This is a genomic window from Microvirga sp. jy35 (assembly GCF_056148915.1).
Genome location: NZ_JBWBEW010000007.1, coordinates 1 through 54,931 on the forward strand (window position 1 = coordinate 1; position 54,931 = coordinate 54,931).

Annotated in this window: 57 protein-coding genes and 2 pseudogenes (1 of these 59 cut by a window edge); 32 read left to right on the forward strand and 27 right to left on the reverse strand. The window is 62.6% G+C overall.

Going from position 1 to position 54,931, the window contains the following annotated elements; genetic code table 11:
• From AC0QTX_RS07395 to AC0QTX_RS07440, 10 genes are all read left to right on the forward strand, one after another.
• On the forward strand, window positions 1-262 hold a 262-nt coding region (locus AC0QTX_RS07395), incomplete at its 5' end, for a hypothetical protein (RefSeq protein WP_474603183.1).
• Between the two features lie 171 nt (window positions 263-433).
• The gene (locus AC0QTX_RS07400; protein ID WP_474603184.1) at window positions 434-3,355 is read left to right on the forward strand and encodes an ATP-binding protein; all 2,922 of its coding nucleotides are present in this window, start codon (window positions 434-436) and stop codon (window positions 3,353-3,355) included.
• Window positions 3,356-3,708: 353 nt separating this feature from the next.
• Window positions 3,709-4,533 carry an alpha/beta fold hydrolase gene (locus tag AC0QTX_RS07405; RefSeq protein WP_474603185.1) on the forward strand — a complete coding sequence of 275 codons (825 nt, stop codon included), beginning with the start codon at window positions 3,709-3,711 and terminating at the stop codon, window positions 4,531-4,533.
• A gap of 84 nt (window positions 4,534-4,617) precedes the next feature.
• Window positions 4,618-5,301 carry a hydrolase gene (locus AC0QTX_RS07410; RefSeq protein WP_474603186.1) on the forward strand — a complete coding sequence of 228 codons (684 nt, stop codon included), beginning with the start codon at window positions 4,618-4,620 and terminating at the stop codon, window positions 5,299-5,301.
• 95 nt (window positions 5,302-5,396) lie between these two features.
• Window positions 5,397-5,675 carry a XapX domain-containing protein gene (locus AC0QTX_RS07415; protein WP_474603187.1) on the forward strand — a complete coding sequence of 93 codons (279 nt, stop codon included), beginning with the start codon at window positions 5,397-5,399 and terminating at the stop codon, window positions 5,673-5,675.
• Complete coding sequence (locus AC0QTX_RS07420; RefSeq protein ID WP_474603188.1) at window positions 5,672-7,648, forward strand: amidohydrolase; 1,977 nt, start codon at window positions 5,672-5,674, stop codon at window positions 7,646-7,648. The genes AC0QTX_RS07415 and AC0QTX_RS07420 overlap by 4 nt, the downstream gene beginning before the upstream one ends.
• Before the next feature lie 11 nt (window positions 7,649-7,659).
• The gene (locus AC0QTX_RS07425) at window positions 7,660-8,085 is read left to right on the forward strand and encodes a DoxX family protein (protein WP_474603189.1); all 426 of its coding nucleotides are present in this window, start codon (window positions 7,660-7,662) and stop codon (window positions 8,083-8,085) included.
• Entirely contained in the window at window positions 8,082-9,716 is a 1,635-nt protein-coding gene (locus tag AC0QTX_RS07430; RefSeq protein ID WP_474603190.1) for an MFS transporter, read from the forward strand. The genes AC0QTX_RS07425 and AC0QTX_RS07430 overlap by 4 nt, the downstream gene beginning before the upstream one ends.
• Window positions 9,717-9,879: 163 nt before the next feature.
• Complete coding sequence (locus AC0QTX_RS07435) at window positions 9,880-10,701, forward strand: alpha/beta fold hydrolase (protein WP_474603191.1); 822 nt, start codon at window positions 9,880-9,882, stop codon at window positions 10,699-10,701.
• A gap of 125 nt (window positions 10,702-10,826) precedes the next feature.
• Window positions 10,827-11,282 (forward strand): Rid family hydrolase, encoded by a 456-nt coding sequence (locus tag AC0QTX_RS07440; RefSeq protein WP_474603192.1) that lies wholly within the window; start codon window positions 10,827-10,829, stop codon window positions 11,280-11,282.
• Between the two features lie 470 nt (window positions 11,283-11,752).
• On the opposite strand, the gene AC0QTX_RS07445 is transcribed toward AC0QTX_RS07440, so the two are convergent.
• On the reverse strand, window positions 11,753-12,208 hold the full coding sequence (locus AC0QTX_RS07445; RefSeq protein ID WP_474603193.1) for a carboxymuconolactone decarboxylase family protein: 456 nt from the start codon (window positions 12,206-12,208) through the stop codon (window positions 11,753-11,755).
• Window positions 12,209-12,416: 208 nt separating this feature from the next.
• Here AC0QTX_RS07445 and sigJ point away from each other — a divergent pair, with 208 nt between their 5' ends.
• On the forward strand, window positions 12,417-13,316 hold the full coding sequence (sigJ, locus tag AC0QTX_RS07450) for an RNA polymerase sigma factor SigJ (protein WP_474603194.1): 900 nt from the start codon (window positions 12,417-12,419) through the stop codon (window positions 13,314-13,316).
• 246 nt (window positions 13,317-13,562) lie between these two features.
• Here sigJ and AC0QTX_RS07455 read toward each other — a convergent pair whose 3' ends face one another.
• Both AC0QTX_RS07455 and AC0QTX_RS07460 read right to left on the reverse strand, forming a co-directional pair.
• Window positions 13,563-14,351, reverse strand: coding sequence for an SDR family oxidoreductase (locus tag AC0QTX_RS07455; protein ID WP_474603195.1), 789 nt, complete (start codon window positions 14,349-14,351; stop codon window positions 13,563-13,565).
• Window positions 14,348-14,677, reverse strand: coding sequence for a nuclear transport factor 2 family protein (locus tag AC0QTX_RS07460; RefSeq protein ID WP_474603196.1), 330 nt, complete (start codon window positions 14,675-14,677; stop codon window positions 14,348-14,350). Before AC0QTX_RS07460 ends, AC0QTX_RS07455 begins: the two co-directional genes overlap by 4 nt.
• Before the next feature lie 128 nt (window positions 14,678-14,805).
• Between AC0QTX_RS07460 and AC0QTX_RS07465 the strand changes: the two genes are divergently transcribed.
• Complete coding sequence (locus tag AC0QTX_RS07465) at window positions 14,806-15,738, forward strand: LysR family transcriptional regulator (protein ID WP_474603382.1); 933 nt, start codon at window positions 14,806-14,808, stop codon at window positions 15,736-15,738.
• Between the two features lie 416 nt (window positions 15,739-16,154).
• Here AC0QTX_RS07465 and AC0QTX_RS07470 read toward each other — a convergent pair whose 3' ends face one another.
• The 4 genes from AC0QTX_RS07470 to AC0QTX_RS07485 all read right to left on the reverse strand — a co-directional run bounded on the left by AC0QTX_RS07470 (window position 16,155) and on the right by AC0QTX_RS07485 (window position 17,877).
• Window positions 16,155-16,646 (reverse strand): hypothetical protein, encoded by a 492-nt coding sequence (locus AC0QTX_RS07470; protein ID WP_474603197.1) that lies wholly within the window; start codon window positions 16,644-16,646, stop codon window positions 16,155-16,157.
• 108 nt (window positions 16,647-16,754) lie between these two features.
• Window positions 16,755-16,994 (reverse strand): hypothetical protein, encoded by a 240-nt coding sequence (locus tag AC0QTX_RS07475; protein ID WP_474603198.1) that lies wholly within the window; start codon window positions 16,992-16,994, stop codon window positions 16,755-16,757.
• A 40-nt stretch (window positions 16,995-17,034) separates the two neighbouring features.
• Window positions 17,035-17,409 (reverse strand): hypothetical protein, encoded by a 375-nt coding sequence (locus AC0QTX_RS07480; RefSeq protein ID WP_474603199.1) that lies wholly within the window; start codon window positions 17,407-17,409, stop codon window positions 17,035-17,037.
• Between the two features lie 345 nt (window positions 17,410-17,754).
• Window positions 17,755-17,877 (reverse strand): hypothetical protein, encoded by a 123-nt coding sequence (locus AC0QTX_RS07485; RefSeq protein WP_474603200.1) that lies wholly within the window; start codon window positions 17,875-17,877, stop codon window positions 17,755-17,757.
• A 378-nt stretch (window positions 17,878-18,255) separates the two neighbouring features.
• Between AC0QTX_RS07485 and AC0QTX_RS07490 the strand changes: the two genes are divergently transcribed.
• The 8 genes and pseudogenes from AC0QTX_RS07490 to AC0QTX_RS07525 all read left to right on the forward strand — a co-directional run bounded on the left by AC0QTX_RS07490 (window position 18,256) and on the right by AC0QTX_RS07525 (window position 27,882).
• Window positions 18,256-18,789, forward strand: coding sequence for a Tn7 transposase TnsA N-terminal domain-containing protein (locus AC0QTX_RS07490; RefSeq protein WP_474603383.1), 534 nt, complete (start codon window positions 18,256-18,258; stop codon window positions 18,787-18,789).
• Window positions 18,770-19,711, forward strand: a complete 942-nt coding sequence (locus tag AC0QTX_RS07495) for a hypothetical protein (RefSeq protein ID WP_474603201.1) — start codon at window positions 18,770-18,772, stop codon at window positions 19,709-19,711. Before AC0QTX_RS07490 ends, AC0QTX_RS07495 begins: the two co-directional genes overlap by 20 nt.
• A 195-nt stretch (window positions 19,712-19,906) precedes the next feature.
• Window positions 19,907-20,941 carry a Mu transposase C-terminal domain-containing protein gene (locus AC0QTX_RS07500; RefSeq protein ID WP_474603202.1) on the forward strand — a complete coding sequence of 345 codons (1,035 nt, stop codon included), beginning with the start codon at window positions 19,907-19,909 and terminating at the stop codon, window positions 20,939-20,941.
• Between the two features lie 4 nt (window positions 20,942-20,945).
• Window positions 20,946-21,635, forward strand: a complete 690-nt coding sequence (locus AC0QTX_RS07505; protein ID WP_474603203.1) for a TniB family NTP-binding protein — start codon at window positions 20,946-20,948, stop codon at window positions 21,633-21,635.
• Between the two features lie 392 nt (window positions 21,636-22,027).
• Window positions 22,028-23,941: a TniQ family protein gene (locus AC0QTX_RS07510; protein WP_474603204.1), complete on the forward strand. Its 1,914-nt coding sequence runs from the start codon at window positions 22,028-22,030 to the stop codon at window positions 23,939-23,941.
• Between the two features lie 170 nt (window positions 23,942-24,111).
• Window positions 24,112-24,513, forward strand: a pseudogene (locus AC0QTX_RS07515) (TniQ family protein); the annotation flags it as partial.
• A 162-nt stretch (window positions 24,514-24,675) separates the two neighbouring features.
• A complete protein-coding gene (locus AC0QTX_RS07520; RefSeq protein ID WP_474603393.1) occupies window positions 24,676-25,638 on the forward strand; it encodes a hypothetical protein in 963 nt (320 codons plus the stop codon).
• 558 nt (window positions 25,639-26,196) lie between these two features.
• Window positions 26,197-27,882, forward strand: a complete 1,686-nt coding sequence (locus AC0QTX_RS07525) for a sensor domain-containing diguanylate cyclase (protein ID WP_474603205.1) — start codon at window positions 26,197-26,199, stop codon at window positions 27,880-27,882.
• Between the two features lie 10 nt (window positions 27,883-27,892).
• Here the strand turns inward: AC0QTX_RS07525 and AC0QTX_RS07530 are convergent, their stop codons facing one another.
• The 3 genes and pseudogenes from AC0QTX_RS07530 to AC0QTX_RS07540 form a co-directional block, all read right to left on the reverse strand.
• Complete coding sequence (locus tag AC0QTX_RS07530; RefSeq protein ID WP_474603206.1) at window positions 27,893-28,312, reverse strand: DoxX family protein; 420 nt, start codon at window positions 28,310-28,312, stop codon at window positions 27,893-27,895.
• Window positions 28,313-28,356: 44 nt separating this feature from the next.
• A pseudogene (locus AC0QTX_RS07535) lies at window positions 28,357-28,778 on the reverse strand (YciI family protein).
• A 62-nt stretch (window positions 28,779-28,840) separates the two neighbouring features.
• The gene (locus AC0QTX_RS07540) at window positions 28,841-29,272 is read right to left on the reverse strand and encodes a VOC family protein (RefSeq protein WP_474603207.1); all 432 of its coding nucleotides are present in this window, start codon (window positions 29,270-29,272) and stop codon (window positions 28,841-28,843) included.
• Window positions 29,273-29,334: 62 nt separating this feature from the next.
• On the opposite strand from AC0QTX_RS07540, the gene AC0QTX_RS07545 reads away from it, so the two are divergent.
• Complete coding sequence (locus AC0QTX_RS07545) at window positions 29,335-30,036, forward strand: winged helix-turn-helix transcriptional regulator (protein ID WP_474603208.1); 702 nt, start codon at window positions 29,335-29,337, stop codon at window positions 30,034-30,036.
• On the opposite strand, the gene AC0QTX_RS07550 is transcribed toward AC0QTX_RS07545, so the two are convergent.
• Window positions 30,033-30,788 carry a dienelactone hydrolase family protein gene (locus AC0QTX_RS07550; protein ID WP_474603209.1) on the reverse strand — a complete coding sequence of 252 codons (756 nt, stop codon included), beginning with the start codon at window positions 30,786-30,788 and terminating at the stop codon, window positions 30,033-30,035. The two genes, AC0QTX_RS07545 and AC0QTX_RS07550, sit on opposite strands and share 4 nt — an antisense overlap.
• A gap of 143 nt (window positions 30,789-30,931) precedes the next feature.
• Between AC0QTX_RS07550 and AC0QTX_RS07555 the strand changes: the two genes are divergently transcribed.
• Window positions 30,932-32,020: a patatin-like phospholipase family protein gene (locus tag AC0QTX_RS07555; RefSeq protein WP_474603210.1), complete on the forward strand. Its 1,089-nt coding sequence runs from the start codon at window positions 30,932-30,934 to the stop codon at window positions 32,018-32,020.
• A gap of 4 nt (window positions 32,021-32,024) precedes the next feature.
• On the opposite strand, the gene AC0QTX_RS07560 is transcribed toward AC0QTX_RS07555, so the two are convergent.
• Complete coding sequence (locus AC0QTX_RS07560) at window positions 32,025-32,204, reverse strand: hypothetical protein (RefSeq protein ID WP_474603211.1); 180 nt, start codon at window positions 32,202-32,204, stop codon at window positions 32,025-32,027.
• 74 nt (window positions 32,205-32,278) lie between these two features.
• Window positions 32,279-32,551 (reverse strand): HNH endonuclease, encoded by a 273-nt coding sequence (locus AC0QTX_RS07565; RefSeq protein ID WP_474603212.1) that lies wholly within the window; start codon window positions 32,549-32,551, stop codon window positions 32,279-32,281.
• A gap of 90 nt (window positions 32,552-32,641) precedes the next feature.
• Here AC0QTX_RS07565 and AC0QTX_RS07570 point away from each other — a divergent pair, with 90 nt between their 5' ends.
• Window positions 32,642-33,190 (forward strand): BON domain-containing protein, encoded by a 549-nt coding sequence (locus tag AC0QTX_RS07570; RefSeq protein WP_474603213.1) that lies wholly within the window; start codon window positions 32,642-32,644, stop codon window positions 33,188-33,190.
• 43 nt (window positions 33,191-33,233) lie between these two features.
• On the opposite strand, the gene AC0QTX_RS07575 is transcribed toward AC0QTX_RS07570, so the two are convergent.
• Window positions 33,234-33,899: an HAD family hydrolase gene (locus AC0QTX_RS07575; protein WP_474603214.1), complete on the reverse strand. Its 666-nt coding sequence runs from the start codon at window positions 33,897-33,899 to the stop codon at window positions 33,234-33,236.
• A gap of 26 nt (window positions 33,900-33,925) precedes the next feature.
• A complete protein-coding gene (locus AC0QTX_RS07580; protein ID WP_474603215.1) occupies window positions 33,926-34,180 on the reverse strand; it encodes a SemiSWEET transporter in 255 nt (84 codons plus the stop codon).
• 141 nt (window positions 34,181-34,321) lie between these two features.
• Here AC0QTX_RS07580 and AC0QTX_RS07585 point away from each other — a divergent pair, with 141 nt between their 5' ends.
• Together AC0QTX_RS07585 and AC0QTX_RS07590 are read left to right on the forward strand one after the other, a co-directional pair.
• Window positions 34,322-35,008 carry an alpha/beta hydrolase gene (locus AC0QTX_RS07585; protein WP_474603216.1) on the forward strand — a complete coding sequence of 229 codons (687 nt, stop codon included), beginning with the start codon at window positions 34,322-34,324 and terminating at the stop codon, window positions 35,006-35,008.
• Entirely contained in the window at window positions 35,001-35,843 is an 843-nt protein-coding gene (locus AC0QTX_RS07590) for a Clp1/GlmU family protein (protein ID WP_474603217.1), read from the forward strand. Before AC0QTX_RS07585 ends, AC0QTX_RS07590 begins: the two co-directional genes overlap by 8 nt.
• Window positions 35,844-35,853: 10 nt before the next feature.
• On the opposite strand, the gene AC0QTX_RS07595 is transcribed toward AC0QTX_RS07590, so the two are convergent.
• Complete coding sequence (locus AC0QTX_RS07595; protein ID WP_474603218.1) at window positions 35,854-36,060, reverse strand: hypothetical protein; 207 nt, start codon at window positions 36,058-36,060, stop codon at window positions 35,854-35,856.
• Between the two features lie 178 nt (window positions 36,061-36,238).
• On the opposite strand from AC0QTX_RS07595, the gene AC0QTX_RS07600 reads away from it, so the two are divergent.
• A complete protein-coding gene (locus AC0QTX_RS07600) occupies window positions 36,239-37,057 on the forward strand; it encodes a MipA/OmpV family protein (RefSeq protein ID WP_474603219.1) in 819 nt (272 codons plus the stop codon).
• 71 nt (window positions 37,058-37,128) lie between these two features.
• Here the strand turns inward: AC0QTX_RS07600 and AC0QTX_RS07605 are convergent, their stop codons facing one another.
• The 6 genes from AC0QTX_RS07605 to AC0QTX_RS07630 form a co-directional block, all read right to left on the reverse strand.
• Entirely contained in the window at window positions 37,129-37,518 is a 390-nt protein-coding gene (locus tag AC0QTX_RS07605) for a 6-carboxytetrahydropterin synthase (RefSeq protein WP_474603220.1), read from the reverse strand.
• Between the two features lie 115 nt (window positions 37,519-37,633).
• On the reverse strand, window positions 37,634-39,568 hold the full coding sequence (locus AC0QTX_RS07610; protein WP_474603221.1) for a putative bifunctional diguanylate cyclase/phosphodiesterase: 1,935 nt from the start codon (window positions 39,566-39,568) through the stop codon (window positions 37,634-37,636).
• A gap of 30 nt (window positions 39,569-39,598) precedes the next feature.
• Complete coding sequence (locus tag AC0QTX_RS07615) at window positions 39,599-40,117, reverse strand: putative pterin-binding protein (protein ID WP_474603222.1); 519 nt, start codon at window positions 40,115-40,117, stop codon at window positions 39,599-39,601.
• Between the two features lie 275 nt (window positions 40,118-40,392).
• On the reverse strand, window positions 40,393-41,331 hold the full coding sequence (locus AC0QTX_RS07620) for a ring-cleaving dioxygenase (protein ID WP_474603223.1): 939 nt from the start codon (window positions 41,329-41,331) through the stop codon (window positions 40,393-40,395).
• 141 nt (window positions 41,332-41,472) lie between these two features.
• Window positions 41,473-42,909: a M20 family metallopeptidase gene (locus tag AC0QTX_RS07625; protein WP_474603384.1), complete on the reverse strand. Its 1,437-nt coding sequence runs from the start codon at window positions 42,907-42,909 to the stop codon at window positions 41,473-41,475.
• A 264-nt stretch (window positions 42,910-43,173) separates the two neighbouring features.
• Window positions 43,174-45,027 (reverse strand): ABC transporter ATP-binding protein, encoded by a 1,854-nt coding sequence (locus AC0QTX_RS07630; RefSeq protein WP_474603224.1) that lies wholly within the window; start codon window positions 45,025-45,027, stop codon window positions 43,174-43,176.
• A 254-nt stretch (window positions 45,028-45,281) separates the two neighbouring features.
• Here AC0QTX_RS07630 and AC0QTX_RS07635 point away from each other — a divergent pair, with 254 nt between their 5' ends.
• A complete protein-coding gene (locus tag AC0QTX_RS07635; protein WP_474603225.1) occupies window positions 45,282-46,013 on the forward strand; it encodes a class I SAM-dependent methyltransferase in 732 nt (243 codons plus the stop codon).
• A 7-nt stretch (window positions 46,014-46,020) separates the two neighbouring features.
• Here AC0QTX_RS07635 and AC0QTX_RS07640 read toward each other — a convergent pair whose 3' ends face one another.
• Window positions 46,021-47,580, reverse strand: a complete 1,560-nt coding sequence (locus AC0QTX_RS07640) for a helicase HerA domain-containing protein (protein WP_474603226.1) — start codon at window positions 47,578-47,580, stop codon at window positions 46,021-46,023.
• Window positions 47,581-47,974: 394 nt separating this feature from the next.
• Here AC0QTX_RS07640 and AC0QTX_RS07645 point away from each other — a divergent pair, with 394 nt between their 5' ends.
• The gene (locus AC0QTX_RS07645; protein WP_474603227.1) at window positions 47,975-48,187 is read left to right on the forward strand and encodes a hypothetical protein; all 213 of its coding nucleotides are present in this window, start codon (window positions 47,975-47,977) and stop codon (window positions 48,185-48,187) included.
• On the opposite strand, the gene AC0QTX_RS07650 is transcribed toward AC0QTX_RS07645, so the two are convergent.
• Window positions 48,188-49,690 (reverse strand): MDR family MFS transporter, encoded by a 1,503-nt coding sequence (locus AC0QTX_RS07650; RefSeq protein ID WP_474603228.1) that lies wholly within the window; start codon window positions 49,688-49,690, stop codon window positions 48,188-48,190.
• Between the two features lie 197 nt (window positions 49,691-49,887).
• Here AC0QTX_RS07650 and AC0QTX_RS07655 point away from each other — a divergent pair, with 197 nt between their 5' ends.
• From AC0QTX_RS07655 to AC0QTX_RS07670, 4 genes are all read left to right on the forward strand, one after another.
• On the forward strand, window positions 49,888-51,078 hold the full coding sequence (locus AC0QTX_RS07655; RefSeq protein WP_474603229.1) for a winged helix-turn-helix domain-containing protein: 1,191 nt from the start codon (window positions 49,888-49,890) through the stop codon (window positions 51,076-51,078).
• A 215-nt stretch (window positions 51,079-51,293) separates the two neighbouring features.
• Window positions 51,294-52,046, forward strand: a complete 753-nt coding sequence (locus AC0QTX_RS07660) for a phosphatase PAP2 family protein (RefSeq protein ID WP_474603230.1) — start codon at window positions 51,294-51,296, stop codon at window positions 52,044-52,046.
• Window positions 52,043-52,594, forward strand: coding sequence for a regulatory protein RecX (locus AC0QTX_RS07665; RefSeq protein WP_474603231.1), 552 nt, complete (start codon window positions 52,043-52,045; stop codon window positions 52,592-52,594). Before AC0QTX_RS07660 ends, AC0QTX_RS07665 begins: the two co-directional genes overlap by 4 nt.
• 88 nt (window positions 52,595-52,682) lie before the next feature.
• Window positions 52,683-53,273 (forward strand): DUF2239 family protein, encoded by a 591-nt coding sequence (locus AC0QTX_RS07670; RefSeq protein WP_474603232.1) that lies wholly within the window; start codon window positions 52,683-52,685, stop codon window positions 53,271-53,273.
• A gap of 18 nt (window positions 53,274-53,291) precedes the next feature.
• Here the strand turns inward: AC0QTX_RS07670 and AC0QTX_RS07675 are convergent, their stop codons facing one another.
• The 3 genes in view from AC0QTX_RS07675 to AC0QTX_RS07685 are tightly spaced (at most 22 nt apart) and all read right to left on the reverse strand, a layout consistent with a single transcriptional unit that may run on beyond the window.
• Entirely contained in the window at window positions 53,292-53,825 is a 534-nt protein-coding gene (locus AC0QTX_RS07675) for a GNAT family N-acetyltransferase (RefSeq protein ID WP_474603233.1), read from the reverse strand.
• 22 nt (window positions 53,826-53,847) lie between these two features.
• Window positions 53,848-54,108, reverse strand: a complete 261-nt coding sequence (locus AC0QTX_RS07680) for a TackOD1 domain-containing metal-binding protein (protein WP_474603234.1) — start codon at window positions 54,106-54,108, stop codon at window positions 53,848-53,850.
• A 9-nt stretch (window positions 54,109-54,117) separates the two neighbouring features.
• Window positions 54,118-54,931, reverse strand: the 3' portion of a protein-coding gene (locus AC0QTX_RS07685) for an HlyD family secretion protein (RefSeq protein ID WP_474603235.1). The gene runs 242 nt beyond the window's last position; the window shows 814 of its 1,056 coding nt (coding positions 243-1,056); its start codon lies beyond the right edge, outside the window; it ends in the stop codon at window positions 54,118-54,120.

Below are 54,931 nucleotides of genomic sequence, written 5' to 3' on the forward strand. Positions count from 1 at the left end.
GAACCAGATGGAGGTCTGCTTGTCGCGCCATATACAAAAATTCGGCTTACTTCTAGAACGTGCCATCAATCGACATTTGCGAGTTTATTTAGGCTCAGCACTGCCTATTGCGGCGAGGCTTGCCATCAAGCAAGCAGAAGCGGCTTCGTTCTCGCCCCACCCCATCTGCCGGGTACACCGTCAATCCCCACGTATCCATGTGCGCCTCGACCTCCTCGCAGCAGAGATCGCCCTGCAACGCAATTTCACCGGAGGCTTGTGAACGGACAAGCCGAACCTGGGAGATTGAATTGACGCGGAAGATATGCGCAGACTTGGTTGCAGATGGTGGCAAGAGGATTTACGCCCCAGTCGTTCAGGTTTCGCTTCTGCCGATCCCGCGCAGCAAGAGCATCAATAGATCAAGGCAGGGGACGAACCAGTGAGCTTGCCGTTGCATGAGAAAGGTCACTCTGAGCTGCAGGATCAGGGGTCCGTTCCGGAAACTATTCTTAAAACCACTTCCGAGGTCGCTTTCGGTCCGTTCCGGCTCGTCCCAGCCCAGCGTTTGCTGCTGCAGGACGGCGAACCGGTTGCCTTGGGCGGCCGTGCCTTTGACATTCTCCTCGTCCTGACGAGCAAGGCAGGCGAGATCGTCAGCAAGGATGAGATCTCAAGTGTCGTCTGGCCGGGGTTGTTCGTCGACGAGAGCAATCTCCGGGTGCAGGTTTCCTCCTTGCGCCGGGCCCTTGGCGAGAGTTCCTCCGGCAATCCCTATATCGTCACCATCCCGGGCCGAGGCTACTCGCTTTCGGTTGATGTGACAGCGACGGAGGCGCCGGCCAAACTGCCTGCTTCCAAGCCTGGTCCAGCGCCGACCGCGCTGAACCTCCCCCTTCTCCTGAAGCAACTCGTGGGCCGGGAGGAGCTCGTCGCCTTGATCGACTCGAAACTGTCGCAAAGGCTGGTGACGCTGGTCGGCCCCGGCGGCGTGGGCAAAACCTCATTGGCTCTCGCCGTCGCCCAGAACGCCCACAGGTTTGCGGATGGGGTCCGGGTCGTCGAGCTCGCCACATTGGAGGATCCGCGGCTCGTTCCCACGGCGCTCGCCTCGGCCCTCGGCCACCCGGTTCGGTCGGAGAACCCGCTTCCCGGCTTGCTGGCCACGTTGCGCGACAAGGAGATGCTCTTGGTGCTCGACAACTGCGAGCATCTCATCGAGGCTGCCGCCAGCCTCTCCGAACAGATCATGATCGAGGCCCCGGCCATCAGCGTCATTGCGACGAGTCGCGAGCCTTTGCGCGCCGAGGGGGAGAACGTCGTCCATGTGACGCCGCTCGCGTTCCCCGCGGAAGGCGGGAGCCTCTCTCACGAGGCAGCCTTGGCCTATCCAGCCCTGCAGCTGTTCCTCCTGCGGGCGAAGGCCAGTAACGATGGTTTCGCGCTCCTGGAAACCGAGGTCCCACTGCTGGTCGAGATCTGCCGCCGCTTGGACGGCATTCCTTTGGCGATTGAGCTGGCGGCGGCGCGGGTGCACGCCTTCGGGATCGCGGGCCTGGCATCCTTGATGGATGACCGTTTCCGCGTCCTGACGAGCGGGCGCAGGACCACGCTGCAGCGTCATCAGACGCTTCGGGCTGCCATCGACTGGAGCTACGAGCTTCTCTCGCCCATGGAACGCACCGTGCTCAGGCGGCTCTCGGTCTTCCAGGGAGCAGTCTCGCTGGCGGCGGCGACCGCCGTGGCAGGCGCAGACTTCCTTCCGGCCGAATTTGCGGACATCGTGGCCGACCTTGTGCTGAAATCGCTCGTTGTGGCGGAGGGGGCACCGACGATCCGTTACCGGCTGCTCGATTCAGTGCGGGCCTATGCACGGGAGAAGCTCTCAGATAGTGGCGAGGACCTCGAATTCGCGCGCCGCCATGCCGAAGTTTTCGCGGCGACCCTCTCCCGTCCCGCGGGCGGCCCCGGGCCTGAGTCGGAACCGTCCCCCATGCGGAGCGACTCGGAGATCAGCAATGTGCGCGTTGCCTTGGATTGGTGCTTCTCCGAGCAGGGTGACCGCAATCTCGGGGCCACGCTCACGGCCGCTGCCGTTCCGCTTTGGCTGAGCCTGTCGCTCCTGGAGGAGTGTCGTTCGTGCGTGGAGCGCGCCCTGACTGCACTTGGACCGGCAGCCGCCCAGGGTGGTCGTCGTGAGATGCAGCTCTATGCTGCCTTGGCGGGCGCCACGATCAACATCAAGGGAGCCAGCCCGGAAACGGAAGCCGCTTGGTCGGCCGCCCTCGCCATCGCCAGGCGCTTGGGCGATGTTGATTACCAGTTGCGGACGCTGTGGGGGCTGTGGCTCCACCACTATACGAGTGGTCCCCACAGCGAGGGCCTCTCGACCGCGCATCGGTTCCAGGAGATCGCCAAGAGCGCGGGCCGCGACGATGACGTCCTGATTGGCTTCCGGATGGCCGGCGCGGCGCATTGGGCCCTTGGCGAGTTGGCCGACGCCCGTCTCGTGGTCGAGCAGATGCTGGCCCGCTATGTCGCGCCGGCTGACCGGTCGCATCTTGCCCGCTACCACTTCGACCAACGCGCCGCAGCGACCGCTGTTCTTGCGCACACGCTCTGGCTGCAAGGCCTCCCGGACAGGGCCATGCGCATCGCGTTGGAAATCGTCGACGAAACGAGTGCGCTCCAGCACGATTCATCGGAGTTCGTCGCTGTCGCGCTTTGCAGTTGTCGGCTGGCGCTTCTGACCGGGGATCGTTCCGCGGCCGAGCGCCTCGTGAACCGCCTCCAGGAGCTCACGAAACGTCAGGTCAATTACGGCACCTGGGTGCGGGCCTACAGCGCGCAAATGATGATCGACCGGGGAGACGCGGAAGCGGGGTCGCAACTGTTGAAAACCGCTCTGACGGAGCTGCCGCCGACGGCATTCCAAGTGCAGCATTCGCCGTTCCAGGCAGCCTTGGCGGAAGGGCTCGCGGCGGCGGGCCGGGTCGCGGAAGCGATGGCGGTGATCGAGGAGGCGCTGATCGGAAGCAAAGCCAAGGAAGAAAATTGGTGCAGGGCCGAACTCCTGCGCGTCAAAGGCGAGATACTGCTTCATGGTGCGACAGAACAATTGGAGGCGGCCGAGCAGGCCTTTGCCAGCTCATTGGCTCTGGCGCGCATGCAGGGAGCAGTCTCTTGGGAACTGCGAACCGCAACCAGTTTAGCCAAAATGCATAGGGCGCTAGGGCGTCCTAAGGACGCTCTCGCCCTTCTCGCCCCGGTCCTCGCCAAATTCGAGGAGGGCTTCCGGACGGCCGATGTCGCCGCAGCCGCGGTTCTCGCAAAGGCTCTTGCAGCCCGAAGAAGCACGCGATCCTCCTTATCCTGACCGGATCCCACCTGGATTGCTCCGATAGGAGCTTCCTTAGCGGCCCCAAGCCTCGCCCGACGCGTCTGAGGGCCGCCGGACGCAACTCCGCTCGCGCGGACGCCGCGCATTTGCGCCATTTCACGAAAATTCACAGCGATTAACTCCCTGTCCGGACCGGATCTGGGCACTGTGGCTGCGGACATCGGCGCCTCCACGGAACGGCAATGATCCACGCAGACCTCCCGGGGCGCACTTCACGCCGGGAGCAGCAGGCCAGCAGTTCCTTGGGAACAGGAGGATGCGAACCACTTGGTCGAGCCATCGTCCGCATGGCCCGGGCTGATCAACCTATCACGTGAGGACCCGGTCCGATGACGATGCTCACCACCAGGGATGGAACGCAGATCTACTTCAAGGACTGGGGGAGCGGCCCTCCTGTTGTTTTCAGTCATGGCTGGCCTTTGAACGCCGACAGCTGGGAAGCGCAGATGTTGCACCTGGCCGCGAACGGCTACCGCTGCATCGCGCATGATCGCCGCGGGCATGGTCGTTCCAGCCAGCCTTGGCATGGCAACGACATGGATACGTACGCGGATGACCTTGCCGAGTTGATGGAATGGCTTGATCTGCACGACGCTGTGTTGTTCGGCTTCTCCACCGGTGGCGGCGAGGTTGCGCGTTATGTCGGACGTCATGGCACAAAGCGCGTCGCGAAACTCGGGCTAATCGCAGCGGTTCCACCGCTCATGCTGCGGACCGAGGCCAATCCCAGCGGAACGCCCATCGAGGTGTTTGACGGGATCCGCGCCGCCTCGCTGAACAATCGCGCCGACCTGTACCGGGACCTCGCCGCGGGACCGTTCTTCGGCTTCAACCGGCCCGGCGCCAAGCCTTCCCAGGGCCTCATCGAGGCTTTCCGGGCGCAGGGCATGATGGCCGGCCACAAGAATGCTTATGACTGCATCGAAGCCTTCTCGGAAACCGACTTCACCCAAGACCTCAAGACCTTCGACAGACCGACGCTGATCCTGCACGGGGACGACGACCAGATCGTGCCAATTGATGCAGCGGGACGCGCGTCCGCGAGGCTCGTGAGGGACGTCACGTTCAAGGTCTATCCGGGTGGACCGCACGGCATCACCGAAACCCACAAGAATCAACTCAACGAGGACCTCCTGGCCTTCGTGAGAGCCTGAGCTTGCCCGACCGGTCATCGGTGCGCTGGTCGGTGCCCCACGGGGAAGACAGCATCGAATGAAACCCCAACGCGAGGACAACCCATGCCCAAAGCCACTCCCACCCCCGGCTCGACGCTCGTCAGCCCCACCGATCACGCCCTGATCTTGATCGACTTCCAGTCGCAGATGTCGTTTGCGACCAAATCCATCGACGCCGTGAACCTGCGCAACAATGCGGCCCTGATCTCCGAGGCCGCCGCAGGCTTCAAGGTGCCGACGATCCTGACCACGGTTGCGGAGAAGAGCTTCTCGGGCCCCATGTTCTCCGAGATCACCGATGCCTTCCCGGGCCAAAAGCTTCTTGACCGCACCTCCATGAACACCTGGGAGGATGCCGCCGTCATCGAGGAGGTGAACCGGATCGGGAAGAACCGCCTGGTCTTCGCCGGCCTCTGGACCTCGGTCTGCATCGTCGGCCCGACGCTGTCGGCGCTCGACCAGGGCTTCGAGGTCTACATCATCACCGATGCCTGCGGCGACGTCTCGACCGAAGCCCACGAGCGTGCGGTGGAGCGCATGATCCAGGCCGGCGTCCGGCCGATGACCTCGCTGCAATACCTGCTCGAACTGCAGCGCGATTGGGCTCGCACCGAGACCTATGACATGACTACCGGCATCGCGAAGAAGTTCGGCGGCTCCTATGGCCTCGGCATCATCTACGCCAAGACCATGTTCGGCGCCAGCGAAGGCGCCCATGGCTCCGCCCCGGCCGTCGCGACCGAATAAGTCATCGAAGGCAGGTGTCCCGCCCCCTGCCGAAGGGGCGCCGCGTCGTCACCGATGCGTCGCCCCTCCTTGTGCATTCCTCCAGGGAGGCGTTGTTGAAAGTCTACCTTCTGTCGCTCGGGGCTGGCCTGCTGGTCGGCATCATCTACAGCCTGCTCAACGTGCGCTCGCCGGCGCCGCCGGTGGTCGCCCTGGTGGGGCTGCTCGGCATCCTGGTCGGCGAGCAGATCCCCCCCCTCATCAAGAGCTTCTGGCAGAAGGCGCCAGCGATACAGTCCTGGTCGCATCAGGTCCGTCCGCATGTCTTCGGCCACCTGCCGGAAGGAGCCAGATCCTCGCAGCAGGCGCGCGACGCCCAAAGGAGGGCGTCATGACCACGCGCCGCACGTTTCTCGGCGCCGCAGCGGGCTTTGTCCTTCACGGATCACACGCGTCCGCTGGCGCTTCAGACCCAACCCAGTCCCCTATGGGAGCCACGTCCATGCAAGCCGACCTGATCCTGTTCAACGGGAGGATCACGACCCTCGACCGCCAGCAGCCGGAAGCCTCGGCGCTGCTCATCCGGGACGGACGCTTCGCGGCCGTCGGCAACGAGCAGGATGTGATGCCTCTCGCCGGACCGACCACGCAGCGGATCGACCTCAAGGGACGGCGCGTCATCCCGGGGCTGATCGACAGCCACATGCACATCATTCGTGGCGGCCTCAACTACAACATGGAATTGCGCTGGGACGGCGTCCGCTCCCTGGTCGACGCCATGCGCATGCTCAAGGAGCAGGTCGACCGCACCCCTGCCCCGCAATGGGTGCGCGTGGTCGGCGGCTTCACCGAGCATCAGTTCGCCGAGAAGCGCCTGCCGACGTTGGACGAGATCAACGCCGTTTCTCCGGATACGCCGGTCTTCATCCTGCATCTGTATGACCGCGCCCTGCTCAACGGCGCCGCCCTGCGGGCGGTCGGCTACACCAAGGACACGCCGAACCCGCCCGGGGGCGAGATCCAGCGCGATGCGCGCGGCAACCCCACAGGCCTGCTGATCGCCAGGCCCAACGCCACGATCCTGTACGCCACCCTGGCTAAGGGTCCGAAACTCCCACCCGAGTACCAGAAGAACTCCTCGCGCCACTTCATGCGCGAGGTCAACCGGCTTGGAGTGACCGGCGTGATCGATGCGGGCGGCGGCTTCCAGAACTATCCGGACGACTACCGGATCATCGAAGAGCTGCACCGGGAAGGCCAGCTCACGGTGCGCTTGGCCTACAACCTGTTCACCCAGAAGCCGAAGGAAGAACTCAAGGACTTCGACAGCTGGTCGAAGCAGGTAAAGCCCGGCCAGGGTGACGATCTCTACCGCCACAACGGTGCGGGCGAGATGCTGGTCTACTCCGCCGCCGACTTCGAGGACTTCAAGGTTGAGCGTCCCGAGATGCCGCCCAACATGGAGGGCGACTTGGAGCCGGTCGTCCGCCTGCTGGTCGAGAATCGCTGGCCCTGGCGCCTGCACGCCACCTACAACGAGACGATCACCCGGGCCCTCGACGTGTTCGAGAAGGTGAACCGGGACATTCCCTTCGATGGCCTGCACTGGTTCTTCGACCATGCCGAGACTATCGATGACCGCAACATCGACCGGATCGCGGCGCTTGGCGGGGGTATTGCGGTCCAGCACCGGATGGCGTTCCAGGGCGAGGATTTCGTCGAGCGCTACGGCACCAAGGCGGCCGAGCGCACGCCGCCCATCAAGCGCATGCTGGATGCCGGCGTTCCGGTCGGCGCGGGCACGGACGCCACCCGGGTTGCCTCCTACAATCCCTGGATCTCCCTGTCCTGGCTCGTGACCGGCAAGACCCTGGGAGGACTGACGCTCTATCCGGCAGCCAATCGTCTGGATCGTGAGGGTGCCCTGCGGCTGTGGACCGAGGCCAACACCTGGTTCTCCAATGAGCCGGGCAAGAAGGGTCAGATCGTGGAAGGGCAACTGGCCGACCTGGCGGTGCTGTCCGACGACTACTTCGCCGTGCCGGAAGATGCGATCCAGGACATCACGTCGGTTCTGACGCTCTTGGGCGGCAGAGCCGTGCATGGCGACGCCGAGTTCAAGGATCTTGCCCCTTCCCTGCCCCCGCCAATGCCGGACTGGTCCCCTGTCCGGAGCTATGGCGGCTACCGGCAGCGGGCCGGCACCGACGACGCCCGCAAGTACGCCTTCGCGGCGGCAGCCTGCGCCTGTGCCAGCTCCTGCGGCGTGCATGGACACGCGCATGCCAGTGCCTGGGGCGCCAACGCACCAGCCTCCGATGCCCGCTCGTTCTGGGGGGCGCTCGGATGCTCCTGCTGGGCATTCTGACGGAGGGCAATATGACTGACATCGCAGTTCCCCGCCTGATTGCCCAGGTGTTGGCCCTGCCCGGGCTCGACATGCTGGCCCGCCTGGCGCTCGCATCACCTTTCCTGATCAGCGGGCTCGTGAAGCTCACCGACCTTGGCGGCGCCATGAATGAGGTCGCCGGTCTGGGTCTCCAGCCTGCTATGCCGATAGCCGCAGCAATCATTGTCACTCAGCTCGGGGGCTCCGCTCTCTTCCTGACCCGTCGCTATTGCTGGCTCGGAGCCGGCATTCTCGCGGGCTTTACCGTTGTGGCGACGTTGCTGGCGCATCCGTTCTGGATGTTCGAGGGTCCGGATCGAGGCCGCCAGACCGCGACCTTCTTCGAGCATGCCGCCATCGTGGGCGGGCTCGCCGTTGCGGCCCTGCTCGTCAACTCCCGGAGAGGACAGTCATGACCGGAGCTCAAGGAACGATCACCGAAGGGGCAGCGCCTCCCCCTCCACCGGGCACCTTCGCGCCGCTGCGGCACAGTCTCTTCGCGGTGATCTGGACCGCGACGGTGCTCGGCAACGTCGGCACCTTCATGCGCGACGTGTCCTCCTCCTGGCTGGTGACGGAGATCTCCGCCTCGCCGGCTGCGGTCGCCATGATCCAGGCGGCGGGCACCCTCCCGGTCTTCCTCCTGGCCATTCCCGCAGGTGTCCTGTCCGACATTCTGGACCGGCGCCGCTTCCTGATTGCCATCCAGATCATGCTCGGCATCGTGAGCTCCACGCTGGCGTTCCTGTCCTGGACGGGCGCTGTCACAATCGAGAGCCTTGTCATTCTCACCTTCTTGGGTGGCGTTGGCGCGGCTCTCGCAACCCCTGCCTGGCAAGCCATCACACCTGAGCTCGTGCCGCGGTCAGATCTCAAGGGTGCCGTGGCTCTCAATTCGCTGGGAATCAATATCGCGCGTTCCATCGGTCCGGCGCTAGGAGGCTTCCTGCTGGCGGGCCTCGGAGCCGCGGCGGTCTATGGCCTCGACGTGATGACCTACATCCTCGTTGCCGGAGCCCTGCTCTGGTGGCGGCGGGAGACCGACGCGGATGATGGCCTGCGGGAGCACTTCGGTGGGGCATTACGGGCTGGCCTGCGGTATGCCAGGGCCAGTCATGACCTGCACCGCATCCTGTGGCGCGCGGTGCTGTTCTTCGCCTTCGCCAGCGCCGTCTGGGCGCTTCTCCCCATCGTGGCCCGCCAGGAGATCGGCGGCGGCCCGAGCTTCTATGGTCTGATGCTCGGCAGCGTCGGGGCTGGCGCCATCTTGGGAGCAGTCCTGCTGCCGCGGATTCGCGCCCGGTTGGGTCAGGACCGGCTCGTGCTCGCCATGTCGCTCGTGACGGCTGGCGCGACCGCTCTCCTGGCCCTGACGAACTCCGAGGTCGTGGCGATCATCGCGACCTTCGTGCTCGGCATCGCCTGGATCGCCATGCTGACCACGCTCAACAGCACCATGCAGGCGATCCTGCCGAACTGGATCCGGGGCCGTGGCTTAGCGATCTATCTCACGGCGTTCAACGGCGCGATGGCGGCGGGCTCCCTGGGTTGGGGCTTCCTCGCCCAGGAGATCACGACAGACACCACCCTGATCGTGGCGGGCATCGGCCTCGCCGGCGCGGCGCTGCTGGCGCACCGGGCTCCCCTGCCAAGCGGGGAAGGCGATCTCACGCCCTCGCTACACTGGCCCGAGCCCGCAATGGCCGAGCCCGTCGCTCACGACCGCGGCCCGGTGATGATCATGGTCACCTACCGTGTCCACCAGGCGGATCGCTCCGCCTTCCTGACAACCCTTGAGCGTCTCTCCGAAGGGCGCCGCCGCGACGGGGCCTACGCCTGGGGCGTGTCCGAGGATGCGGCCGATCCCGAGCACATCGTCGAATGGTTCTTCGTCGAGTCCTGGGCCGAGCACCTGCGCCAGCACAAGCGGGTCTCGAAGGCGGACGCCGACATCCAGGCCGAGACACGCCGCTTCCATCAAGGGACCGAGCCGCCTCTCGTGCAACACTTCCTGGCGGTCGGCAGATCCGGCCGGGGCTCGAATTGAGATTGCGGCGAGGAGCGATTGCGCTGCGCGATCAGCCGCACATCGCCCTTCCCGTCACCCGCCGCGACGCCTTCCTGGCCGCCGCGGCGGCACAGGCTCCCGCCCCCTGCCGATGGCATCGGACGCGGCGGCAACACCCACCCAAGCACAAGAAAGACTTTCAATGGGCACGATCACGACCAAGGACGGAACCAAGATTTTCTACAAGGACTGGGGCACGGGACAGCCGATCCTGTTCTCGCACGGATGGCCGCTGTCCGCGGATGCCTGGGACGGCCAGATGCTGTTCTTCGGCCAGCAGGGCTACCGCGTCATTGCCCATGACCGACGCAGTCACGGCCGTTCCGACCAGACCTGGAACGGCAACCACATGGACCAGTACGCAGACGACCTGGCCGAACTGATCGAGACACTCGATCTGCGCGACATCGTGATGATCGGCCATTCCACCGGTGGTGGCGAGGTGGCGCACTACATCGGCCGCCACGGCTCCGCGCGTGTCGCGAAGGTGGTGCTCGTCGGTGCGGTGCCGCCGCTGATGCTGAAGACCGAGACCAATCCGGAGGGCACGCCTATGGAGGTCTTCGACGGCATCCGCCAGAGCACGGCGGGCGACCGCTCGCAGTTCTTCAAGGATCTCACGATCCCGTTCTACGGCTTCAACCGTGACGGTGCTAAGGTCAATGACGGCCTGCGTGAGGCCTTCTGGCTTCAGGGCATGATGGGCGGCATCAAGGGCGAGTACGATTGCGTCCGGGAGTTCTCGGAAATTGACTACACCGAGGACCTGAAGAAGATCGATAAGCCGACACTGATTATCCATGGCGACGACGACCAGATCGTGCCGATCAAGGCCTCGGCGGAAAAGGCCGCGAAGATCGTCGAGGACGCCCAGCTCAAGGTCTACCCGGACGGATCGCATGGCTTGGCGCAGATCGAGGCGGACAAGTTCAACGCCGACGTCCTGGCCTTCATCAAGGCTTAAGGACAGGGCTGACCCAACTCGGGGAACATCCCGCCATCACGCGGAATAGGTCGGAATTGCAGCGGCTGAGGGGCCTACTACGCCTATCGTACAGTCGACCGACAGCAAGCTAGGGAGCGCAATGGATGAGTGATAGCAAAACTACGGCACCGGTTCAGGCAGCAAATCACGGCGTCGCCTGGGAGAAAGCCTTCGGATATGCGCAGGCGATCAAGGTCAAGGATACGATCTACGTCTCTGGGCAATTGAGCCACGACTCTGCGGGCAACCTTGTGGCTCCGGCCGATCTCGATGAAGCCGGAAAGCCGCAATCATTCGACAACATGGAATCGCAGATCCGCCAGACTTATGAGAATGCGCGGATCCTGCTGGCGCAGTTGGGAGCCTCATTCGATGATGTCGTAGAGGAGACACTGTACGTGCTGGACGTCGACGCCGCGTTCGGTGCGGCTTCCAAGGTTCGCAAGCAGGTTTATGGTGCAGAGATACCTCAGCTCGCGAGCAACCTAATTGGCGTGTCACGGCTCGCCTTCCCGCAACAGCTCGTTGAGATCACGTTCCGAGCTGTCGTCAATCGATAGAGTGCTCTGGTGGAACTTTGGGAAAGCCGCTCGGCCCACGTCGGGCGGCTTTCTCTGTGGCGATGGTCCATTGTGCCTTTAGACCTCTGGGCTGTTCGGCCACTTTGGGTCTAGCGCTGGGTGTCTGATCGCCATCGGCTCGATGCTCAGTGGGAGAGGTGCGCCATGACACAAGCACATCAGCAGCGGTGCTCCTGACCGTAGTGATGACGTGGGTCGCGAGCGATCCTTCGAATGTCGCCTGTGGGTCAAACTGAGTAGTAGCAGATGTCCGTGTGAAGGTCCGCTCATCCCAGCTAGGCGGAAGTACGGCTAAGGTCAGCCCCGTGCCAATATGCGACATTCCCGGTCTCCGGGTGGAATTTCTGATCCAGCGTCTCGCAGACCGACACTCACAGCCATGGGTTGGAACCTGAACGGTGGGAGCGGAACGGCCCTGGGGCCGTTCCGTGACGATGCCAAGAAGCGGATCAGGGCTTGGCCTTGACCGGAAGCCGAAACGGCGCCCCCAGCCGGTTGAACGCGTTCATGGCCGCAATCGTGATCGTGAGGTCTACGAGATCCTTGGGCGCGAAAGCCGCGCTTGCGGCCGCATAGGCCTCGTCGGAGGCGTGCGTCTTGCTGACGAGCGTGACTTCCTCCGCCCACGCGAGCGCGGCGCGGTATGTGTCGGGAAACAGCTGGGGCACCTCGGCCCAGACCGGAACGAGGGCGACTTTCTCGACCGGCATCGTGTCCAGGAGGTCCCGGGTGTGCAGGTCGATGCAGTGCGCGCAGCCGTTGATCTGCGAAACCCGCAGGAAGACGAGGTGGATCAGTTCGTGGGGTAGGTCGGTGCCCGTGGTGATGTAATGGTGGATGCCGAAAAGGGCCTTCGCACCCTGCGGCGCCACCTCGTTCCAGACCAGCCGTTTGTTCTCGCTCATGACACGTCCTTATATTCGGAACGCCGGAGATCGACGTTCGAAGCCATGACGGGCCAAGCGGTCAGGGTGTGACATGCCACTCGGCATTTCCGCTCGAAGCGGCCGATGTCACATCCGGGCCCGTCCGATCGTCTTATCCTCGGGTGCGGGATGCGCGAGCGACGGGAAAGCGGATATGGTCGGCGAGGAAACGGGGTGGATGGGTGCGATGGACGATCGGCGGACCACCGAATTCGAGGCGGAGCGTAGGCGCCTGACACGCCTGGCCTATCGGATGATGGGCTCGCTCACCGAGGCGGAGGATGTGGTGCAGGACGCATGGCTGCGGTGGGTTGGGGTGGAGGGCGGCATCGACTCGCCTCCCGCCTATCTCACCCGCATCGTCACACGCCTGTGCCTCGACCGCCGCCGCTCCGCGCGGGCGCGGCGGGAAACCTATGTCGGCCCCTGGCTGCCAGATCCTCTCGTGGGTTCCGTGGAGCCGGACGAGACGGTCGCCGATGACGTCACGGTCACGTTGATGCTGGCCCTCGAACGTCTGTCGCCTCTGGAGCGGGCCGCTTTCCTTCTCCATGACGTCTTCGAGGTGCCGCTGACCGAAGTGGCCATCACCCTCGACCGCGCGCCGGCTGCGGTTCGTCAGCTCGCGGCGCGCGCCCGCAAACACGTGCAGGCCGCACGTCCCCGCTTTGACGTCGCACCCGCGGATGCGGACCGGATCGCCCGTGCCTTCTTCGCCGCGGCACGCGACGGGGACGTGGCGGCGCTATCAGTGCTGCTGGCAAGGAATGTCGAGATCCATACCGATGGCGGAGGCAAGGTCCTTGCCTTCCGCAATGTCATTCGGGGCGTCGAGCGGGCCCTGCGCCTTTTTGCCGGGCAGCGGCGCAAGGATGCCGTGCCGCCGACGCTGCTTCGTGTCGTCACCATCGACGGTCTACCAGGCTATGTCAGCCTCGATGGAGGCGGCGTGCTTCAGACAACCGCGCTCGACATCCGCGAGGACGGGATCGCCGCGATCTACATCGTCAAAAACCCGGACAAGCTGTCTCACCTGGCGGCAGAGGTGGACTTTCCAAAACGTATCTCGCCGATATCACCAGCCTGATAAGCCGTCTGAGTGACTGCGGCAACGCGGATAACCGTTCGATATGCTGCACACATGGCTCGTTCACGATCGGACGTACGGGTTGGGTGGTGAGCAGACGTTTGAGGTGACTGGGTCAAATGTCGGGCCTACGGGAGCAGCGGACGATCACTTTTGGCCCGACAGCAGATGTTGGGAGCATCAGGGCATGAGCAGGCGTCTGACCACGTTTGGCCGAGCTGGCCAAGCGTGGACGAGTCCCTGTGATCAGACGGTCGGGACGGTGCCACCGTCGATAACAAACTCGGCGCCGTGGATCGCGGCGGCGCGGTCCGAGGCTAGGTAGGCAATGACGTCGGCGACCTCAAAGGGTTCGGCGCCGCGACCTATGGAAATGCCGCCAAGGCCGGCCAGTACGAGTTGGCGCGCGTCCTCGATAGTGCCACCGTTGGCGGCTTGGATGCGCTTGAGAAATACATCGGTCCCCTCGGTCATGATCCAGCCGGGAGAGACGACGTTGACCCTCACGCCCTTGGGACCCAGCTCCTTGGAGATGGACTTGCTGTAAGTCCGGAGCGCGGCCTTGGCGCTGGCGTAGGCGGTGGTTGCGTCGGGAAGCGGCAGGACCGACTGGATGGAGGTGACGTGCACCACCGCGCCGCTGCCCCGCTCAATCATCTGCGGAATCAGGAGCCGGTCGAGGCGGACTGTGGCCAGGAGGTTCAAGTTGAGCTCGGACAACCAATGATCGTCCGTCAGGGCGACGAAGCCGCCGCCGGGCGTGGACGAGCCGCCGATCACGTGGGCGAGGATGTCGACTCCGCCAAGACGCTCGAGCGCGGCCTTGGCCAGGCTTGCCCCGCCCTCAGCCGTGGTCAGGTCCGCCTGGACGAACTCGACGCCGTCGATGGGCTCCAGGTCTCCGCGGGCGGCGGTGATCACCCGGGCGCCGCCGGCCAGGAAGCGGTCGATGGTGGCGCGGCCCAGACCCTTGGTGCCGCCGCTGATGAGCACGCGCTTTCCCGCGAACTCGGTCGGATCAGCCTTGATGGTCATGCCGTGATCTCCAAGGCCTTAATGGCGTCGTTGTCGAGGGTGAAGCGGTAGGTGAAGCGGATTGGGTTGCCCTTGAAGCCGCCATGGGCAGGGCCTTCGACCACGACCTGACCGTTCTCGTGGCGAACGGCATCCGGCGTGAAGATCGCCTTGACCGGGATCACCGCTTCTTCGAACAAGGCCCGCATTCCGGCGTAGCCCTCGTGACGGCTTCCATCAGCAAAAAGGACAGCGTCGCGCGTGAAGGGGCTCAACATTCCCTCTACATCGAGACGGGCGTTCGCGGCCACATACGCGGCAATCGGGGATGGAAGTTCGAGCGTCATTGTTCTTCTCCAGCTTGCTGCAGTTGCGGCCGAGGCGGCTGCAAGTGCGGGTGCCAGCTAAGATAGCGATGGACAGCGGGCGCGATAATCAGGACAATTTGGAACGTTGCATCACGAAAAGGGGGACAATCGTGCAGAGCAGCCTGACAGAATTGGACGCCGTTCTCATGGTTGCTCGTCGGGGGAGATTCCGGGCCGCAGCGCTTGAGCTCGGCGTCTCAACCACCGCGCTCAGCAATGCGGTGGGAAAGCTGGAGCGCACGCTTGGCGTACGGCTCTTCAACCGGACGACGCGAAGTGTCTCCTTGACGGAGGCAGGTCAGCGGTTCGTCGCGCAAGTCGCTCCTGCCGTGCAGGACATTCATGAGGCGATGGAGGTTGCGCGTTCTCAACAGGCCACCCCTTCAGGCACGCTGCGCATCAACGCCTTTCCAACAGCGGCGCGGGAGATCTTTTCTTCGCTGGTCCTACCCTTCCTACGCATGCATCCTCAGGTTCACGTCGACATCGTCACAGAAGGTCGACTGGTGGACGTTGTAGCGGGCGGCTTCGACCTCGGCGTTCGTAGCGCCGACCTCGTGCCGGCGGACATGATCGCACTCCCCTTGGGAGATGTGCGGCGCAATGTTGTGGTGGCCACACCGAGCTATCTGAAAGCGCGCGGGACGCCCATGGTCCCGCAGGACCTCGCGGAGCATTCCTGTCTCCGCGTGCGGCTCCCCAATGGCGCGATTCACCGCTGGCCGTTCGAGAAGGATGGAAAATCGGTCCATATCGACGTCCAGGGCGCCATAACTCTCGACGAGGCGAGCCTCGCGCGCACCGCAGTCCTCGCTTCCTTCGGCCTCGCTCTGGCCATGGAGTCCGACGTACGAGACGACATCGAGGCAGGCCGCCTTGTGCGCGTGCTTGAGGATTGGACGCCCACGCTCTCGCCCTTGAGCCTCTACTATCCGAGCCGACGCAACCCGACCGCCGCGTTCAAGGCCTTCGTCGACTTTGCGCGGCGGCAAAGTGGAGCCAGCGGCACTCTGAGGTCGCCCCGTCGAATGCCGTCCTAACCGTTACGCTGATTGAGGCCAGACAGCTAGCCTCAATCAAGTACTGGCTGCTGTCGTAAATTGATGTCTCGAGTTTCCGCTTCGGGTCATTTTGCGACCAAGAGCCCCACGATCTGAACGTCCGCTTTGACCAGGTTTTCAGACGATCGGGACCCAGCCGCCATCATTAAGATCTTGTTAACGGCTTGATCGCGCTGTTCTTCGGCACGGCAACGATACCAAGTAGGCCAAAGAGTTCGCTTACTCTGCACAGGCTCGGAACAAGGCGCTCACTTCTGATAAGTACCTGTTATCAGAAGTGAGCCTACACCGTCGGCTGGATGGCTGCCCTTTCAATGAAAGAGGTTCCGGCCAATCGAAGTCGTACTCTTCTAGAGTGCCTGCGCCACAACTCGAACTCCTCTGCGGATCGGCAGCTACAGCAGGTCTCCAGGTGGCATCCGAGCCAATTGAGCTTTGACCACCTCAGCGCGCCCATGGTTGACCAGTTGCTCTGCCGTCTGTCCGTCAAGATTTGGAAGGGGTCGAGTCCGGTACCAAGCAACTGCACGTGCCGTAGAGCCGACCCACGGAAGAACCAGATTGATGACCTCAATCGTATCTGCGAGCCGATCCGATCTGCTGTTGTCAGGCTGATTGCTACCATCGAGCATATCCGCCGACACTGCTTGGTGATCTAGAGGTCGCTCAGGATCTCTCAGACTACCGTTTTCCCTCCGCCTTTCTCGCCTCATGGCAACCTCGTTGAGCACGACGGCGAACCACCCCAAAGCACAGACAAGAGCGGGCATTATAGCGGAATAGAGAAACCAAAACTCATTGAGGTGTCCAGCGCGATACGCCCACCAACCAGCGAGCACCATAAGGGCAGGAAAGATAATGCCAAAGAACAACGGCGACTTGCCCATGCTGGCTCCTATCAACTGCTTACGTGAGGCAAGCGATGGCTGAACAATTTATCTGGCAGCCTATGACCTCCGCTGAGGTGAACCGATTCACGCTTGCGATAGCAGTTATCAATGGCGACGCTTTCTACCCGGCGGCAGACCTTCAAGCACGAATACTGCGCCCTCATCATATCCGTCGATCACCATCGCCACTTCAGATAACTTATCTTCCAAGGCGCGTTTGATCAGGCCTTCGATCTCGCCCAGGAGCAAGCCATAGCCCGCCAGTCTTTGAACGAGCGCCGTGATGGCTGGATCGAGCGGCTGGAATTCCGACCAAGGGGCTTCACTGTCGTAAGAATGTGCCACTTGGTCCTCCAACGTTCGGTTTGACAAAGTTGCCGCGTACTCAGCCAGGGATGCCCTCTGGTGGAATCCTGCCATCTTTTCCAAACCGGAACCGCTCGACGTGGATCTCCCCTCTGGGATCAATCCGTCCATAAACCATCCCTGGAAAAGTCTGAGAGCCGAGGGTCTGGAAGCCATCAGGGAAGACGGCGGTATAATGCATCAGGACACGGGCCCGGCCATCGAAGGTCCGATCTGGATGAACAGCGATTGGGATCGGATCACAATCGATGCCATGGAAGCTAAATGCGATATCCTTGTCCTGGTAGTAGTCGACGATGGACGACCATCCGGGAAGCTCCTCAATCGAAGCCGATCGGACTTCCTCGGCGATTTTCTGACACAGCCCCGGAGAGGAGGTGAAATCGGCGTCCATAGTTCCACCCATTAATGTGTTACACTACGAAGTAGAGTTCAAGCACAGGTATGAAAAGAGGAATGCTCCCCGTGTGGCTGTCAGTAGTCGCGAGCCTCCAATTTCCAGCATTCTGATCCAAAACAATAAAAATTTTCCCGCTTTTTATAGATCTAACAAAAGCGCGGTTTCGAGTCCACCACCTGTTTATTAGATACTCCAAGCGATCATTCTAGGGGCTCTTCCGAAGTAAAGCTCGACTCTTCTACATTTTAATTCGGCGTACCACCCGGGATGACACCTAACAATGGATGCCGTTTTGGGGCGCGTTAACCATGATTGACTCGTCTTACTTCCCAGATGAGCTCATTTGTGCAGCATTTGTCCAACGATCATCGTCGCAACAAACTTCAAATCGTGGACATTACCGTGACGGCTAAACGCAGCAGGAACTACCTTGAGGTGACCGACGCCGATGGCTGTCGTCATCTCATCCGAGTTAATAGCATCCAGTGGGTCAGCGACACCGATATGTGCAGAAACGAGACATTGGTGACGGCCGCCGGACGCACTGTGCACCTACCTTATGAGCTCGATGTTATTCGAGAACTCATTGAGTCGTTCAGTTCCTTGTCCGACGACGCCCATCAACGTGCACGGCTCCGCTAGGGATAGACACCCCTTCAAATAACCAACTGACACGCAGGAACCGCGTCAATGCCTCAGCACCCGAAAATCCCTGCTACGCCTGTGCGAGATGTCGGCAGTGGTCGGAAACGAAAATCATGTGCAGGTTCACTTTGGTCGAACAAAATGAAGTTCCAGGTGACTTTCGAAAGCCTACTTGAGGCAGACCTCATAATTGTGATGGATGCTGATCCTCATGTGAGTGCTTACTGGTCGCAGCCAGAAACGTTTGCGTGGACTGATGACTGCAGGATGAAGCGATCCTACACGCCTGATTTCCTGGTTCAAACCACCGACGGAAAATTTGCATATCGGGAGGTCAAACCTCTCACACGGCTGGAAGCTAATCTGACCTTCAATGGACGTCGTAGCGCAATAGAACACGAGTGTTGTGTTCGAGGCGCCTCATGGGAGACATGGACGGAGACCGAAATTAGGCTCGAACTGCGGTATTCAAACGCCAGGCACATCCGAAGGAACGCAGATGCAGCAGAGAAATCTCTATCAGTGAATGCCTTGCTAAAGGTTCTAGATAGCGCGATCCCATTCGCAACAGTTGGTGACCTGCTCGACCTAGCATCAATCCCGCTTTCTGACTTCCGCATTGTTCTAGCTCTGGCTGCGAAGGGAGAAGTCCTGCTTCAAATCGACAAGCCGTTCAGTCGTTCCACCCCCGTGTTGAGAGGATCGCGCTATGAGCGTAACGCCGGTTAGATATGAGCCAAATACAGTTCTTCGTCTCAAAGAGAGCGGCAGTATCGGACTATGGCGTGTGATAAAGAGGGTACGCGGCGGTTATCGTCTTATTCCAACGGCAGGAGGAGACACTCGCACTATCACTGACGATGCCATTTTTGACTTGCGGATCTCACATCATCTGGAGGATTACCCAGGTGATCCGGAAGTCGATCCCGACCACATCAACTACGTGCTTGCGAGAACATTCGCTGCATTCCCTGACCACTTAAAGATCATCGCTGAGCGCAAAGCGATTTACCTTGAGGCTGTAGACAGCCAAGTCAGGGATGGAGCTACCCTAGAGCAAGCCTACACATCCGTGTCCGAATCCGCATTTACGAGACATGAGGAAGAGTGGCGGCTTCAGAATGCAGAGTTCAGTGGTGCAATAGTTGCTCGCGGACAAAGACGGCGGCGCATACCAACCGAAGAGGCGTGGCGACGGGCGACGCAAAAAGCAAACAGTCTTTTAGTCCGGCCGAGCGCCGACACCCTGGAGACATGGCATCGGCTCTGGACAAAACACAACCGTGACATCCGAGTGCTTATCCCAGCATTCCGACTTAAAGGCGACCATTCGGATCGATTTGACGCTCAGATATACATCGATATGCGGCAGTGCCTTGAGCGACATTACTTTATTCCCGAGCGCCCATCCGTGGCTTACGCTTATAGGAAGTTCGAGGAATTGTGTGAGGCTCGCGGACTGAAGCTAGACGAAAAGTCGACCGGAACGGAAAGATCCTATCCGACCTACCAGGCATTCAAAGATTTTAAGAACAAGATCAAAGATGCTTACGAAGAGGCACAGACACGCTATGGTGTGAGAAAAGCTTATCTAACTTATAACGTGTTTCAACGGGTCACACGCCAACTCCGTGCGCTTGAAGAGATTTAAATTGATCACTGCCTGCTTGATCTAATCGCAGTTGACGAGATTTCTGGGCGTCCTATCGGGCGGCCATGGCTCACAGCAACTATCGATCGTGCAAGCCGCATGATTTTGGGAGCACACCTGTCATTTGAGGTTCCGAGCTATGCTGCGGTGCAGCGCTGCCTCGCGCACTCGTTCTGGGCAAAGGACGTCCGAAGTTTGGGCCTGAGCCATAGTTGGATCTGTGAAGGCATCCCAGACCGCCTTTTTACAGATAATGGCAAGGAGTTCCACTCTCGAAGCCTTAGGCGATCAGCACAAGAGCTTCGTTTCGACCTGATCCCACTTCCTGTAATGACCCCGTGGCTAAAGGGTAGTCTTGAGCGATTTTGGGGTCGAGCCAACGTTCAGGTGTTTGGACATCGAGCAGGCAAGACCTTCTCTAACTCTCTCCAGCGAGGAGATTACAAGTCACTAAAGCGTGCAAAAATTCCACTCTCACAAGTCCGGCGTGATACTCTGGAGTGGATTGTTGACGACTACCAAGTTTCGGAGCATTCGGGACTTGGCAAAGCAACTCCCCTCGATGTCTGGCAAGAGCTCGTCGAGAAGCAAGGGGGGATTCGTCCGGTCTCACGCTTCAGCCAAATCATCGAACTTACGGGGCAGATTACATATCGACAGATCCACAACGATGGGCTCGATATTCACGGCCTCTCATACTTCTCACCCGATTTGACCTACCTCCGCAGGCGTCGTGGAGGACTACAGAAATCGTTCGAGATCCGATATGACCCATTTGACATGGGTGAGATCTGGGTCCTGGATGAGATCGAAGGTCGTCATATTACTGTACCATGTGCCAATCAGGAGATTTCGCGGGGAGTTTCCGAGCACGCAGCGAAGCTTCACCTGAAAATCGCAAAAGCTAGTGGTAACGTCGGTAGCGTCACCCAATACGATCTTGCGCTTGCAAAACAAAAAGCTGAAGCGGACCGCGATAAAATCTTTGCCGAAGGTAGGACGTTAGGACCAGCGAAAGCCGCAGCTAGGTATGCCGGAGCGAATGCCGACTACTTCACCCCGCTCGTCACTCAATCCCAAGAGGCTTACGCACCGCCCGTTCCTGCTCCCCAACCCCCTCCCCGGCTCCAAAAGGACCCAGCAATGGACAGGAGTCGACCAGCTCCCTTTGACGCTGCTGCAGCGCATAACGAGCTTACCGCACTGCTGCGTTCCAAGCACCAGAGGTAGCGCCATGGAGCTGACGATTCAGGAGATTAGTGAACGTATCGCTTCTTTTGAGGCAGCTGTGATTTCGCACACGATCTTTCAAGGGGCCAGAGACAGCATTGCGCTTCTTCATGCAAGGTCGTCACTTGAGAGCAAGATCAAACGTAAAGCGCGCGCACTCTTGGTCTTAGGTGAAGCTGGGTCTGGGAAGACGACGCTATTAGAACATTATGCATCCCTTCATCCCGATGTAGTGACACCAGATGGCGATGTACGACCGATTGTCCGTCTAGAGGCTCCGAAAAAAACAACTCCAAAGCAGCTTGCTGCGGCAATCTTAGGAGCTCTTAGTCCGGGCTGGCGGGTCATAGACGGGTGGAACACGGACCGTATCCTGAGAGAGATTGCATTTTTCTGCGATGAAATGCGTGTAGCAATACTAATGATCGATGAAGCACACCACATCATGGATCATGCTGGCGAGAGTGCACGAGAGGATGCTGCGGAGTTCATTAAGTCACTTTTAAACCGGTCGGGCGCGCAGATTGTTCTCGCAGGACTTCCTCACCTAGCTGATCTTCCTAAGACAAATAGATTAAGGCAGTTGCGGCGGCGCTTCGAACCGAAAGTCTGGCTTCGGCCCTATAACTGGAGTTCGAGAAAAGGTCGGCTGGAGTACCTCAAGCTTCTGCTGGCCTTTGAAGACCTATTTTAACTTCCTGAGCCTTCTCAGCTTACAGATTTTGACATTGCGTCTCGGATCTACTGCGCGACAGGAGGAGAACCTGGTTTAATTTCAAAGCACCTCGGTGAGGGTCTTCGGATCGCTCTCCAGAGATCCCATACTAAGATTGACCTTGTGCTGCTCGGTGAGGTGTTTGAGCGTTTTGAACTCGAGGACCAAGAGCAGCCCCTACTTTTGTTCGATGCCGAGCCAAGGGATGATGCTGCACCAGTAGTACCATCCCAAAATCCGTACTTGGCCCAGAGCGACGCATTTCGAGGGCTTTGGAGTGCTATGGCTGCCGCGCGAGGGAGCGACGCCTCTCCTACCACCCGGCATAAAAAGCATGCTTCAAAAGAAGCATCTGTGTTTTCCCGCGCGTGATGAAACTGTCCCTCAGAGTCAGACCCGCAGCTGAGGAGCCGGTTCATGGCTTGCTTATGCGCCTTGCAGCGAGACATCGTGCCAGCAATCTAAGGACCTTTTCCTTTCTGTGCGGAGTACCGTTCCGTGATGCTTTTAACGAGCGCTCCGTGCACCGTGTGGCGGCCTTGTCCGGGTTTATCGAGCATGAGCTGCGTCGCTGGACGCCTGTAATTGATAGTCGGTCACGGCGCGTGGCTATGGGAAGTGAGACGTTACGTCTCGGTCTCTGGTCTATAAAAAACCGTCGTTGGTGTCCGGCATGCATCCAGACTGACCGCGATGAGGCACGGCGCATGGGAGTTCCGAGCTCAGTTATGGCAACCCACCGTGCTTGGTGGGACGTACGCAGCATCACAACTTGTCCAACCCACCAAGTACCTTTGTGTGAGGTGTGCGCCGCATGTGGAGCCAACCCGGGATGGTTTCCAGGCGTTGACCGATGTCGATGCAAGGCGGAACTTGGATCACAGGGCGGCATTGGCCTGGGTACTCGCGTAGCCGATAAATACCTTCTATCTCGCCTTCGTCACGATGGTCTGGAGCGAAGCTTTCTCTTGGACAGCCTTAATTTTAAGGATGTCGTATCAAATCTCGAGCAGTTAGGGCTGATTGGCTATGGAGTATCAAGTCAACGTAGGAAACGGATAGAGGGAGCCCAAGCCGCAGAGGCTCGAGAAGTGGGGCTCAATATAGCTTCGGATTGGCCACGTAGCTTCATGCGGGCGTTAGATAGGGTTTTAGCCGATGCAAGAGAGAAGTCGCACCCACCTGGTTTGATTGGCTCCTATGGGTGGATCTATGAAGCTTGGGCCGCTCCCGCGTCGAAAGGAGGTGATGCCTTCTTTCGGTCTGTCCGCTCCGCGCTTCACGAGCATGCGGTTAGGAATGAGATAATCGGACCAGATGAAGCCTTCCTTGGGAGCATGCCTTCAACTGAGGTGTTATCTGTCACTCAAGCGACATCAGTGCTCAGGATGGGATACTCGCGCGTCCGCCGCCTCGTTGAAGTCAGTAATCTTATTCCAAAAGGCGCGCGCCGAGGGGTGAAAATCGCCATAAGTTCTAGTGAAGTCGCTAAGTTGAAATCTCGAGACTCGGATAGAATGTCACTGGTTGGCATCTCGTCCCTATTAGGAACGGGGAAGAGGCAGGCTCAACGGATCCTGAAGGCTGGCTTAATTGCCCATTCCGGCAAGACGGATGCTGAGCCCCAGAAGGCACAGTATAGTATGTCCTCAGTTGAGCAGTTCCTAAATTGCCTGCGAGGATGCGCTCCGCAGGTGAACACAGTAGAGCCGAGTAGCGTATCGCTTACATCGGCATGCAAGGCGGTTGGCGTTCCCATCGAGCGCGTGTGCTCGGCCATACTCTGCGGAGAGATACAGCCGGTCGCAGTTCTGATCAGTATTTCAACTCTCCGTTCGATTCTTGTTCGTGCGTCTGACGTACGCCGTCTACGTCATGATCGAACGCACACCTTGGATCAAGCTGCGACAGCGCTGTCAATCCATCCAGAAGCTGCGCGCTGGCTAGTCACCTCGGGCCTTCTGGTGGCCCTCAGGAGTGGATCGCGCTACATAATCGATGAAGTGGCATTAAGTACATTTGCAACCACATACATATCGGGAGCTAAGTTATCTGTCTGTCTCGATGTCTCGCCAAAGAGGGTACAAGGGTTACTTCGGGCATGCGGGATTGCACCAGTTGCAGGCCCACCGGATTGCCGTCAGTTATTCTATAGGCGCAAAGAGGCAGAGAGATTTGTCCTCAAAATGAAGGAGATGAGAGATGCCCATCCTCCACATGTGAACTTCCCTAACGCTGTCATTAACGACCACAACTTTCCATCCTCCGTTGCATCATCGATGTAGCTCCTTAGATAAGTTGATATACGAGGGGCGACATCGTGGCCTTACTTTAGCCACCTCCTAATTTCGGCGTGGAAAGATGCTATAGCCTCTTACTTCCAGTCTCCTGATATTCAAGACTTGTGTCTCACGAGTTTGCAGTCCCTCTGAAGCTCTCGTGTTGAGACACGACAATGATCTTGAAATTGCGAGTGCCCTACCGAACTTCGGAGCCAGCATACGCTCTGTTTGGCCGACTTGCTCTTCGCCATGGATATAATGACGTTCGTCAGTTCGGTGTGCAGGTAGGTCTGCGGTTCAACGTCTTACCATCAGCTGGGGCATTACCTGCGGTTGCGGAACTTGGCCGTATCGATGTCGACGATCTCCGATCCTGGTCACCAGTTCCTCACAACAAAGGCTTTCTTTTCCGAGGCAACAACTACTGCCATCACACCTGGAATCTTCGATCGAACCGAAGGATCTGTGTTGGGTGCTTCCGAACCGACGTCGACGGGCAGGAACGACACTCAGCCAACAGTTGCTTCCGGCGCTTCTGGTGGGACTGTCAAGAAATTGATACTTGTCCTATTCATCAGATCTCGCTCGTGAGTAACTGTCCAGCCTGCGAGCTTCCCCTAAGCACACGACAGGCTAACATTCGTTACTGCGCATGCGGATATGACTTTCTCACCTACACTCATTGCAAAAGACCTCCGTCAGAGGCTCTCGCGGCTGACAAGTACATTCTGGACCGCGTGCTCGGCAATACACACCGCATCTTAGCCCCGCTGGATGAACTATCGCCTCAAGATGCGATCGCCGCGCTTAGACGTGTCGGTATTTTCAGCCTAATGCTCAACGGCGAAGTCAAGGTTGATCACCGTGATGCTCGGACAAGATTGAGGATTAAGGCTGAAGGTCTTTCCGTTCTCTCCGAATGGCCCAAAAATTACGTCGCGCTTTTGGACCGCTCACGCACCGTCAGCAAGGCAGAGACGCGAAGAATACAGATGGGCCCATATCGGGAGTACGGAAGCCTATATCATTGGCTAAAAATGAAACCTTCTGATGAGTTCGTCTCCCTGAAGAGAGAGATTGAAGTCCACTTCCGTAGAAATGTACCTTGCCACGCTAATGCATCGATTTTCGGAAATGTAGTGAGTAGCCGTAAGTTCGTAACGCTTTCAGTTGCAAATAGACACTGCGATCTTTCTATCCACTCGAAATATTTACATAACTTCCTTCCATTGTTGAACCGAGAATTAGCCGAGTCAGACCAATCGACAAAAACCCGAATCCGGTCTGAAGACTTACCGCGCCTTCTTGAAATGTACCGGGATGCCATCTCGTTACGTGAGGCGTCGCGAGTTCTCGGAATAAGCGAGATAACGACTTCTCACCTCGTCAAAGCCAAATATTTTGAAGCAATTTACAGCCGGAGTGGCGCTCTTAGCTGTCTATTCGGCAAGGATGTGTCCAATTTGCTCGCCGAGCTTGGCGCAGGAACTGCGTCGATAGACGCAGTTCCTGCAGGGTGCACAGATATCGTCTCATCGAAGCTAGGAGTAATGGCTGCTATAGACGCTATCCGCAAAGGTGAGTTCCTCGTCTCCGCGAGGAACAAAAATGCTTTTGGGTTGCGATGCATCCTTGTTTCAAAGGAGGCCGTTAAATTTCATAAGCAGGACAAAGATAGTAGTCTAGCAATGCCGCTATAGGGAGTTTCCAGCAGCGTTCTGATCTAAATCCTTCCCTCTGCACTAATACTTATCCACCCCAGCTTCCGAAAGCGTGAGGGGTTGATTGTGCAGTAATGTCGGCACGATGTTTGGGCTTCCAAGGTTGAGATTAAAACCCCGCCTTGAAAATGGATCCTGGGTTTGTGACCTGCCATTCGAAGCTGCCGGTCTACCTACCCGCCTAGGAAAGGCAGTGATTTTTGCTTTTACGTTTGGGATATCGCCGCACTAATCGCTTTTTCCGTCCGTTATAACCGCTTTCAAACTACATTTCTCTTAGAGTAGTGGATAAAAGAACAATCGCTTTTATCCAGACACCCATCACCCTCCAGGAAAGGCGGAGCAGCTTTCGACTGCTCCGCCTTTTTCGTTCTTGGCCGAGCGCCTTGGGGCAGATTTCACATTTATCTTCAACGCGAGTGCCGTTGCGGAAGGAAACCCTTAACCGACTTGTCGGAAAGATGCCGTGGAACAGGCAGGACAGGTTAAGGCTCGACGCCCATGATCCATCTTCGGCGGACAGCCGCGATGTTGGCCATGCGCCACCGATCGCTCCGGCAGCAGGTGACCCTGCTCGTCGGCATCCTGTGCTTCGGGCTCGTCTGCATCGTTGCGGCCGGAGCCGCCTATATCGCGCAGACCCGTGTGCGCGGGATCATCATGACCCATGAGGCGCAGCAGGCTGCCGTCATTGCGAGTGTTCTCGACCGCGGCATGTTCGAGCGTTACCGGGAGGCTCGCAATCTCGCGGCCATGCCGGCTCTCAAGGCCATCTGGACCGGAGATCCCGCGGGCATCCGCCAGACCCTCGAGCGGATCCAGGCCTCCTACCCGGATTATGCCTGGATCGGATATGCCGCGCCCGACGGAACGGTGCGGGCCGCGACGCAGGGCATGCTGGAAGGCCAGTCCGTGCAGGCACGCCCCTGGTTTCAGGATGGGCTGAAAGGGCCCGCCGTCGGCGATGTGCACGAGGCGAAGCTGCTGGCCAAGCTGCTGGGTCCCACACCCACCAGCGAGCCTTTCCGTTTCGTCGATGTGGCCGCTCCGGTTCGCGACGATGCCGGTCGCGTCATCGGGGTGATCGGGGTCCACCTGAGCTGGACATGGGCCGACGAAACACGCGGGTCCATCCTCGGCAGCCAGATCCATGCGGGCGGGAGATCGATCTGGATCCTGTCCGCCGACGGAACCATGCTTCTCGGCCCGCAGATCGGCAGCAGGCCCTTCTCGGAGGAGCAGGTGCTGTCCATGCGCCAGGCGAAGACCGGCGCATTCGAGGATGCAGCGGATCCGGAGCCCATGCTCACGGGCTTTGCCGTCGCGGAGGGCTACAGGGACTATCCGGGTCTCGGCTGGATCGTCATCTCCCGCCAGCCGGACAGCATCGCGTTTGCCGCGACACGGGGCATCGTCTGGATGATCATGGGGCTGGGCTGCGCCATAGCCGCCATCGGGCTGGTCTGCGCCCTTTTCATCGCAAAGGGCGTGGTCCGCCCCCTGCAGACCATCATCGAAGCGGCCAACCGGATCGGCCGCGACCCGGCCACCACCCAGCTGCCGCGCGTGACCGGATCGCTGGAAATCGTGCAGCTCTCCTCGGCCCTGCGCTCTCTCCTGCGAAGAGCCGGCGCTGCTGAGCAGCAGGTGATCGCGACCTCGTCCCAGCATGCAAAGGACGTATCCACCCTCCGCCATCTGGCGGAAACAGATGCCTTGTCCGGGCTGCTCAACCGTCGGGGCTTCAGCCTTCTCGCCGACGATGCGTTCAATCTCTACAGGCGCTATGAGCGCCCTGTTGCCGTGCTGATCCTCGACATCGATTACTTCAAGACCGTCAACGATACCTATGGCCATGCCGCCGGAGATGCGGTGATCCGGTCGGTGGGGGCGGCCTTGTCCAAGGCCCTGCGCACCTCCGACAAGGTGGCCCGGTTCGGCGGCGAGGAATTCGTCGTGCTCGTGCATGAGGTGGATACGGGCGGGATCCTCACCGTCGCCCAGAACCTGCGCCGGGCCGTCGAGGCTCTCACCATCGAGCATCAGGACCATCGCATCTCGGTGACGGTCAGCGTCGGAGGCGCCATGGCCTGCCGCAGCGACGAGGATGTTCAGGAGGTTATCGAGAGAGCGGATTCGGCCCTCTACCGGGCCAAGGTGGCGGGCCGCAACCGCGTGGTCATCGATGGGCTGCAGATCCAGCTCGCCACGGCTGTCGCCTGAAGCAACAATGCTAGCGCAGCAGCGCCCGTATACGCGGATCGCGCAACCAGAGCCCGGCCCACAGGGCGATGCCCACATAGACGCCGAACAGGGTGTGGCTGAACAGCGGATTGCCGACCCGCACATGGGTGGCCACCGCGCCGCCGAGATAAGCGGTGATCAGGATGCCTCCCAGGAGCGCGGTGCGCGGATGGGCGTAGAGAAGGGTGGAAGCGATGAGCACGGTGCCGAGGGCGCGCCAGGTCACGGGATCCGCCGGCCAGCCCAGCGGGATCACCGTATCGATCACCACCTGAAGCGGCACCAGCTTGATGGCGCCGTCGAACAGGAGGAAGAGAACGACGAGGCCGCTCAAGGCACGTCCGGTCCAGACAAGTCCGCTGCTCGTGGGAGCGGCCTCTGCCGTTGCTGCGTGTGGCATGGTGCTCATCGGTTCCTTCCCTTCCCCTTTACCCGGCAGCAGCCGGCAGGATTTCAGCGGCTGGCCAGCTTTTCGCCCGTCCGATCGAGCAGTTCGGAAACCTCGGGCGTCATGACCTCGCCAAAGTCCGCCATTTCATAGAGCGGGCGGATTTCGATCTCGCTCGGGCCGAGCATGGGATTAGGGCAGCGCCTCACCCACTCGACCGCCTCGGCCATGTCCTTGACCTGCCAGAGCCAGTAGCCGGCAACCAACTCACCGGCCTGGAGAAGGGCCCGTCGATGACAGTGCGGTTCGGGCCGTCGAAGGCCACGCGCTTGCCTTGAGACGAAGGCTTCAGCCCATCGCCGGCCAGCATGACGCCGGCATTGATCAGTTCCTCGTTGAATTTTCCCATGGCCTCGAGGAGTTCGGTCGAGGGCATGATGCCCGCCTCGCTGTCCTTCGTCGCCTTCACCAGAACCATCACGCGCATCGTCTTCTCTCCTGTATTCCACGCAGGTCCCATTGGCCTGCCGGCTTTTGCCTTGGTCGCTATTACGCCGACGCCATCTCGCCCATGGTTTCCTTAGCGGCTTCCACGTCCATCCACATCACCTCCCAGATGTGGCCGTCCGGGTCCTCGAAGCTGCGGCCGTACATGAAGCCGTAATCCTGCTTCGGGCCGATATCGATCGTGCCGCCGGCTCCATCTGCCCGGACGATCATGCTGTCGACGGCCTCGCGGCTCTCGGCCGAGATGCAGATCAGCACCTCCGTGGTCTCGCGCGCATTCGCAATTTTCTTCGGCGTGAACTGGCTGAACTTGTCATGGGTCAAGAGCATCACGTGGATGGTTTCGGAGAAGACCATGCAGGCGGCGGTGTGGTCGGTGAACTGTTCGTTCTTCACCGCACCCAAGGCCTCGTAGAAGGCGATGGACTTGGGCAGGTCGCTGACGGGCAGGTTGACGAAGATCAGCTTGGACATGGACGTTCCCCTTTCGGCTTATGATTTGACATTGATTCCATAGAAAGTTATAAATTGCAACTATGAAGTTAGAAAAGATAACTGAAAAGCCTGAGGCCCGCTCCAAACGCCACTACGAGGACGCCTGCGCGGCCGCGCATGCCCTCGACCTCGTCGGCGAGCGCTGGGCGCTTCTGGTGATGCGCGAGCTCATGATGGGTCCCAAGCGCTTCAGCGACTTGCGCGGGAGCCTGCCGGGGATCAGCGCCAATGTGCTCACCCAGCGCCTCGAAGGACTGGAGGCGGCCGGCGTCCTCGTGCGGCGCAAGCTGCCGCCGCCTGCGGCCACTCAGGTCTATGAACTGACGGAATGGGGCTACGAGAGCGAGCCGATCTTTCAGGCGCTCGGCCGCTGGGCGGCGCGCTCGCCCCTGCACGATCCGACTCTGCCGTTCAGCACCGCATCCTTCCTGCTGTCGTTGAGAACGATGCTCGATTCCGGGCAGGCGAAAGGCCTCGAGGCGCGGGTGGGCTTTCGCCTCGGTGAGGAGACGTTCCTCGCCCATCTGGCGGATGGCCGGATCGAGATCACCCGCAGCGCTCTCGACGGCGCCGACCTGATATTTACGGGCACGCCGCCGGTTCTGGCGGGTGCGATCTACGGCGGGCAGCCGCTGGAAGCCCTGGAGAAGACAGGCGCCCTTCAGGTCGAGGGCGACCGCGCCCTCGCCTGGCGCTTCACCGGCCTGTTCCCCCTGCCGCCGAAGGCGTCGAAGCCAGCCTAGCGCAGCGTCTCATCGAAGAAGGTGAGCAGGCGCTTCCAGTGCCGCTCGGCACCGCGCTCGTCATAGACCCTGTTGTCTGGAACGGCCCAGCCATGAGCCATGCCGACATAGTTCTCGATCAGGTGGTCGACCTCGGCCCGGCGCAGGGCCTCCGCCAGGCGCGCCGACTGCTCGGGCGGGAAGCTGTCGTCGACGCCGGCGCTGCCCACATAGACCCGGCCTTTGATTGTCGCCACGTTGAGGTGCGGACTGTCGGGATCATCGTTTGCGAGACGCCCGCCATGGAAGCTCGCCGCAGCGGCGATGCGGTCCGGATAGGCCGCCGCAGCGTTGATGGCGCGGCTGCCGCCCATGCAGTAGCCGACGGTGCCGATCCGGCCCTTGGCGCCGCCTTGCGTCATCGCCTCCAGAAAGGCCGCGCCGTCGCACCGGGTCATGTCCTGGCTCGTCGCTCCGATCATGCCGCGCAACCTGGTGCGGGTGGGCTCTTCCGTGAAGGCCGTCTTGGCGTCGAAGGGGCCATAATCGCCGTAGCGGTAGAAGAGATCGGGCAGCAGGACCACATAGCCTTGATCCGCCAGGCGCTCGGCCATGGCGTCGAGCGCGGGGCGAGGCCCAAAGGCATCCATGTAGAGGATCACGCCAGGCGCTTCGGATGCAGGCCGGCGGCTCGGCCGGAACAGGCCGGCCTTGGCGGTTCCGTCCCGGGTCCTGATCGCGATATCCTGCTTGTCGATATCCTGCTTGGCCATGTCCCATCTCCCATCATGCCTGTCGCGGAACCGCTGCCGACTGGGTGCGTTCCCTGCCTCTCCTATGACCGCATGGGAGCGCTATTTCAAATCCGGCAGCGCCGGCAGGCTCCCTTTCCAAGGCATTCAGCAAGGCATTCAGGATGTCCTCTTCGTCAAAGCCCGGTCTGCAACAGCCGCTCGTTCTCGTGCTCGGCGGCGGCAACGCGCTGGGCTCCTATCTCGCGGGCGCCTACGAACACCTGCAGCAGCGCCGGATCGAGCCGCAATGGATCGTCGGCGGCTCCATCGGCGCAGTGACCGGAGCCATCATCGCCGGAAACGCCCCGGAGGATCGCCTGGAGCGCCTCAAGGCGTTCTGGGACGAGGCGATGATCAGCACGCCGGGCCTGCTCGGACGCGGCACGAAGATTCGCCATGCCTATAACGAGCTGCACACGGTCACCGCTCTCCTGTTCGGCCGGCCCGGCCTGTACGGACACCGTTTCCCGGGCATGCTGTCGATGCTGCCCTGGATGCCGCGCGACGTGGCGCTCTATGACCACAGACCTCTTCAGCAGACACTCGAACGGCTCGTTGACTTCGACCGGCTGAACCGGGCCGACATTCGCCTCACTGTCGGTTGCGTCGATCTCGAAACCGGCAAGGATGTACTTTTCGACAATACCCGCGACAGGCTGGCACCAGAGCACTTTCTGGCGAGCTCCGCCATCACGCCGATCTTCCCGCCGGTCGAGATCGATGGGCGTCTGCTCTGCGATCCGGGCTATACCAACAACCTGCCCCTCGACGTGCCCTTCGCAGAGCCGCCGCAGGAGGACTTCACCTGCATCGCGGTCGAATTGTTCAGCCTTCAAGCCGCGCGTCCGGCCTCGCTCGATTCGGCCGCGGAACGGGCGAACGATCTGATCTTTGCGAGTCCCACGCGTCGGACTCTGAAAGGTCTCGAGCGTGAGTATGCCCTGCGTGAACAGCTGGATCCGGATGGCCCCCAGGCCACGCTGCTTCACCTGGCCTATTATGCGGGAAGCGATGAGCGGGCCGGAAAAACCTTCGACTATTCGCCATCCTCGATTCGCGACCGCTGGGCCGCCGGGCAGCGCGACATGGTGAAGAGCCTCGCGCTCCTGGATAGCGCTCCTACAGACAGGCACCGCCTGCGCTACCTTGCCCTGAGTCCGGAGCAGGAGGCGGCTTCGGCGGAAACCGGCGCTGCAGCGGCCCGCGCCTGAGCCTTCAAGGCCCGCCGGCGAGCGATCCCACCACCGCCATGGTGAGTTCGTCGAGATTGACCTGACCCTCGATGGTGATCGTCTCGGCCTCATCCGTCCTGACGCGCAAGCCCCGCTCGCCGGCATCCGACTGGCGCTTCAGTTCCGCCACGATGGCCTCGCGCACTTGATCCTCAATGTTCATCGCTGCCTCCGTTCGAATGACACCATCAGGCTGTCGAACGTCGGGGCGGACGGCCCTGTTCCACGCTCGGGAACTCAAGGGTCGCTCCGGCCCGCCTTGAGGGCCCGGAACGCTTCCGCCTCCATGGTGCCGCGCTCGTTGTTGCAGGCGGAGCAGGCCAGCACGAGATTGTCGCGGGTGAGCGGACCGCCGTGGGATCTCGGAAACACGTGATCCAGGGTGGCGAGATCAGGGGCGCGCCTCACGCCTGGACCGGGACGGCGCGCCGGGATCCCGCAATAGACGCAGCGCCCCTCGTCACGGGCATAGACATCCTCGAAGAGCTTGATGCGCTGCACGGCTTTCATGGGGCTGGAGTGCTCCTCCTGCGTTGCGGATGTCGTGTGGAACCACAGGAAAGCCGAGTGGTTGCTCCTGCAATCACAGGAGCATACGCCATGGTAGACACCCGCCGCAGGAACCGGAACCCCTTCGACGACGACAACGGCTACGGTGACATGCCCCAGGGCGCCGTGGGTTTCCGCGGCGAGGGTCGGGAATATCCCGGCGGCTACGGCAGCGATGCCAACGAATTCTCCGGAGGCGTCAACGACGACGGGCGGGGCGGTCCGCGCGACGACGCAGGTTTCGACCCCGGCTACAGCCGTCCCAGGTCCGGCTTTGGAGCCTTCGGCACCCGCGATCCGAACGATCCCGATGTTCGCGCCGGCCGGGACGACGATCGTCCTGCATCAGGCCAGTTTCGCGGCCGCGGCCCCAAGGGGTACCGGCGGTCCGACGAGCGCATCCATGAGGACGTGTGCGAGCGCCTGACGGAGGATCCGTTGATCGATGCTTCGAACATCGAAGTTCTCGTGCAGGACGGCGAGATCACCCTCAACGGCACCGTCATGAGCCGCGGGCTCAAGCGCCGCGCCGAGGATCTGGCGGAACTCGCCTCGGGCGTGTCGCACGTTCAGAACAATCTTCGCGTGCAGGGCGTCTGAACCCAGAGGCAGCCCTGTCTATGACAGGGCTGCCTTTCGCGCGTCACGACGCAAGCGGCGAAGTCTCGTATTGGTGCAGCAGATCCTCGACGTCGCGATAGACCGCGATGCAGCCGGCATCCTTCAGGGCCTGCTCCGAAAAGCCTCCTGACAGCACGCCGATGGACTTCATCCGCGCCTTGCGGGCCGCCTCCGCATCATAGGGCGTGTCGCCGACCACCACGGCCTCGTCCGACTTCATTGGAGCAAGCTTCGCGAGCGCGGCCTCGAAGATATCGGGGAATGGCTTTGAACGCTCCGCATCGTCCGACGATGTGGCCGAGTCGATGAGGTCGGCGATGCCTGCGATTTCCTTGTACTGCTCGACCTCGTCGGCCGTGCCGGACGAGGCCAGTACGGATTTCTGCCCTGCCGCGCGGACGCGCTCGAAGAGAGCCCGGACGTTGGAAAAGGGGCGCACCCTGTGCAGGTAGTCGCGCTTGAAGAGATCGGAGCGGAAATCCTTGATCTCGTCGCCCTGTGCCTCGATCACCTCGGGCGGAAGAAGCCCATGCAGGATCTGGTCGCCGCCCTTGCCGATCTGCGAGCGCAGATCCTGAAAGGCGATCTCGTAGCCGAAATGCTTGAGCGCCTCGATCCATGCCTCGGCATGAAGGTCGACCGTATCGATGAGGGTGCCATCGACATCGAAAATAACTGCTTTGATCATATAACGTCAGCTCCGATCCGTTGGCTTCATCCATGCCTGAGTTTGAAGAACAGGATCGTGCCTGCAAGCATGAGGGTAATGCCGTTGGCGGCAATGATGGGAACCTCGCCTTTGAAGAAGCCGTAGGCCAGCCAGAGAGCAAGGCCGGTGATCAGCACCAGGAACATCTTGAGCGAGATGTCTTTCGTCGAGCGCGTACGCCAGACCCTGACCACCTGCGGGATATAGGCCGAGGTGGTGCAGATCGCGGCTGCGTAGCCGATATAGTCCATGAGGGACATGGAGAGGCACCCTTGCGTTGAGAGGCCTCTAACGTCAGGGCTGCAGCGATGTTCCTGCGCCATTACGTCCTGTCTGGTGTGTTGGAGGAACAGCGGAGCCCGCTCCGGCGTTGGCGCGTCCCGAAGCGAGGTGCGATGTTCATGACCGGCAGCACAGACCACATATCGGGCAGGCTCGGGTCGCGTCCTGAGCAGATTGCGGCGCCTCCCGCGGCAGCACCCGGCCGCCATCCCTTGGGCCTGGACGGCAAGCGTGACGGCGCCTTCCTGGTGCCGGGCGGTCTCGACCCGGCGAAGCCCGCTCCGCTGATCGTGGCGCTTCATGGCGCCGGCGGCATCGCAACCCATATCCTCGATCTTGTGGCTGAGGAGGCGGAGCGGCATGGGATCATCGTGCTCGCACCCGAATCGCGCGGCCCTACATGGGATGTGATCAGGGGCGGCTACGGCCCCGATGTTGCGTTCATCGACCGGGCGCTGACGAAGGTCTTCCAGCTCCATCCTGTCGACCCTGCCCGCATCGGGGTGTCCGGCTTTTCGGATGGTGCCTCCTATGCCCTGTCGCTCGGCGTCATCAACGGGGATTTGTTCGACCACATCCTGGCCTTTTCGCCGGGCTTCCTGGTGCCGACGACGACAGCCGACACGCCCCGGATCTTCATCTCCCACGGCATTCGCGACGAGGTGCTGCCCATCGATCCCTGCAGCCGCAGGATCGTTCCCGCGCTTCGGCGGGCGGGCTATGACGTGGACTACCATGAGTTCGACGGCGGGCATGTGGTTCCGCCCGATATGGTCGAGCGCGGGGTGGCCCGCTTCCTTGGCTGAGACCGCCCTGGACATCCCGCCCGAATGGGCGGCAGCGGCGGAGCATGTGTGCCGTCATGCTGTCCGTCGGGTTCTCGTGCTCGGCGCGCGGAACGCGGGCAAGAGCACGTTCTGCCACTTCCTTGCGGAGTTCTCGACCCGGTCCGGCCGAAGCACCGCCCTGCTCGATTGCGATGTCGGCCAGACGATGATCGGGCCGCCGGCCTGCGTGACGATGAGCGATGCGCAGGGCCTGTCATTGGCTTTCGTCGGAACGACCAATCCCGTTCTCGGCTGGCGGCGTCTCGTTGAGGGCGCACACCGTCTGGCGCAGGGAAACGATGCGGATCTGCTGGTCGTCAATACCGGCGGGCTTCTGTCGGGGCCGGGCCTGCGCCTCAAGGCGGCGAAGATCGATCAACTGCAGCCGGACCTGCTGGTGGCCCTCGGGGCGGATCCGGCCCTTGCGACGATCGCCGGCGGGAAACCGTCTCTGCCGGTTCTTCGCCTGCCATCCTCACCGGAGGCCCGGCGCAAGACCGATGGAGAGCGCCGTGCCGTCCGGCGGCAGGCTTTTCGACGCTATTTCGCCGGAGCCACGATCCTTCGTCTCGAACGCGGCATGGTCCGGGAAACAGGCGCGAATGCTCCTCTCCCGGCCGATCTTCTGGTGGGAATCTCTGACCGGGACGGCACCGACATCGGCATGGGCGTGCTGAGGGGTGTCGGGGGCGAGATGCTCGAGGTGCTGTCGCCGGCTGGTGCAGGTTCCATCGACAGGCTTGTTCCGGGCCTGATGTGCCTCGACGAAAATTTCGCCGAACGATCCGTTCCGACGCGGCCCCGGGACGCTTGAGCCCGTCTGCTTACGGCACCTCGGGCTGTGGCGTGGGGTGAACGACCGGCCTGTCCGGCTCCGGCGGCTGCTCCGGCATGGACGATGGCAGGCTTGACGGACCAGACGGTCCAGGTGTCTCCGGCGGGATCGGCATGACGGGCACGGGCTCCGTCGGCGGCGGCTTGGGATAGAACTCGTCCGGCTGCGGACGGCTGCTGGCGCGGTGTGGGGACAAGGCGTCCTCCCTTCATCCTGTCCCTGACAACCGCTCAGGTGCAGGAAGGTTCTCCTGCAGGGCCGCTCGAAACCTGCACGGCCGGTCAGACTTGCGAAACCATAGGACGAGCCCTCGGCTTGACCTTACGTCCGTTTGGGGCCACGACGGCTGGGTGGAACAACGAGCCGGAAGAATCATGCGCACAGCCCGATCCCTCGCCCTTCTCGCCTTCCTCGTCACCGGCTCGACCCTGGCCCAGGCAGCGGACCCTCTGTTCTCGCCTGAACCCATCCAGAGCGCCTCGGGCTGGATCGTCACCGTGAAGGGCAATCTGCGGGCAGGGCCGTCCTATCCCGGTTCGGACGATTTCAGCTTCATCGGCTATCCGTCCCTGAGCTTCCGCCGTGCGGGAACGGTCGAGCGCTTCAGCGCGCCCGACGATGGCCTGAGCTTCTCGTTCCTGGACGAGTCCGTCTTCCGCGTCGGCGTCGTCGGCCGCTTCGTGGGCGGGCGCTACCTGCAGGACAATCGGGAGCTTGTCGGCCTCGACAAGGTCGACTGGGCGGTGGAGCCCGGCGTGTTCGTGGAATACTGGCCCCTCGAGTTCCTGCGCGCCCGCGCCGAGGTCAGGCGCGGCTTTGGTGGGCATGAGGGCTTCGTGGCCGATTTCGGTCTCGATGCGGTGCAGCGCTTCGGCGCCGTCACCTTGTCCCTCGGGCCGAGACTGTCCCTCGGCGACGGCGAATTCACCCGCACCTATTTCGGCGTGACGCCCGAAGAGGCGGCGCTCAACGGCCAGGTGACGGCCTACCGCCCCTCCGGCGGCATCACCTCGGTCGGTGCGACTGGCGCCGTCAGCTACGACTGGTCGCCGCAATGGTCGACCACCGCCTTCGTCACCTACAAGCATCTCGTGGGCGACGCCGCCGACAGCCCGATCGTGCAGCGCTTCGGGTCAGAGCACCAGGTCGGCTTAGGCCTGACCGTGTCCTATTCGTTCGGCTACGCGCCGTAACTGGCTGGAACTGCCGTGGAATGACAAAGCCGCCCGGTGGGCGGCTTTTCTGCATCCGATTGACGGCCCCGTCAGGCCGCGAGGCTCCCTTGGGCTGCGGCTGCGTCGCCGCGGTAGATGCAGCCTTCCGAGGATCCGGCCATGCCGCGCTTGAGCTCGACTTCCTCGAGCCCCGGGAACCGCTCCTTCACAAGCTTCCAGATATATTTGGTGACGTTCTCGAGGGAGGCGATGCCGATCTCGGAATTCAGGTCGAGATTGCCGTGATCGAGGCCGGACCCGTGCTCGCCCTTGATCTCTTTGATGTAGTTCTCGACATCGTAGAGATTGACCGGCCAGCCATAGACGTCGTCGACGGGTCCGCCGAAGGTGAGCTTGACGATGAAGGTGTGCCCGTGAAGCCCGGAATAGGGAGCCACCGAGTGAGCGGCTTCGAATGTGAACTCGCAATAGGTCTTCATTCAACTTGCTCCAGCGATGGTGGATGGTGATGCCCTTGAATAGGGGATCTGCCGGCACAGTGCGACGAAATTTTGCCTATCATGGAACGCCCGACGCACCAACAGGCGCCGCGCCTCAGGCGACTCTTGCATTCTGTCTCAAGGCAGCCAGCGTATGCACCAGATCCCGTGCGGGGCTGGGCCGCCCGAAATAGTAGCCCTGGGCGTCCGTGCATCCGGCGGACTGAACCTGGCGCAGCTGATCCTCCGTCTCGATGCCTTCCGCCACGGTCGGCATGCCGAGGCTTGCGCCAAGATTGGCGACGGACTGCACGATCGCCAGACAATCGGCCCGCTGCGACATTTCACGAACGAAGGACTGGTCGATCTTGATCTTGTCGAACGGAAAGCTTCGCAGATAGCTCAGGGATGAGTATCCAGTGCCGAAATCGTCCATGGCAATGCGCACGCCGAGCCGACGCAACTGATGGAGCATGGATACGGTCATCTCCGTGTCCTGGAGCAGCACCGACTCGGTGATCTCCAGCTCCAGCCGTTCCGGAGCCAGTCCGGACGCGGCCAGGGCCCGGCTGACGCTCTGCACGAGGCCTCTGCTGCGAAACTGAACCGGCGAGAGATTGACTGCCACATGGATATTGCGCGGCCACGTGGCGGCATCCTTGCAGGCCTGATCGATGATCCAATCTCCCAGCGGCGAGATGAGGCCGGTATCCTCCATGACGGGGATGAACTCCGCCGGCGAGACGAGGCCGCGCTCGGGATGGCGCCAGCGCAGGAGAGCCTCATAGCCGCCGATCTCATTGACCTCGATGTTGATCTGAGGCTGGTAGAAGAGCTCGAACTCGCCGGCTCCCATGGCCTTGCGAAGATCCACCTCCAGCGCCCGGCGGGCCTGCAGCTGTGCATCCATGTCCGGCTCGAAGAAGCGGAACGTGCCCCGGCCGTCGGCCTTGGCATGATAGAGGGCCATATCGGCGTGCTTCAGGATCTGGCTCGAGGTCACCGGACCTTGAGCCAAGGCGATGCCGATGCTCGTGCCGATGAAGATCTCCTGCCCGTTGACGCTGAACGGCTCGCGCAGAGCCTCCACGATCTGCGACGCGAGAGCCGCACTCTCGTCCGCCTTGCGGATGCCCGTCTGCAGGATGGCGAATTCATCGCCCCCGAAGCGCGAGATCAGGTTCCGCACCTGACCTTCAACCACAGGGATGCAATTCCGGAGCCGTTCAGCCACGGCCTTGAGCAGTTCGTCGCCTGTTTCATGCCCGAAGGAATCGTTGACGTCCTTGAAGTGGTCGAGATCCAGGTAGGACACGGCGATCGTGCGCCCGTTCGACCTCTTGCTCGCCAGCGCCTGTTCCAGTTGATTGCGCAGCACCACCCGGTTCGGCAGCCCTGTGAGCGCATCCTGGTGGGCAAGGACATGCAGCTCCTCATGGGCATGCCCGAGCAGCCGGTTGTGCCGGTTGAGAAGGAGGATCAAGATGACGCCGACCAGGATCAGGCTCGCGGCGATCCCGGAGAAGGCCCAGTGCAGGCGGATAAGCTCCTGCTGATCTTTCTGGACGAGCGCGGCGCCATGATTGTGCGAGGCCGAGGCAAGCTGTGCAAGCGGCCCCTCCAGTGGACTTAGGATCTCGAGAGCCTGCCGTGCCGCCTCCGGACGCTGGTCGATCTGCTCGATCAGCGGCTGCACCGCCGCAAGCCTTTCCTGAAGCTGGAGAAGGGTCTCACCATGCTCCGGATTGATCTGCAGAAGGTCCTTGAAGCTTCCTTCGTTCAGGATCTGCGCTCTTCCAAGCAGGATCTCGTAGCGCAGCCGCACCTCATCCTTGTCGAACCTCCCGTCGGCACTGCCGAACTCGGCCAGACGCTGTTCGAGCCTCATGAACTCGGATGTGGCCTGCCCCGCCTCCCAGGCCGGGTTGTAGACGGAGATCTGGCGCAGCGCGCCCTGTCGCTGAACCACCAGCACGGAGATGTAGACGGCGGCGATCAGGAAGCCGCCGATCACGAGGGCGATGACCGTTTTGAATGTGCGCAGCGACAATGGGCGGCCTCCGGACCCTGCCTACCCTTGCTATCTCACGTCGATCCGGGCGACCTGCCAGGCTGACCGGGCATAGTAGGTCTGGCTCTTCAGATCGGGATTGCTGTCATAGGGATAGATGATGAACAGGGGGCCCTTGTCGCGCACGGACATGTACTCGCCGTTTCGCTTGAGGGCGAGGATCACGTTGAACTTGCGAAAATCTTCGATCGGGATGTCGGTGGTGTAGTCGTTCAGTGCCACCACGACGACGCGCTGTCCTGTCGCACCGACATGCCCCATCAGCTTGTCGAGAGGCACACCCTCGAAGATGTTCCTGCCTTCGTGCCAGGGCGTCGTCGTCTCCACCTTCACCATGCCGAGTGCTTCGAGCATCGGTCGGTCGAACTGCGCCGTGCTGTCCTTGTTGGTGGCGCTGATCTTTCCGGAAATCGTCAGGATCGGCCTTTCGACCGGGACCGCCAGTGACGCGGCATAGGCCGCTCCCATGATCGCAATGAGCGCGACGAATGCCCCGAGCAAGCTCGTTCTCATCTTGGAGACGGACATGAGGATCCCCTACGGAAAAAGTAATAGAAGCTACAAAACATAAGATAATTGAGCAAACTCTTACATAACTCCGTACGAGAAGCAAAAGCCGGAAAACAATATTATTACAGTTGACGAGATGTGATTTCCCGGCAGCAGGGGCATTGAGCGTTATTGCAGGCAGAGCGCTGGGAGCCGAAAGCCACGAGAGCCTTGGCGTTCCCTTGGAAACCAAAAGCGCCGCCCTGGCAAGAACCAGGGCGGCGCAGGATAGGGAGCGGCGCGAAATCGAGATCCTAGAGAGGCTTGAGCCCCGCTTCGATCTGCGCCCGGCGGGGCTCAAGGAAGGGTGGGAGGGCGAGGCGCTCGCCGAGCTTGTCCATGGGCTCGTCGGTGGCGAAGCCCGGGCCGTCGGTGGCGATCTCGAACAGAATGCCGTTCGGCTCGCGGAAATAGAGGCTCCGGAAGTAATAGCGGTCGACGGGGCCGCTCGACGGCGCCCTTAAGGATTGCAGGCGCTCCCAGCATTCCTGATAGGTTTGCTCGTCTGGTGTGCGGAAGGCCACGTGGTGCACGCCGCCCGCGCCCGAACGGGCCGGCGCAAGCCCCGGCTCGACCGCCACATGCAGTTCCGCGGCAGCACCGCCCTCGCCCATCTCGAACACATGAACCGGCGTGTCGCCGACGCGATACTCCCGGACCGCCCGCATATCCATGGCCTCGGTGAGGACGCGGGCCGTGCGCTCCAGCTTCGGCACGCTGATCCGGATCGGGCCCAGGCCGCGGATCTGGTGCTCGGCCGGCACGGGGCTGCGCTCCCACGGGTGAGCCTCGCCCTGGCCCCCATCGTCGACGAGGCTCAGGCGCTGGCCTTCGAAATCCTCGAAATCGAGGGAGAGGCGGCCGTCACGCTCGATGATCTCGTCGCTGCGCACATGGAGGCTGTCGAAGCGGTCCTTCCACCATGCGAGAGCCTTCTCGCCGTTCACGCGCAGGGCCGTCTGCGCAATGCTGTGGGTGCCGCGCCGCTCGCGCTCCACCGGCCAATCGAAGAAGGTGATGTCCGTACCCGGGGATGCTTTCGCATCCGCATAGAACAGGTGATAGGCGCTCACGTCGTCCTGGTTCACCGTCTTCTTTACGAGGCGCATGCCCAGGGTCTGGGTGTAGAAGGCATGATTGCCGCGCGCATCCGCCGTGACGGCGGTGAGATGATGAATTCCGGTCAGCTTCATGGCGCTCTCCATTCCTGAGAGGCGTAAATAAGCCGGCATTCCCGCTAGGGCGAGTCCTCGATAGCCAAGTTGACTTTGCTCAAATGCAAGAACGCTCTAGCTCGGAGCCGGAGCGTTTGCAGGATTGAACGCTTCTGAAACTCAGGCCGCCTTCGCGCGCAGATCGTCTGGCGTAACGTCGTCCGGAATCGGGCAGCGATAAACGCGGCCGCCGGTGCGCTCCTTCAGCTCCGCCTTGGCGCGGGCGACGAGGTCGGGATTGCGCAAGACATCGGCGGCGGTGGCCGCCATGGCTTTGGCGGCCAGCACCATGCCCTTGTGCGCAGCGGGCAGGTTGCCTTGGGTGACGAGCTGCCAGGTGTGGAACGGCGTGCCGATGGCAAAGCATGCGGTGTGGCACTGCACGGTCGGCACGATCCAGCTCACGTCGCCCACGTCGGTGGTGCCCATCATCACCTCTTCGCGCGTCGGCATGGAGAGGACGCCGTCGTGCAGCACCTTGGTCTTCAGGGAGAGGTCGTGCGGCTTCACGCTCGCGAGGATCTCCTCCTCCGTCAGAGCTGATTTCTGGAGCGTCTCGGCGAAGGCGAGATCGGCCTCATCGAAAGCAGGCGGGCCAAGACGGCGCATGTTCTCGTACATGGCCTCCTGCAGCGCCTTGTTGGGCACGACATTCGAAGTGGCGTCCGTGATCTGCACGGACACGGAGGTCTCCGTCATCAGCGCCGCGCCTTCCGCGATCTTCTTCACGCGCTCGAACAGCCGCTCCGCATCGGGCAGGTGCGGCGAGCGCACGAGGTAGAGCGATTCCGCGTAAGCCTGCACCACGTTGGGCGCATCGCCGCCGGTATTGGTGATCGCGTAATGCACCCTCGCGTCGGAAGGCATGTGCTCGCGCATGTAGTTCACGCCCACATTCATGAGCTCCACCGCATCGAGGGCCGAACGGCCCACATGCGGCGAGGCGGCCGCATGCGCCGCGCGGCCCCGGAAGCGGAAGTAAGCCTGGATGCAGGCGAGCGACGAGGTGGTCGAGACCTCGTTGATCACGTTCGGATGCCAGCAGAAGGCCGCATCGAGATCGTCGAACAGCCCGGCCCGCGCCATGAAGGTTTTGCCTGACCCGCTCTCCTCCGCCGGACAGCCGTAATAGCGCACGGTGCCGGCGATGCCTTCGGCCTCGAGCGCGTCTCTGAGGGCGACGGCCGCCAGGGCAGACCCTGCGCCCAGCAGGTTGTGGCCGCAGCCATGGCCCGGCGCGCCCCTCACGGTCGGCTTGTGCTCGGCGAGGCCGGAGACCTGCGCCAGATCCGGCAGGGCATCGAACTCGCCGAGGATGCCGACGACCGGACCGCCCGAGCCCCATTCGGCCACGAAGGCGGTGGCCATGCCGCCGACATTCGGCGTGATGCGGAAGCCCTCGCGCTCCAGGATAGTGATCTGCTCCGCCACCGAGCGGTGCTCCTCGAAGGCGAGTTCCGGCATGGCCCAGATGCGGTCGCTCAAAGCGCAGTAATTCTCGGCCTTGGCATCCACATGGCGGGCAATGACATCGAGGCTCAAACGGTCGTTGTGCATGGTGCGATGAAATCTCAGGGTGGTGGGATTGGCGCGACCATAATCCATGATTGCGTCGATGAGAAAGGGAGAGGTTGAAGGCTGTGTTTCCCTCCCCCTTGCGGGGAGGGATGAAGGGTGGGGGTCGCAAAGTCAGAGTGCTTGCTTCGTGAGCAAGCGCCACGGCACTACGGCGCCTAACTCGTCTAATTACTCACCCAGTCGCACCACCCCCACCCCTGCCCCTCCCCGCAAGGGAGAGGGGAAAGTATCGGAACACGCCGTTCACACCTTCTCGCCCCTGTTCTCCCTGCGCGGCGCCAGGAACCCGCCGGACTGGCGCGACCAGAGGCCGGCATAGAGGCCGCCGTTTTCCAGAAGCTCCTCGTGGGTGCCCTCCTCGACGATGCGAGCCTCGTCCATGACGATGAGGCGGTCCATGAGCTGCAGGGTCGAGAGGCGGTGCGCGATGGCGATCACGGTCTTGCCTTCCATCAGCGTCGCAAGCGATTCCTGGATTGCCGCCTCGACCTCGGAATCGAGCGCCGAGGTGGCCTCGTCCAGGACCAGGATCGGCGCGTCCTTCAGGATCACCCGGGCGATCGCAATGCGCTGGCGCTGGCCGCCTGAAAGCTTGACGCCGCGCTCGCCCACATGGGCATCGAAGCCGCGCCGGCCGCGGCCGTCCACGAGGCGCTCGATGAAGTCGGTGGCGTGAGCCTGGCGCGCGGCCTCGCGCATCGCCTCCTCGCTTGCATCCGGCCGGCCGTAGAGGATGTTTTCCCGGATGGAGCGATGCAGCAGGGACGTGTCCTGCGTCACCACGGAGATCTGCGCGCGCAGGCTCTCCTCCTGCGCGTCGGCGATGTCCTGCCCGTCGATCAGGATGCGGCCCTCTTGCGGCTCGAAGAAGCGCAGGAGCAGGTTGACCAGCGTGGTCTTGCCGACGCCTGAGCGGCCCACGAGCCCGATCTTCTCGCCGGGCCGCAGGGTGAGATTCAGTCGGTCGATCACCGTGTCGCCCTCGCCGTAGGAGAAGCTCACATCCTCGAAGCGGATCTCTCCGCGCGGAACGTTCAGGGGCCTGGCGGTCGGCTTGTCCTGCATGGTGAGCGGGCGCGAGATGGTCTTCATGCCCTCCTGCACCGTGCCCAGGTTCTCGAAGATGCCCATGACCTCGAAGGCGACCCAGCCGGACATGGAGACGATCTGCGTGGAGAGCAGCAGCGCCGTGGTCATGGTGCCGGCATCGACCCGGTTTTCGCTGAACAGCCACACGGCCACCGCGCCGGTGGCGACGAGAAAGATCGCATTCAGGAAGGTGAGGCCCGCCACGTAGAGCGTGTTGATGCGCTGCTGGCTCATGAAGGCGTCGTTGAGCCAGCTGTAGCCCTCGCTGATGTATTCGTCCTCGTCCTTGCGGCGCCCGAACAGCTTGACCGTCATGATGTTGGTGAAGCTGTCCACCACTTTTCCCGTGACGGCCGAGCGCGCCTCGCTGGAGAGGCGCGAGCGCTTCTGGATGCGCGGCACGGAAAAGCCGAGGAGCGCGGCATAGAGGACGAACCAGCCGGCCATGGGCATGGCAAGCCGCCAGTCCTGCGTTGCCATCAACCCGATGGAAGCCGCCCCGAAGATCAGGATCTGCCAGACGGCACGCGCGACCGACAGGACCGTCTCGCGCAAGGGTCGCCCGGTCTGCAGCACCCGGTTGGCGATGCGGCCCGCGAAATCCTCCTGGAAGAAGCCCAGGGGCTGGCGCACCACGTGCCAGTAGTTCTGCCAATGCACCATGGTGGTGAAAGAGACGGCGAGCGAGTGGTTGACCAGCAGCCGGAACAGGATCGTGCCCACGGGCCGCACCAGCAGGATGATCGCCCCCATGGTGATCAGCAGCGGCCCGGCCTCGGAAAAAATGCCTTCCGGCGAGGTGGTCGAGAGGGCGTTCACCAGGCGGCCGATGAGCCAGGGGACCAGCGCCTCGACGACGGCGAGCACGAAGCCGAGCGCGAACAGGGCCGCAAACAGGCCCTTCGCCTGGGCGATGAAGTGCCAGTAGAACCCCCAGAGCGTATCCGGCGGCGACGCCTCCGGCGGCTTCTTCCTGAAATCGATGCGGGTCTCGAAAAAGCGGAACATCAGGGCCTGCATTGGTTTGAACCCGAATCAACGGGCCAGCGGCCTGAATAATGCAACACTCTTTGGCTTGAGGGTGGCAGTCGCGGGGAAGTGAAGACCTATTCCGATAGGTCAGGGTCTCCTGACGGCATGGTTGCCTCACCTGCCCCCTGCTCATATGAGAAGGGCTCCCTGAAACGGGCGGCGCTCATCAATTCGGGGTGCCTTGAGAGCCAATAAACGTATGTCGCTGAACCACTCTTTCATCATCGATCTTGCAAGTCGCTATCTTCCCCGCCGAGCAGGTTTCTCGACTTCGGCTGTGGTACTGCCGATCTGGCGGCTCCGCCGTCGACCATGGATACGATGCCTATGGAGTGGATACCTTCCTGGGTGTGGGTGATAGCTCTGCAAATCTGGAGATTGCCGCTGGGAGGATCGGCTCCCGTGCCATTCCCATTGATCCTGACAAGCCGATGCCCTTTGAGGATGGCTTCTTCGAAGTCGTGGCTTCCAATCAAGTCTTCGAGCATGTGTCCGAGTTGGACGATGTCTGTGACGAGATTGCTCGTGTCATACGTCCGGGTGGGATCCTGCTGGCGCTCATGCCGACATCCGAAGTTTTGTGGGAGGATCACCTGAAGATGCCCTGGGTTCATCGGCTTCCTGTCGGATCGAACCGGCAGCGCATGTTGGTGAAGGCTCTTCGCCGGATCGGCTTCGGCACGCCCGGACATGCATCTGACGATGAGTGGCTCGGCAGGGCAGAGACGATCCTCCGTGAGGAGGTCTTCCACCGGTCCGTCGGTGAGTACGTCTCCGCCTTCAGCAAGAACTTCCGACTGCTTGCTGAGGATGAGCCCGCATGGGCGCGCTACCGAATCAAGCGCCACCCGCTGCTGAAGCACGGCTCTGCCCTGTACGAAATGCCCGGCGCGGACAGACTTATCCGGCAAGCCGTGCGTCGAGCGGCGGGAGCAGTTCTCGTGCTCCAGCGCCTGCCCTAGCTAGACCTTACCCCACCGCAAACAGATCCCGCGTCTCGGGTCCCTGCGGCTCCTCGAAGGCGTTCGGGTCGCCGGGGCCGGTTTCCCAGCCGAGATCGGGGAGCGCGATGATGCGAAGCCCCCGCGGGTCGTTGCGGGTCACCACGATGTTGCGGCTTTCCATATAGGCGATGAGGCGACGCGCCCGGCCGGGCGAGCGGCTGCCGCAGGCGCGGGCGATCTCGCCGTCCGGCGGGCAGGGCGAGCCCTCCATGGCCGCGCGGGCGATGAGCAGGTAGATGCCTTGGATGTCCTCCGTGAGATCGGCCGCGAACGTTACGGCGCGGTCCCATTCCGTACCCTCGGCGGTCGCCATGTCGACACCGGCGCGGGCCACCGCGAGGCGGCGGCGGAAGGCGTTGAGGTTCAACGGCTCGCCGGCGACGCGGCGGATGCGGCAGCGCACGAGAAAGTCCTGGTAGAGAACGGCCACGGAGCGGAAGGCGGCCTCCCGGTCGTCGAGGATCTCGCGCAGGATCGCGTCGAGGGCAGCCTCGCGCTCCGCCTTGGACTGCTCGGTCTCCTCCGCCTGCGGCTCGGGTGCTGCGGCAGGGCGGGTGCGGGCGAGTTGGGCCAGCAGGTCGTTGGTGGAGGGCGCCGGCGGCGGCGGGGGTGCGCGGCGCGGCAGGACCGGGCGGGCCGCCACCTCGTCCTCGCCCGCCTTGAAGATGAGGTCGCGGGCATCCTCCTTCGGCTGCTCTGGCAGCGGCATGAGCGTGAAGGTGCCGGTGCGGGTCGAGGTTTCGACCGCGCCGATGCGGATCGGCAGCGGGCGGCGCGACAGGGCCGGCCCCAGCGCCACGAAATGCCCGCGCTCGAGGTCGCGGAACATCTCGGCCTGGCGGCGCTCCATGCCCAAAAGGTCGGCGGCGCGGGCCATGTCGATGTCGAGGAAGGTGCGGCCCATGAGGAAGTTGGAGGCTTCCGCCGCCACGTTCTTGGCGAGCTTGGCGAGGCGCTGGGTGGCAATGATGCCGGCAAGCCCGCGCTTGCGGCCTCGGCACATGAGGTTGGTCATGGCCCCGAGGGAGACTTTTCTCGCCTCGTCCGACACCTCGCCGGCGGCGGCGGGGGCAAAAAGCTGCGCCTCGTCGACCACCACCAGCATCGGGTACCAGTAATCGCGCTCCGCATCGAAGAGGCCGCCCAGGAAGGCCGCGGCGCAGCGCATCTGCGCCTCGGTGTCGAGCCCTTCGAGGCTCAAGACCACCGAGACCCGGTGCTGGCGCACGCGGGCGGCGATGCGCTGCAGGTCGCCCTCGGACCGGGAGGCGTCCACCACCACATGGCCGAACTTGTCGGCGAGCGTGACGAAATCGCCCTCGGGGTCGATGATGGCCTGCTGGACGAGGTTGGCGCTCTGCTCGAGAAGGCGGCGCAGGAGATGCGACTTGCCGGAGCCGGAATTGCCCTGGACGAGCAGACGCGTCGCCAGGAGCTCTTCGAGATCGAGCAAGGCCGATTGTCCTCCCGGGGCGGAGGACGCCACTCCCGAAGAGACCTGTCCCATGTCGATGCCAGCCTTCATCAGCCTCCCTCGTATGATCCAGAGCATCGGACCCAAAAGTGGAAGGCACTTTTGGGTCCGATGCTCAATCCATCAAGCAGCGCATCGTGCGGAAAACCGGTTTCCCACTTTTCCGCACGATGCGCGAAATCCGCCACGGTCCTAACACGGCAAGGCTTAAGGAAGTGCCGGGCCATTGGGCGCTCTCCACAGGCGAGATGCCCTATCCCCAGCCACGACGCCGCAGGATCAGCGCATCGTGCGGACCCGGGGGCCGCTCCGAACGATGCGCAGCTTAAAGGATTAAGCACCGGATGGATCCCGAAAGCGCAAGTTCACTTTTGGGCCCGATGCCAAGGAAACACTTGGGCCCAAGGATCATTAGTCCCGGCCACATTCCCGCTCAGGATGGACGATGCCGATCCCCGCCTACAGAATCGCCGATAACGCCATGATGATCCGAGCCCAGAGCACGGCACCCGGCACGGAGACGCCGGGGTCGCAGACCACACCGCCCGGCGCAGCGGAGACGGAAGGGGCATTCGGCATCCTCGGCATGATGATCTCGGGGCTGATCATCATCTTCGCCATCGTGCTGCTCTACATGCGCTCGCGGAATCGAGGCTGATCAATCGGCTATCGCAACGTCCGCGGCCTTTGCGGCCCCGCCGCGCAGGGGCCGCTCCTCCAGGGCGAGCAGGAAGGCGAGCGCCAGGCCGAAACCGATCATGGCCGCCAGGAACACGTAGCTGAACACGTCGGAGAGATCGACTCCGCTCCGGGCGGCAGCTTCGCCCAGGGCCTCGAAGCTGGCGGCCCCCGTCACGCCTGAGCCGCTGAGCACGATGGCGCCGAAGATCGCCACGATGAAGGCGCCGCCAAGCGAGCGGAAGAAGTTGGCCGTGCCCGTGGCGGTTCCCATCTGGTGCGGGGCAACCGCGTTCTGGGTCGTCACCATGGTGACGGGGAGCAGCGTGCCCAGTCCGATGCTGATGATGCCGAGCAGGACTTCGACCAACGTGACCGACAGGATCTCGCCATAGAGGACGAGCACCCCCGTGGCGACGATCGCCACCAGAAGCCCCACGGTGGGCAGCCGCTTGTAGTGCCTGACCTTCGCCATGGTGCGCCCTGAGAGGGTGGCGCCCACGACTGTGCCGGCCATGAGGGGGATGAGGGCCAGACCCGACAGGCTCGCCGAGAGGCCGCGCACGGTCTCGAAATAGACCGGCAGGTAGATGGTGAGGCCGATATAGGTGCCCATGCCGAAGCAGGCCGCAAGCACGCCCATGCGCACCACGGGATTGTGCAGCACTCCCGAGGGGATCAGGGGCTCGGGCGCCATGCGCATCCGCAGGGCGAAGAGGCTCCAGAGAAGCAGGGAGCCGGCGAAGAGCCCGAGGATCGGAAGCGAGCTCCAGGGGAAGCGGATCCCGCCCCAGCTCAGGGCCAGAAGCAACGCGACCGTGGCCGAGACCAGAAGGATTGCGCCGAGCAGGTCCAGCCGGTGCGGGCGCTCGAACCGGGGCAATTTCTTCAGGCTCTGGAACGCGATGGCGAAGGCGACCAGGCCCAACGGCAGGTTGATCCAGAAGATCACCGACCAGTGCAGATGCTCGGCCATGAAGCCGCCCAGCACGGGCCCCAGCAGGCTCGAGGTCATGAAGACGCTGGCGAAATAGACCTGGTAGCGCCCCCTCTCCTTCGGCGGCACGATGTCGGCGATGATGGTCTGGGCCACCGCGATCAACCCGCCGCCGCCGATGCCCTGCAGGCCACGGGCCAGGATGAGGACAAGCATGCTGGGCGCCAGCGCGCAGGCGATGGAGCCGATGATGAACACCACGATGCCGACAAGCATGATGGTGCGCCGGCCATGGGAATCGCTGAGCTTGCCGTAGAGCGGCGTCACCGCCGTGGAGGTCAGGAGATAGACCGTGACGATCCACGACAGGTGTTCCAGGTCGCCGAGTTCGCGGCCGATGGTCGGAAGCGCCGTCGCGATGATGGTCTGGTCGAGGGCCGCCAGGAACATGGCCAGCAGCACGCCGACGATGATGGTGCGGATTTCGGCCTGGGTCAGGGGCTTGCCGTGAGAGCCGTGCAGGTGCGCAGGGGGAGATTGGTCCATCGTGTCCATCGGGTTCCGGCAGGCTCATCTAGGGGACGGGCCGAGGCTGTGTCGAACCTCCGCCTGCAGGGCTGGTATGCGTTCCGGCTCAAGACCGAGCTAAGTGGCCGCTCCGTCCACAGGTTCCGGCCTTTTGCCGATTGTTTTGGCGTCCTGCCTCTGGCGACGATCTGCGGTGTTCCTCTATTGTTCGCGCCATGCCGTCCCGCACCCAAATCACCCTCGCTCAGGCCCGGCGGATCGCCCTGGCCGCCCAGGGCTTTCACGAGGGCCGCCCCACGGCGGCAACGAAGCGCCACGTGAGCCGCGTGCTGCAGCGCTCGCACCTGCTCCAGATCGATTCGGTCAATGTGCTGGTGCGGGCCCATTACATGCCGCTGTTCTCGCGCATCGGCGCCTACGACCGGGGGGTGCTCGAAAAGACCGCGTACCATCCAAGGAGGCGGGAGGCCTTCGAGTACTGGGGCCACGAGGCCTCCCTGATCCGGCTCGATCTGCACCCGCTCTTCCGCTGGCGCATGGAGCGCGCCGCGCGGGGCGAAGGCACCTATGGCGGCCTGGCCCGGTTCGGGCGCGAGAAGCGCCCCTTCATCGAGGAGGTGCGCCGCGAGATCGAGGCGCGCGGGCCGAGCGGTGCGGGCGAGCTCTCGATCGGGGGCAAGGGCCAGGGCTCCTGGTGGGGCTGGAGCGACGGCAAGCGGGCGCTGGAATGGCTGTTCTGGGCAGGCAAGGTCACCACCGCGACGCGGCGCGGCTTCGAGCGCATCTACGACCTGCCGGAGCGTGTGCTGCCCTCGGAGATCCTGAATGTCCCGACACCCTCGACTGAGGAGGCGCAGCGGGAGCTCCTGCGGCTGTCCATCCGGGCGCTCGGCATCGCCTCCGAACGCTGCCTGCGCGATTATTTCCGACTGGAGGCGCAGGACGCCAAGGCGCGCATTCCCGAACTGGTGGAGGCGGGCGACCTCATCCCCGTCACCGTCGAGGGCTGGGGCCCGGTCTATCTCGATCCGCAGGCCAAGATCCCGCGCCGGGTCGAGGCGCGGGCGCTCGTGTCGCCCTTCGACCCCATCGTCTGGGAGCGCACGCGCACGGAGCGGCTGTTCGACTTCCGCTACCGGATCGAGATCTATACCCCGGCCGAGAAGCGGGAGTTCGGCTATTACTGCCTGCCCTTCGTGCTGGGCGAGAGGATCGTCGCCCGCGTCGATCTGAAGGCCGATCGGGCGGCGGGCAATCTCATCGTCCACTCGGTTCACCCGGAAGCCTCAGTTGTCCTGGAGGAGATCGCCCCCGCCCTGGGGGACGAGTTGCGTCTCATGGCCGAGTGGCTCAATCTCGGCTCCATCACCGCGCCGAAGGAGTGGCAAAAGCGGCTCCAGGTTTGACAGCAGCGAGCGAGCCCAGCCTTCGACCGCCAAGAATGATACACATCGCGTCATGGCCGTCCCCGGACTTGATCCGGGGATCAGTCCCAGCGATCCCGATCATGAAAAGTGCTGTGCCTCAGACAATCGAGATCACCGGCACAAGGCCGGTGATGACGTCCGTAGAGAACCTAAGCCCCTCGTCAGACGCCCCTCTTCTCCTATGTCATCAGGCCATGAAGACGCTTCTCACCCCCGCCGCCCGCCTGTGGTTCCGCCTGCGGCTCAACGAAATCGGCCCGCTGCTGTCGCTCTCCGCCTGCGGCTTCTTCGCCTGGGCCTTCATCGAACTCGCCGGCGAGGTGCGGGAGGGCGAGACCCATGCGCTCGACAGCGAGCTCCTGCTGGCGCTCCGCGATCCGCAGAATCCGGCCAATCCCCTCGGACCCTCCTGGCTCGAGGAATCGGCCAGGGACATCACGGGGCTTGGGGGCTACGCCATCCTGTCGATCATTACGCTCGCCACATGGGCCTATCTGCTCATGACCCGGAGGCAGGGCGCAGCGCTGCTGGTGATCGTCGCCATCGTCGGCGGCACGCTGATCTCCACCGGCCTCAAGATGGGATTCGAGCGGCCCCGGCCTGATCTGGTGCCCCATGCCACCCGGATCTACACCGCAAGTTTCCCCAGCGGCCATGCCATGATGTCGGCCATCACCTATCTGACGCTCGGCGCTCTCCTCGCCCGTGTGGAAAAGAGCCGGCGGGCGAGCGCCTTCATCATGGGGCTTGCCATCATCATGACCGTGCTGGTCGGCTTGAGCCGCGTCTATCTCGGGGTCCACTGGCCGAGCGACGTAGTCGCCGGCTGGTCGGTGGGCGCAGCCTGGGCGGCCCTGTGCTGGTTCGTGGCCCTGCAGCTGCAGCGGCGCGGCCAGGTGGAAAGGCCGGGCGAAACCTCACGCTCATCCGACGCCAAGACCGAATGACGGACGAGGCCGGCAAACCTGTCCGCAAGACGCCGCGCAAGGTGACGGCGGCCTACCTGCAGCGGGCCGCCATGTCTTATCTCGAACGCTATGCCTCCTCGGCCGAGAACCTGCGCCGCGTCCTGCGCCGCAAGGTCGACAAACGCTGCCGTCTGCGCGGCGAGGACCCGGCCGAGTTCCACGACATGATCGACGAGGTGGTGGCGAAAAGCCTGAAAATCGGCCTCATCGACGACACCCGCTATGCGGAAGCCCGCGTGGCGACGTTGCGCCGGCGGGGCGGCTCGGCACGGGCCATCCAGGCGAAGCTCTCCGCCAAGGGCGTCGACCGCAACACCATCGCGGCGGCCCTGGAGGGAGAGGAAGGTGACGAGGAGCAGGCGGCCCGCGCCTTCGCCCGCCGTCGCAAGCTGGGGCCGTTCCGGCCCGGCGAGCGCGCGCCCTATCGCGACAAGGACCTGGCCGCCATGGCCCGGGCCGGTTTCCGGTTCGGCGTGGCACGGAGAATCATCGAGGGCGAGCGGGATGAGGAGCACGGGGGTCCCTAAGCCCCATATATTTTATCCGGATGAAATTGACGAAGGTATTTAACCCGGGTAAAATCCTGCCGGATGGGATGTTGGCAGGGGATCGATCATGGCCGATGAACACAGAACCTATACGGCTTTCGCGGGGACGCACCGGGTCGCGACGGGCGATCTCGCCACCGTCGCGGCGAAGGCCAAGGCCTTTCTCGACCAGGATGAGGGAGCAGGCCTCCTGATCCTGGACGACGAGACCTGCCGCGTCGTCGAAGTCGATTTCCGCGGAACGGCTGACGATGTGGTGAAGCGGCTGGAGCGCTCCGCCGGCGAAAGCCCGGAGCCGCGGGGTCCGGGTCGCCCCAGGCTCGGCGTCGTGGCGCGCGAGGTGACGCTGCTCCCGCGGCACTGGGAATGGCTCAGCGCCCAGCCGGGCGGCGCCTCCGTCGCCCTGCGCAAGCTGGTCGAGGAGGCCCGGCGCAGCAACGAGTCCAAGGACCGCACGCGGCAGGCCAAAGAGACGCTCTATCGGTTCATGTCGACGCTCGCCGGGGACGAAGCGGGCTTCGAAGAAGCCTCGCGCGCGCTCTTTGCCGGGGATCGGAAGCTGTTCGAGGCACTGATCCGGCTATGGCCCAGGGATCTGCGGGAGCATGCCGGGCGGCTGGCCGGTGCCGCCTTTGCACACGAGGCCTCGAAGCCGTGAGGTGAGCGCAGCCTGTTCCTAACGCACGAACATGATCGTCGGCTTGTCCTTGTAGGCTGTGCGGCAGAACTCCCGGTAGCCGCATTTCTCCGCCACGCGGATGGACGGCTCGTTCTCAGGAGCGATGATGCAGGCCGTGCGCCTGGAGCTGAAATGCCCGTCGCCCCACGCGATGGCGGCGCGCGCGGCTTCCGTCGCGTAGCCTTTTCCGTGGGCATGAGGCGCAATCACCCAGCCGATCTCCGGGATGCCTTCGAGGGACGGCTCAATCTCGCGCCGGAGATCGACAAACCCGAGTTCGCCCAAGAAGCGGTCGGTTTCCTTCTCCACGACAACCCAGTAGCCGAAGCCGAGCAGGGTCCAGTGACCGACATAGCGCAGCAGTCGCGACCAAGCCTCTTCCCGGGTGGAAGGCTTACCGCTGATGAAGCGCGTCACCTCCGGGTCGGTCCAGAGGGCGAGGCTATCGGCAAAGTCGTCGAGCCGGTGCCCACGAAGGGTGAGACGCTCGGTCTCAAGGACCGGGATGGATGACGAGAGAATAGGCTGCATGGTTGTATCTGATGGATTCGAATCACGTGTCCTGGGTAGCGCAATCAAGCACCACGAATTCCGTTCCGCATAGCCTGCAGCGTGCGCCTGTACCGGTGATCTCCGCAGAGGCGTCATGGTCGCGAAGGGCCCTCAGGCATTTCGGGCAGCGGTAGCTCTCTCCGTGTTCGAAGTCGTAGTCCGGCCCCACATAGGCACAGATCAGGTGGTGGACGATCGCATGAATCGCGACGTCCTTGGTCCGGCAGACCGGACATGAGACATGTGTGGCGCCGGGCTGCATTGGCGCCCCTCAGCCGAGATCGAAAAAGCGGATGATCGCTTCCGCGATGCGGCTCGCTACGTTCGTGTAGTACATGTAGACGCTGACGCTCGAATTGAGAGCAGGCGGGCTGACATCCGGATCGAGCCGGATGCGCGCCACCTGGCCCCTTTGCGGCTCCCGCAAAATCGAGCTGCGGCGGCTCTCGAACGTATCGGAGATCGGCAGGATCTCGCTGATGGTCCCGAGAGCCCTGGTTCGTCCGATCCCGACGACAACCCTGTAGCCGGGCTGCGGATCGACGAGGCGGAAGTCCGGGATGTACCAGTCGATATAGACATCGCCATCGTGGAAGATCTCCGCAATCGACGATCCTGCCAGGACGGTCTCGCCGGCCCGGGCCGGATGGGTCGCCACGATGCCTGTCACGGGCGAGAGCACGCGGCCCCCGTCGAATTCCCGCTCGGCGCGCTCCAGCTGGCTCTGGATCTGCGCGCGGGTCTGCGCGAGACGCAACAGCTGGGTCGAGGCTTCCTCGGCCGCGGCTTCGAGTTCCACCACGTTCTGCACGGCCTCGGCCCGCTCCCGATAGACCGTCGTGCGGTAGGCGAGACTGGCGCTTTCGGTGTTGGCGATCTTCTCGAGACGGCGCAGGCTCTCGTCGGCCACGCGCAGGCGCGAGCGGGCGGAACCGAGGGAGTCGCGGGCGAGGCGTGCCTTGACGCGCAGCTCCGCCTCGCGGCTGGTCACATCCGCGAGGGCGCGCGTGAGGTTCGACAGGGTTTCGGCGAACTGCGGGGAGCGCACGAGGGCAATCGGCGCGCCGGCCTCGACCTTGGCGCCC

What these genes read in the sequence shown, in the direction of transcription:
- AC0QTX_RS07485 (WP_474603200.1), bottom strand. Translation starts at nt 17,877, where the DNA reads ATGACGACAGCCATCGGCGTCGGTCACCTCAAGGTAGTTCCTGCTGCG.
- AC0QTX_RS07605 (WP_474603220.1), bottom strand. Translation starts at nt 37,518, where the DNA reads ATGAAGACCTATTGCGAGTTCACATTCGAAGCCGCTCACTCGGTGGCT.
- AC0QTX_RS07630 (WP_474603224.1), bottom strand. Translation starts at nt 45,027, where the DNA reads ATGTTCCGCTTTTTCGAGACCCGCATCGATTTCAGGAAGAAGCCGCCG.
- AC0QTX_RS07440 (WP_474603192.1), top strand. Translation starts at nt 10,827, where the DNA reads ATGAGTGATAGCAAAACTACGGCACCGGTTCAGGCAGCAAATCACGGC.
- AC0QTX_RS07480 (WP_474603199.1), bottom strand. Translation starts at nt 17,409, where the DNA reads ATGGACGCCGATTTCACCTCCTCTCCGGGGCTGTGTCAGAAAATCGCC.
- AC0QTX_RS07625 (WP_474603384.1), bottom strand. Translation starts at nt 42,909, where the DNA reads ATGCACAACGACCGTTTGAGCCTCGATGTCATTGCCCGCCATGTGGAT.
- AC0QTX_RS07560 (WP_474603211.1), bottom strand. Translation starts at nt 32,204, where the DNA reads ATGAACATTGAGGATCAAGTGCGCGAGGCCATCGTGGCGGAACTGAAG.
- AC0QTX_RS07490 (WP_474603383.1), top strand. Translation starts at nt 18,256, where the DNA reads ATGGATGCTGATCCTCATGTGAGTGCTTACTGGTCGCAGCCAGAAACG.
- AC0QTX_RS07545 (WP_474603208.1), top strand. Translation starts at nt 29,335, where the DNA reads ATGAAGTTAGAAAAGATAACTGAAAAGCCTGAGGCCCGCTCCAAACGC.
- AC0QTX_RS07650 (WP_474603228.1), bottom strand. Translation starts at nt 49,690, where the DNA reads ATGGACCAATCTCCCCCTGCGCACCTGCACGGCTCTCACGGCAAGCCC.
- AC0QTX_RS07525 (WP_474603205.1), top strand. Translation starts at nt 26,197, where the DNA reads ATGCGCCACCGATCGCTCCGGCAGCAGGTGACCCTGCTCGTCGGCATC.
- AC0QTX_RS07420 (WP_474603188.1), top strand. Translation starts at nt 5,672, where the DNA reads ATGACCACGCGCCGCACGTTTCTCGGCGCCGCAGCGGGCTTTGTCCTT.
- AC0QTX_RS07530 (WP_474603206.1), bottom strand. Translation starts at nt 28,312, where the DNA reads ATGAGCACCATGCCACACGCAGCAACGGCAGAGGCCGCTCCCACGAGC.
- AC0QTX_RS07510 (WP_474603204.1), top strand. Translation starts at nt 22,028, where the DNA reads ATGAAACTGTCCCTCAGAGTCAGACCCGCAGCTGAGGAGCCGGTTCAT.
- AC0QTX_RS07550 (WP_474603209.1), bottom strand. Translation starts at nt 30,788, where the DNA reads ATGGCCAAGCAGGATATCGACAAGCAGGATATCGCGATCAGGACCCGG.
- AC0QTX_RS07425 (WP_474603189.1), top strand. Translation starts at nt 7,660, where the DNA reads ATGACTGACATCGCAGTTCCCCGCCTGATTGCCCAGGTGTTGGCCCTG.
- AC0QTX_RS07505 (WP_474603203.1), top strand. Translation starts at nt 20,946, where the DNA reads ATGGAGCTGACGATTCAGGAGATTAGTGAACGTATCGCTTCTTTTGAG.
- AC0QTX_RS07410 (WP_474603186.1), top strand. Translation starts at nt 4,618, where the DNA reads ATGCCCAAAGCCACTCCCACCCCCGGCTCGACGCTCGTCAGCCCCACC.
- AC0QTX_RS07570 (WP_474603213.1), top strand. Translation starts at nt 32,642, where the DNA reads ATGGTAGACACCCGCCGCAGGAACCGGAACCCCTTCGACGACGACAAC.
- AC0QTX_RS07670 (WP_474603232.1), top strand. Translation starts at nt 52,683, where the DNA reads ATGGCCGATGAACACAGAACCTATACGGCTTTCGCGGGGACGCACCGG.
- AC0QTX_RS07495 (WP_474603201.1), top strand. Translation starts at nt 18,770, where the DNA reads ATGAGCGTAACGCCGGTTAGATATGAGCCAAATACAGTTCTTCGTCTC.
- AC0QTX_RS07660 (WP_474603230.1), top strand. Translation starts at nt 51,294, where the DNA reads ATGAAGACGCTTCTCACCCCCGCCGCCCGCCTGTGGTTCCGCCTGCGG.
- sigJ (WP_474603194.1), top strand. Translation starts at nt 12,417, where the DNA reads ATGGACGATCGGCGGACCACCGAATTCGAGGCGGAGCGTAGGCGCCTG.
- AC0QTX_RS07565 (WP_474603212.1), bottom strand. Translation starts at nt 32,551, where the DNA reads ATGAAAGCCGTGCAGCGCATCAAGCTCTTCGAGGATGTCTATGCCCGT.
- AC0QTX_RS07405 (WP_474603185.1), top strand. Translation starts at nt 3,709, where the DNA reads ATGACGATGCTCACCACCAGGGATGGAACGCAGATCTACTTCAAGGAC.
- AC0QTX_RS07460 (WP_474603196.1), bottom strand. Translation starts at nt 14,677, where the DNA reads ATGACGCTCGAACTTCCATCCCCGATTGCCGCGTATGTGGCCGCGAAC.
- AC0QTX_RS07580 (WP_474603215.1), bottom strand. Translation starts at nt 34,180, where the DNA reads ATGTCCCTCATGGACTATATCGGCTACGCAGCCGCGATCTGCACCACC.
- AC0QTX_RS07435 (WP_474603191.1), top strand. Translation starts at nt 9,880, where the DNA reads ATGGGCACGATCACGACCAAGGACGGAACCAAGATTTTCTACAAGGAC.
- AC0QTX_RS07470 (WP_474603197.1), bottom strand. Translation starts at nt 16,646, where the DNA reads ATGGGCAAGTCGCCGTTGTTCTTTGGCATTATCTTTCCTGCCCTTATG.
- AC0QTX_RS07540 (WP_474603207.1), bottom strand. Translation starts at nt 29,272, where the DNA reads ATGTCCAAGCTGATCTTCGTCAACCTGCCCGTCAGCGACCTGCCCAAG.
- AC0QTX_RS07640 (WP_474603226.1), bottom strand. Translation starts at nt 47,580, where the DNA reads ATGAAGGCTGGCATCGACATGGGACAGGTCTCTTCGGGAGTGGCGTCC.
- AC0QTX_RS07655 (WP_474603229.1), top strand. Translation starts at nt 49,888, where the DNA reads ATGCCGTCCCGCACCCAAATCACCCTCGCTCAGGCCCGGCGGATCGCC.
- AC0QTX_RS07665 (WP_474603231.1), top strand. Translation starts at nt 52,043, where the DNA reads ATGACGGACGAGGCCGGCAAACCTGTCCGCAAGACGCCGCGCAAGGTG.
- AC0QTX_RS07645 (WP_474603227.1), top strand. Translation starts at nt 47,975, where the DNA reads ATGCCGATCCCCGCCTACAGAATCGCCGATAACGCCATGATGATCCGA.
- AC0QTX_RS07430 (WP_474603190.1), top strand. Translation starts at nt 8,082, where the DNA reads ATGACCGGAGCTCAAGGAACGATCACCGAAGGGGCAGCGCCTCCCCCT.
- AC0QTX_RS07585 (WP_474603216.1), top strand. Translation starts at nt 34,322, where the DNA reads ATGACCGGCAGCACAGACCACATATCGGGCAGGCTCGGGTCGCGTCCT.
- AC0QTX_RS07680 (WP_474603234.1), bottom strand. Translation starts at nt 54,108, where the DNA reads ATGCAGCCCGGCGCCACACATGTCTCATGTCCGGTCTGCCGGACCAAG.
- AC0QTX_RS07620 (WP_474603223.1), bottom strand. Translation starts at nt 41,331, where the DNA reads ATGAAGCTGACCGGAATTCATCATCTCACCGCCGTCACGGCGGATGCG.
- AC0QTX_RS07455 (WP_474603195.1), bottom strand. Translation starts at nt 14,351, where the DNA reads ATGACCATCAAGGCTGATCCGACCGAGTTCGCGGGAAAGCGCGTGCTC.
- AC0QTX_RS07615 (WP_474603222.1), bottom strand. Translation starts at nt 40,117, where the DNA reads ATGTCCGTCTCCAAGATGAGAACGAGCTTGCTCGGGGCATTCGTCGCG.
- AC0QTX_RS07575 (WP_474603214.1), bottom strand. Translation starts at nt 33,899, where the DNA reads ATGATCAAAGCAGTTATTTTCGATGTCGATGGCACCCTCATCGATACG.
- AC0QTX_RS07600 (WP_474603219.1), top strand. Translation starts at nt 36,239, where the DNA reads ATGCGCACAGCCCGATCCCTCGCCCTTCTCGCCTTCCTCGTCACCGGC.
- AC0QTX_RS07555 (WP_474603210.1), top strand. Translation starts at nt 30,932, where the DNA reads ATGTCCTCTTCGTCAAAGCCCGGTCTGCAACAGCCGCTCGTTCTCGTG.
- AC0QTX_RS07445 (WP_474603193.1), bottom strand. Translation starts at nt 12,208, where the DNA reads ATGAGCGAGAACAAACGGCTGGTCTGGAACGAGGTGGCGCCGCAGGGT.
- AC0QTX_RS07675 (WP_474603233.1), bottom strand. Translation starts at nt 53,825, where the DNA reads ATGCAGCCTATTCTCTCGTCATCCATCCCGGTCCTTGAGACCGAGCGT.